Origin of the sequence: Micromonospora sp. NPDC049044 (genome assembly GCF_040649215.1) — a bacterium.
Lineage (GTDB): Bacteria > Actinomycetota > Actinomycetes > Mycobacteriales > Micromonosporaceae > Micromonospora.
The window spans coordinates 114,103-169,518 of the sequence record NZ_JBEZFA010000006.1 but is presented as its reverse complement, the minus strand read 5'-3'; the positions used below and the strand labels follow the sequence as shown (position 1 = coordinate 169,518).

Genomic DNA, 55,416 nt, shown 5'->3' with positions numbered 1-55,416 from the left:
ACCCCTCCCCGCCGCCGTGTCTGGCCTCCGCCATCGCCTGGGCCGTCCGGGGGCCGCCCCCCCCCTGGCGCTCCCGCCGGCTGTCCCTGTCGCGCGGCCGACGGCGTCGCGCGGGCTGCCCAGGCATCGACCAACTGTCGAATGTTATCGATAACACCGGCCCGGTGTGGGGCCGCGAGGTGAGCCCGTCGTCCGCCGGGGCGCTCGCCGGTGCGCCATCGCGCCGGCCGGTGGCCGGGCTGCGGGTCTGATCAACGGGGCGCGACGCTCCGGTGATGTTATCGCCAACATCATTCCGGCTCGGTCCCGCGTTGCCGGCTGGCGGGTGGCTCGTGGTGGGAGGTGCGATACCTGTCGCCCCGCCGACCGAGCGGCGTCCGGTCGGCGTCGGGTTCGTTCGGCACCCCCCGTCCCGAGTGCCCGTTCGGCGGAAGACATCGGATTCGCGTGCTTTGTGGGGGTCCGCCGACGACGCGCCCGAGTCGGTCCGGCTTCCCCGTTCCGTTACGGAGCTGTTGCGCCTGGATGTCTTGACGAGGCTGGATGTGAGCGTTAACACTATCCCCGTTAACGGTGGAGGTGAACATGAACCGTGTGGACGGAGCTGACGACCGCTACGTCGTCGGTGTCGACTTCGGCACCCTGTCCGGGCGAGCTCTGGTGGTCCGTGTCGGCGATGGTGCCGAGCTGGGGACCGCGGTGCACGAGTACGGCGACGGTGTGATCAGCACGGCACTTCCGGGAGGCCGAGCGCTGCCCCCGGACTGGGCTCTGCAGAACCCGGACGACTACCGCGAGGTGCTGCGTCGCGCCGTCCCGGCGGCGGTGTCCGCCGCGGGGGTGGATCCCGCCGCGGTGGTCGGCATCGGCATCGACTTCACCGCCTGCACGGTGCTGCCCACGCTTGCCGACGGCACCCCACTGTGTGAGACGCCCGAGTTGCGCGACCGGCCGCACGCCTGGGTCAAGCTGTGGAAGCACCACGCCGCGCAGCCGCACGCCGACCGGATCAACGCGCTGGCCCACGAGCGGGCCGAGCCGTGGATCGGCCGCTACGGCGGCAAGATCTCCGCCGAGTGGCAGTACGCCAAGGGCCTGCAGATCCTTGAGGAGGATCCCGAGGTCTACGACCGGGCCGAGCGCTTCGTCGAGGCGGCCGACTGGATCGTCTGGCAGCTCTGCGGCACCGAGACCCGTAACGTCTGCACCGCCGGATACAAGGGCATCCTCCAGGACGGCAAGTACCCGTCCGAGAGCTTCCTGACCGCGCTCAACCCCGACTTCGGCGACTTCGTGACCAAGCTTGACGGTCCGTTGCTGCCGCTCGGCGCGCGGGCCGGCGCGCTCACCGCCCAGGCCGCCGCCTGGACCGGCCTGCCGGAGGGGATCGCGGTGGCCGTCGGCAACGTCGACGCGCACGTCACCGCGGCGTCCGCGCAGGCGGTGGAGCCCGGTCGGCTCGTCGCGATCATGGGCACCTCGACCTGCCACGTCGTCAACGGCGCGCAGGTCGCCGAGGTGGCCGGGATGTGCGGTGTCGTGGACGGCGGCATCAGCCCCGGCGCGTGGGGTTACGAGGCCGGGCAGAGCGGTGTCGGCGACATCTTCGGCTGGTTCGTCAAGCACGCCGCCCCGGCCGGCATCGACTCGCACGAACAGCTCACCGAGCTGGCCGCGAGCCAGCCGGTCGGCGGGCACGGGCTGATCGCGCTCGACTGGTGGAACGGCAACCGCTCGCTGCTCGTCAACCACGACCTCAGCGGGATGATCGTCGGAATGACCCTGGCCACCCGGCCGCAGGACATCTACCGGGCGCTGCTGGAGTCGACCGCCTTCGGCACGCGCATGATCATCGAGGCGTTCGTCGACGCCGGTGTGGCAGTGAACGACCTGGTGATCGCCGGTGGCCTCACCAACAACGCGCTGCTGATGCAGATCTACGCCGACGTGACCCGGCGACCGCTGAACATCATCGCGTCCGCGCAGGGGCCGGCGCTCGGGTCGGCGATCCATGCCGCCGTCGCCGCCGGTGAGTTCCCGTCGATCCACGAAGCGTCGCAGGCGATGGGCCGGGTGCACGAGGCGGTCTACCGTCCGGACCCGGACCGGGCGCGCGCCTACGACGCCCTCTACGCGGAGTACCGGACGCTGCACGACCACTTCGGACGCGGCGGCAACGACGTCATGCTCCGCCTGCGGGCGATCCGTAACGCGGCTGTCGAGACCGCCGCGACCACGCAGGAGGCCGCGCTGGAGGTGGTCGCGTGACCGCACTCAGCGAGCTGCGCGAGACGGTTGCCCGCCTGCACGCCGAACTCACCCGGTACCACCTGGTCGCCTGGACGGCCGGCAACGTCTCCGCCCGGGTGCCCGGCCGCAACCTCATGGTGATCAAGCCGAGCGGCGTGGGCTACGACGAGCTGACGGCGGACACGATGGTGGTATGTGACCTCGACGGTGTCCTCGTGGAGGGCGAGTTCGCCCCGTCCAGCGACACCGCCGCCCACGCGTACGTCTACCGGTCCATGCCCGAGGTCGGTGGGGTCGTGCACACCCACAGCTCGTACGCCACCGCCTGGGCGGCGCGGGGGGAGTCGATCCCCTGCTATCTCACCGCCCAGGCCGACGAGTTCGGTGGGGAGATCCCGGTGGGTCCGTTCGCCCTGATCGGCGGCGACGACATCGGCAAGGGCATCGTCAGCACGCTCGCCGGCCACCGCTCACCAGCGGTGCTGATGCGCAATCACGGTGTCTTCACCATCGGCCGTGACGCCCGCGCGGCGGTCAAGGCCGCGGTGATGTGTGAGGACGTGGCTCGTACCGCGCACCTGGCCCGCGCACTCGGGCAGCCGGTGCCGATCGCGCCGGCCGACATCGACGCCCTTCATGACCGCTACCAGAACGTCTACGGTCAACAACCAGTCCCACCGGCGGGTTCCTGACCCTCTGCGGCCACCTCCGACCCGCCGGTCTGCACCACCCCGAAGTAGCAGCACGCAACACCCGCGTACGCCGCTCCTTGCACATCGGCGGTTGGCGCGGTTCCCCACCACACCGAGCCAAGGAGATTCGATGCGAAAGATGCGAATGCACTCCGCTCCGTGGCGCGCTGCCACGGTTCTCGCCAGTGTGCTGCTCGTCGGCAGCATGGCGGCCTGCGGCAACAGCGACACCGGCGGCGGCGACGCCAAGGACGACGGCAAGATCACGATGGGCTTCTCGCAGGTCGGCGCGGAGAGCGGTTGGCGTACCGCGAACACCACCTCGATCAAGGAGTCGGCCGCCGAGGCCGGCATCGAGCTGAAGTTCGACGACGCGCAGCAGAAGCAGGAAAACCAGATCAAGGCGATCCGCAACTACATCCAGCAGAAGGTGGACGTCATCGCCTTCTCGCCGGTGGTGGAATCCGGTTGGGACACCGTCCTCAAGGAGGCCAAGGACGCCGGCATCCCGGTCATCCTGACCGACCGCTCGGTCGACTCGGCGGACAAGAGCCTGTACAAGACGTTCCTCGGCTCGGACTTCGTCAAGGAGGGCCGGCTCGCCGGTGAGTGGCTGGTCGAGCAGAAGAAGTCCGCCACCGGTCCGGTGAACATCGTCGAGCTGCAGGGCAACACCGGTGCGGCGCCGGCGAACGACCGCAAGAAGGGCTTCGGCGAGGCGATCGCCGCCAACCCGAACCTGAAGATCATCGCCTCCCAGCCGGGTGACTTCACCCGCGCCGGTGGCAAGCAGGTGATGGAGCAGTTCCTCAAGGCCAACCCGAAGATCGACGTGCTGTTCGCGCACAACGACGACATGGGTCTGGGCGCGCTCGAGGCGATCACCGCCGCCGGCAAGACGCCGGGCAAGGACATCACCATCATCACTGTCGACGCCGTCAAGGATGGGATGCAGGCCCTCGCCGACGGGAAGTTCAACTTCATCGCGGAGTGCAGCCCGCTGCTCGGCCCGCAGCTGATGGACCTGGCCAAGAAGGTCCACGCGGGTGAGACGGTGCCGGCTCGGATCGAGACCCAGGAGACCACCTTCACCCAGGAGCAGGCCAAGGAGGCTCTGCCCAACCGCAAGTACTGATCGACGTCGGGGGGCCGCCGCGCTCGCGTGGCGGCCCCGCCTCGTCGCCCCATAAACCCGAACGGACCGGGCATGACCCGCGATGACCCGCGCCACGCCCGCCCGAGCCGCCCGCAGGGGCGGCCGGGCGGGCGCGGTGGGAGCGCAGCGGCCCTTCCGCGTCGACAACCCCCAGAAGAGGTCTGATGGGATGACGGATAGCCGTCCGGTCCTGACGATGACCGGGATCAGCAAGTCCTTTCCCGGGGTGCGCGCACTCCACGACGTCAACTTCCGGCTTTTTCCCGGCGAGGTGCACGCCCTGATGGGCGAGAACGGCGCCGGCAAGTCGACACTCATCAAGGTGCTGACCGGCGTCTACGACACCGACGACGGCGCCGTCACGCTGGACGGCGAGCCGGTGTCCTTCAGCGGGCCGATGCAGGCGACCGCGGCCGGCGTGAGCACCGTGTTCCAGGAGGTCAACCTCTGCACCAACCTCTCGGTGGCGGAGAACATCTTCATCGGCCGGGAGCCCCGGCTGCTGGGCGCCGTCCGCTGGGGTGAGGTGCGCCGGCGCGCCCGGGCCCTGTTGGCCCGCCTCGACCTCGACCTCGACGTCAGCGCGCCGCTCGGCTCGTACTCGCTGGCGATCCAGCAGATGGTCGCCATCGCCCGCGCGATCGACATCAAGGCCCGGGTGCTGATCCTGGACGAGCCGACGTCCAGCCTCGACGCCGGCGAGGTGGCGCAGTTGTTCCGCATCATGCGGCAACTGCGCGACGAGGGCATCGCGATCCTGTTCGTGACGCACTTCCTCGACCAGGTCTACGAGATCGCGGACCGCATCACCGTGCTGCGCAACGGTGGGCTCGTCGGCGAGTACCTGACCGCCGAGCTGCCCCAGCTCTCCCTCGTCGAGAAGATGATCGGCAAGGAACTCGACGTGCTCGAGGGCATCGAGGAGCACTCCCGGCGGGACCTGGCCGCGCTGGAGGAGGGCACCCCCCTGGTGGCGGTGTCGAACTTCGGTCGCTCGGGCGCGGTCGAGCCGTTCAGCCTCACCATCCACGCCGGCGAGGTGGTGGGCCTGGCCGGCCTGCTGGGCTCGGGGCGTACCGAAGTCGCGCGGTTGTTGTTCGGCGCCGACAAAACCGACGGCGGTCAGGTGGCCATCGACGGCACGTCCAGCAGCCTGCGGACCCCCGCGCAGGCCATCGACCACGGCGTCGGCTTCTGCTCGGAGAACCGCCGGGCGGAAGGCATCGTCGCCGACCTGTCGGTCCGCGAGAACATGATCCTCGCCATGCAGGCGGCCCGCGGCTGGCTGCGACCCATTCCGCGTCGTCGTCAGGACGAGCTTGTCGACAAGTACGTCAAGGCGCTCAACATCCGGCCCGCGGACCCGGAGGTGCCGGTCCGCAACCTCTCCGGTGGCAACCAGCAGAAGGTTCTCCTGGCCCGGTGGTTGATTACCGAGCCTCGACTGTTGATCCTCGACGAGCCGACCCGGGGCATCGACATCGGCGCGAAGACCGAGATCCAGAAACTCGTGACGCAGCTCTCCGACGGTGGCATGGCGGTGCTGTTCATCTCCGCCGAGTTGGAGGAGGTGCTGCGGCTCAGTCACAAGGTGGCGGTGATGCGGGACCGGCAGATGGTCGCGCAGCTCGCGAACGACGACAGCCTCGACGCCGACCGCATCATGCAGACCATCGCGAGTGGATCCCACCGCGAGGAGGCAGACCGATGAACGACACAATGAGCCGCTACCGGACGGTCACCGGTCACCGGCTGTTCTGGCCCGCCGCCGTGCTGATCGTGATGCTCGCCGCGAACACGATCTACCGGCCCGGGTTCCTGTCCATCGAGCTGAAGGACGGGCACCTGTACGGCACGCCGATCGACATCCTGCGGCTGAGCGCACCGTTGATCCTTGTCGCGCTGGGGATGACCCTTGTCATCTCCACCGGCGGCATCGACCTGTCGGTCGGCTCACTCTGCGCGATCAGCGGCGCGATCGCCTGCATGTACATCAGCAAGCAGCCCGACCAGAACAGCCTCGGCGTGGTGCTGACCGCCCTCGCGTTGGCGCTCGGCGTCTCGCTCGTGCTCGGCGCCTGGAACGGCGTGCTGGTGGCCGTGATCGGCATCCAGCCGATCATCGCCACCCTGATCCTGATGGTGGCCGGCCGGGGCCTCGCCCAGCTGATCACCGAGGGCCAGATCATCACCATCAACTCCGAGCCGTACCGGGCGATCGGGCTGGGTCACGCGCTGACCCTGCCGCTTGCCATCTTCATCGCCCTCGCCGCGGCCCTGCTCGTGGCCGCGTTCACCCGCCGCACCGCGCTCGGCATGATCGTCGAGTCGGTGGGCGGTAACGCGGTGGCGAGTCGCCTCGCCGGCATCCGGTCCGGCCGGGTCATCTTCCTCGTGTACGTGATCAGCGCCGCGTGCGCCGCGATCGCCGGGTTCATGATGACGGCGAACGTCTCCAGTGCCGACGGTAACGCCGCCGGCCTCTGGGTGGAGTTGGACGCCATTCTCGCGGTGGTCATCGGTGGCACGTCCCTCGCGGGCGGTCGGTTCTTCCTCAGCGGCACCATCATCGGTGCGCTGATCATCCAGACCCTGACCACCACGGTGTACGCCATGGACATCTCGCCGCAGACCGCGCTGCTGTTCAAGGCGGTCGTCGTGATCGCCGTCTGCCTCATCCAGGCACCGGCCTTCCGGGCCCGGTTCACCCGCCGCAGGCGCAGCGCGTCACCGGCCGCCGCCATCGCCGACAAGCCGAAGGAGCAGGTGCCGGCATGACCACTGGAACGCTTACCGCCGGTCGTAACCGGTTCCGGCTGCCGAGGAAGCAGATCCCGGTCCTGGCGACGCTCGCCCTGCTGCTGGTGATGTACGGCATCGGGGTGTCGCAGTACACGGCGTTCTCCAACGTGCAGGTCATCTTCAACGTCTTCATCGACAACGGCTTCCTGCTCGTGGTCGCGATCGGGATGACCTTCGTGATCCTCACCGGCGGCATCGACCTGTCGGTCGGTTCCGTCGTGGCGATGACGGCGATGGTGTCGGCCTGGCTCCTGCAGGAGGGCCTGCCCGCGGCGCTGGTGCTCGTGATCGCCCTGCTCATCGGCCCGACCCTCGGCCTGCTGATGGGCTGCGCCATCCACTTCTTCGAGATCCAGCCGTTCATCGTCACGCTCGCCGGGATGTTCTTCGCCCGGGGCATGTGCACGTTGATCTCCGGCTCGTCCATTCCGATCACCGACGGGTTCTGGACCAGGATGTCGCAGGAGCGCATCGGCGATCCCCGGGGCAACTTCGTCTCGATAAGCGTGCTCATCGCGTTCGTCGTGCTCGCCATCGCCGCGTACGTGCTGGCCTACACCCGGCTGGGCCGCAACGTGTACGCCATCGGCGGCAACCCCCAGTCGGCCCTGCTGATGGGCCTGCCGGTGGGGCGGACCCGCATCGCCGTCTACACGATCAGCGGCCTGTGCTCCGCGATCGGTGGGATCCTGCTGTCCTTCTACACCCTCTCCGGTGCGCCACTGATCGCCGTCGGCATGGAGCTCGACGTCATCGCCGCCGTCGTCATCGGTGGCACCGTGCTCACCGGGGGCGCGGGTTACGTCTTCGGAACGGTGCTGGGCGTGCTGGTCCTGGGCGTGATCCAGACCCTCATCACCTTCGATGGGAGCCTCAACTCCTGGTGGACCAAGATCGTGATCGGCGGCCTGCTCTTCGCGTTCATCCTCCTCCAGCGCCTCATCGGAATCCGTTACAAGTGACAGTTCCTCTCGCGGAAGGCAACCCCATGGCACCACACACCGAACCCGAGATCTGGTTCCTCACCGGCAGCCAAGGCATGTACGGCGAGGAGACGCTCCGGCAGGTCGCCGAGCAGTCTCGCCAGATCGCGGCCGCGCTCGACGACTCGCCGCAGATTCCCGCCCGGGTGGTCTGGAAGCCCGTCCTGACCAACAGCGGTGAGATCCTGCAGGTCTGTCGGGAGGCCGCCGCCCAGGGTGCCGTCGGGGTCATCGCCTGGATGCACACCTTCTCGCCGGCGAAGATGTGGATTTCCGGTCTGGACGCGTTGCAGACGCCGCTGCTGCACCTGCACACGCAGGCGAACGTCGTGCTGCCGTGGAACGACATCGACATGGACTTCATGAACCTGAACCAGGCCGCCCACGGCGACCGTGAGTTCGGGTACATCCAGACCCGCCTCGGCGTGGCCCGCAAGACGGTGGCCGGGCACGTCAGCGACCCGCGGGTGTCGGCCCGGGTCGGGGCGTGGGCCCGCGCCGCGATCGGCTGGTCGGCGATGCGGTCGCTGCGGCTGGCCCGCTTCGGCGACAACATGCGCGACGTGGCGGTGACCGAGGGCGACAAGGTCGAGGCGGAGCTGCGGTTCGGGGTGTCGGTGAACACCTACGGCGTCAACGACCTGGTCGAGGTGGTCGGCCAGGTCACCGACGCGCAGGTGAACGAGCTGGTCAAGGAGTACGAGGCCACCTACCGGATCGTCGGTGACCTGCTGTCCGGGGGCGAGCGGCACGACTCCCTGCGGTACGCGGCCCGCCTGGAGTTGGGCATGCGCGCGTTCCTGGACGCGGGCGGGTTCCGGGCCTTCACCACCAACTTCGAGGACCTCGGCGGCCTGCGTCAGCTGCCGGGCATCGCGGTGCAGCGGCTGATGGCCGACGGCTACGGCTTCGGTGGCGAGGGCGACTGGAAGACCTCGGTCCTGGTGCACACGCTCAAGGCGATGTCGGTGGGCGTGGACGGCGGCACGTCGTTCATGGAGGACTACACCTACGACCTCACGCCGGGCAACGAGTTGGTGCTGGGCGCCCACATGCTGGAGGTCTGCCCGACGATCGCCGCCGACGTGCCCAACGTGGAGATCCACCCGTTGAGCATCGGTGGCCGGGAGGACCCGGTCCGGCTGGTGTTCGACGCCGCACCCGGTCCGGCGGTGGTGCTCGGGCTCTCCGACATGGGGGAGCGTTTCCGGCTGGTGGCCAACGAGATCGACGTGGTGGCCCCGCCGCAGCCGTTGCGCCGGTTGCCGGTGGCCCGTGCCGTCTGGCGTCCGCGCCCCGACCTGCCGGTCTCGGCCGAGGCGTGGATCACCGCAGGCGCCCCGCACCACACAGTGCTGTCGCAGGCGGTGGGGGTGGAGGAGCTGCACGACCTGGCGGAGATGAGTCGCACCGAGCTGGTCGTCATCGACGCCGACACGGAGCCCCGCCGCTTCGCCGACGAGCTCCGCTGGAACCAGGCCTACTACCGGCTGGCTCGCGGCTTCTGAGCGACGCCCTCGCCGCGATCGGACACATCGGGTGGTCCATCCCTGCCTGCGGGCGGGGGTGGGCCACCCGTTCGCGTCTACGCCAGCAGGGCCACGAGGCGGTTGTGTTACGCCTTGACTAACAGCATGTTATCGCTCACAGTCTATAGCCAAGATGGTCGATGTCGTTGGCTGGTCCGGCCGCGTGCGCGTCCTACCCGGCGGTTTCGGCACCTCGTCACCGCGACGGTCGGGCGATCGGTGTTAGCGATCACATGGCCGGGCCTGGCCAGCTCGGTGCCCCGCCCGGTGCCGCGGACGCCGGCCCAGACCGCACGGTTCGCGTCAGCAGAGGAGGATCATGCTTTCCATCGGTCGGGTTCCCCGGGGTGCGCCACGACGGCGCGGGTGGCTGTCGAGACTCGCCGTCGCCGCTATGGTGCTTGTGGTCGGTGGCGCGGCCGCGGCGGTGGCCGCGGCGCCCGCGTCAGCGGCAACTGTCGACACCAGCGCCTGGTACGTGTTGGTGAACCGCAACAGTGGCAAGGCGGTGGACGTCTACAACCTGGCCACGAATGACGGCGCCCGGATCACCCAGTGGACGCGCAACAACGGCAACCAGCAGCAGTGGCAGTTCGTCGACTCCGGCGGCGGCTACTACCGGCTCAAGTCGAGGTTGTCGGGCAAGGTGCTCGACGTCTCCGGCTTCTCCACCGCCAACGGCGGGGCGATCGTGCAGTGGACCGACAACAACAGCACCAACCAGCAGTTCCGGTTGACCGACTCGGACAGCGGCTACGTCCGGCTGACCAACCGCAACAGCAACAAGGTGATGGAGGTGCAGAGCGCCTCGACCGCCGACGGCGGCAACATCGTCCAGTACGACGACTGGAACGGCACCAACCAGCAGTGGCAACTGGTCCGCGTCGATGGTGGCAGCAACCCCACCACGCCGCCCCCCACCACCACGCCACCGCCGTCGAACGGCACGTACACGAACCCGGTGGTCTGGCAGGACTTCGCCGACGTCGACATCATCCGGGTGGACAACGCCTACTACATGTCGGCCTCCACCATGCACTACTCACCGGGTGCGCCGGTACTGCGCTCGTACGACCTGGTGAACTGGGAGTACGCCGGGCACTCCGTGCCCCGGCTCGACTTCGGTTCGAAGTACGACATGAGCGGCGGCAACGCGTACGTCGACGGGATCTGGGCGTCGACGTTGAACTACCGCCCGAGCAACAGGACGTACTACTGGGCCGGCTGCATCGACTTCGCGCAGACCCACATCTACACCGCGTCCGCCGTCGACGGCACCTGGAGCAAGCACACCACCATCCCCAACTGCTACTACGACGCCGGGATGCTGATCGACGACAACGACACCATGTACGTGGCGTACGGCAACGGCACGATCAGCGTCGCGCAGCTGTCCGCCGACGGGAAGTCCCAGGTCCGCGCCCAGCAGGTGTACCAGACGCCGTCCAGCATCGGGACGCTTGAGGGTGCGCGCTTCTACAAGCGCAACGGCGCCTACTACATCTGGCTCACCCGCCCGGCCAACGGCCAGTACGTGCTGAAGTCGACGAACGGCCCGTTCGGCCCGTACGAGCAGCGGCAGGTGCTGCTCAACCTGCCCGGCCCGATCTCCGGTGGCGGCGTGCCGCACCAGGGTGGGCTGGTGCAGACCCAGAACGGCGACTGGTACTACATGTCCTTCGTCGACGCGTACCCCGGCGGTCGGATGCCGGCGATGGCCCCGATCACCTGGACCGGCGACGGCTGGCCCGTGCTGCAGACGGTCAACGGCACGTGGGGCACCACGTACCCGAAGCCGAACCTGCCCGCGCCGCCGCGAGCGGTCAAGCCGCTCACCGGCACCGACACGTTCGCCGGCACCACCCTAGGACCGCAGTGGGAGTGGAACCACAACCCCGACAACAGCAAGTGGTCGGTGAACAACGGGCTGAACCTGCAGACCGCCACCGTCACCGGCGACCTGTACAAGGCGCGCAACACGCTCACCCACCGGATCCAGGGCCCCACCTCGACGGCCACCATCGAGTTGGACTACTCCACGATGCGCGACGGTGACCGCACCGGCCTGGCGGTGTTGCGCAACTCGTCAGCGTGGATCGGGATCCGGCGGGACAACGGGTCCACCCGTCTGGTCATGCAGAACGGGCTCACGATGGACGGCAGTTGGAACACCACGAGCACCGGCAGCGAGGTGGCCAGCACCGCCGTCTCCGGTGGCCGGATCTGGTTGCGCGCCAACGCCGACATCAGACCGGGATCCGGCCGACAGGCTCGCTTCTCGTACAGCACGGACGGGGTCAACTTCACCTCGTTCGGCAATGCCCTGACCCTGGCGAACAACTGGCAGTTCTTCATGGGTTACCGGTTCGCCATCTTCAACCACGCAACGCAGGCGCTCGGCGGCGCGGTCACGGTCCGCCGATTCGACCTGACCACGCCGTGACGCCCGTCACACGGCTGTCGGTTTGACAGGTGGCGTCGACGAGCGTCTGCCCGCCCGGCACGCGCAGTCGGCGCCACCACGTCAGGCTCCCGGTTGGCCTGCTCCACGCTCTGTCCAGGAGCGTGGAGCAGGTTTGCGTGCCAGCGCAGTCGGCGGCCGCACGCCGGTCGGCCGCATACCGGGCGTGGGAAAAGCGTTGTGCGGCTTCGGCACGTTCCACAGTCCGGCCACCGCGGTGGCGTATTCGAAGCGGTTGCTGGCGTAGACTGACGGCGATTCAGCGCTGGTCACCTGGGATTCAGCACCGGCGTGGTGGCTGAGCCAGGGGGATCGGGCCGGGCCGCTCCAGTCGACGTCGACGGGCCGCGGGCCGGAGACGTAGCGGGGAGAGTGAAATGGCCGTCCACGGTCCCGCGATGACAGATGTCGCTCGTCTGGCCGGCGTCTCCCATCAGACGGTGTCGCGGGTGCTCAACGGGCACCCCAACGTTCGTGAGCAGACCCGGCTTCGGGTGCGGGCGGCGATCGCCGAACTCGGCTACCGTCCCAACGGCGCGGCTCGTGCCCTGGTGACCGGCCGGTCCCAGGTCATTGGGGTGGTCGCACAGAACACCACGCTCTACGGCCCGGCGTCGATGCTGGCCGCGTTGGAACAGACCGCCGCCGAAGAGGGTTTCGCGGTGAGCGTCGGCAGCGTGCGAAACCTGGACCACCGTTCCATCTCGGCCGCCGTCGAGCGACACCTGTCGCACCGGGTCGCCGGCATCGTGGTCATCGCACCTGTCGAGTCGGCGGGTGAGGCGCTGGAACGACTGCCGCAGGATGTCCCGCTTGTCACTGTCGACGGCGACCCGAGCCGGCCGGTGCCGTTGGTGACCGTCGACCAGGTGGCGGGCGCCCGCGCGGCGACCCAGCACCTGCTCGACGCGGGGCACCGCACCGTCTGGCACGTCTCGGGGCCGTTCGACTGGTTCGACAGCGTCGGCCGGATCGACGGCTGGCGGGAGGCGCTGCTGACGGCCGGGGTGGACCCGCCGCCGCTGATGCCGGGGGACTGGTCCGCCGCGTCGGGTTACCGGTGCGGGCAGATGTTGGCGAGGATGCCGGAGGTCACCGCGGTCTTCACCGCCAACGACCATCTCGCGCTGGGCGTGCTGCGGGCGTTGCACGAGTTCGGCCGGCGGGTGCCGCACGACATCAGCGTGGTCGGCTTCGACGATGTGCCGGAGGCGGCATACTTCATCCCGCCGCTGACCACCGTCCGTCCCGACTTCGACGCGGTGGCGCGGGCGAGCCTACAGATGCTGCTGACCCAGATCGAATCGGGCACCGGTGGGGCCTTGCGGCAGACGATCGCCCCGGCCCTGGTTGCCCGGGGGAGCGTCGCGCCACCGCAGCGCTGACAGTCGGGCCGACGGCCGCCGGACGCGGCGTTCACCAGCGTGACCGGCGCTGCCCGGTGGGGGTGCCCGGTGTCGTGCTCACCTCGCCGCGATACGCGCCGTCACGATCGGTTAGACGTAGGTCAATCGAACTGGGCGTTTCCTCATCGACAAGTAGCGATGCAACTGTCGGGGAGCTATTGAACCTCGTGAAATCTCACCGTAACATGATGGGCGTCTCTGTTAACGCTAACAAGAATCGGCGTCCCACTTCCGGCCCAGCACTCGGATCGTAGTCACGGGCGGGCGCCACCGACAAGGAGGCTCGATGAACCGCATCACCCGAGGTCGACGCTGGGGGAGCGTACTAGCGGCCGGAGTGCTGGTCGCCGGCGCTCTGGTCGGCCTCCGCGCCCCTGCGGCGCAGGCACTTGACAACGGGGTCGCACGCACTCCGCCCATGGGCTGGAATTCGTGGAACTCGTTCGGTTGCAACATCAACGAAGGCCTGATCCGGCAGTCAGCGGATGCGATCGTCAACAGCGGGATGCGGGACCTCGGTTACGAGTACGTCGTCGTCGACGACTGTTGGTTCAACCCGAACCGGGACAGCTCCGGCAACCTCCAGGGCGACCCGAGCCGGTTCCCGAGTGGGATGAAGGCGCTCGGCGACTACCTGCACTCCCGGGGCCTGAAGTTCGGTCTCTACCAGGTGCCTGTCGACAAGACCTGCGCGCAGTACTTCAACTCTTACCCCGGTGCCACCGGCAGCCGCGGGCACGAGGCGCAGGACGCCCGCCAGTTCGCCGCCTGGGGTGTGGACTTCCTCAAGTACGACTGGTGCTCGCCGGAGGGCAGCATCAACGACCAGGTGACCACCTTCGCCCGGATGCGTGACGCGCTGGCCGCCACCGGCCGCCCGATCGTCTACAGCATCAACTCGAACAGCATCCACGCCAAGACCGGCCCGCAGCGCAACTGGGGCGACGTGGCGAACATGTGGCGTACCACCGAGGACATCACCAACGCGTGGGACACCGGCCAGACCAACGGTTACCCGATGGGCATCCAGAACATCATCAACGTGACGGTTCCGCTGGCCTCGTACGCGCGGCCCGGCGGCTTCAACGATCCCGACATGATGGAGATCGGCCGCGGCGGCATGAACGACACGGAGATGCGCAGCCACTTCGCGATGTGGGCGATCATGGCGTCTCCACTGATCGCCGGCAACGACGTCCGGAACATGAACTCCGCGACGCAGACCATCCTGAAGAACGCCAACCTGATCGCGATCAACCAGGACTCGCTCGGCCTGCAGGGGACGCAGGTCTCCTTCGACGGCACCCGTCGGGTGCTCGCCAAGCGACTGGCAAACGGTGATGTCGCAGTCGCCCTGTTCAACCAGGGTGGCTCGACGACGACGATCTCCACCACGGCCGCCGCCGTCGGCAAGTCCGGCAGCTCGTTCACGCTGGTCGAGGCGTGGTCCGGTGCCACCACCTCCAGCAGCGGCACGATCAGCGCCAGCGTTCCGGCGCACGGCACTGTGGTCTACCGGGTCAGCGGTGGCGGCACGACTCCGCCGACGACCCCGCCGCCGACCACCCCGCCGCCGACCACGTCGGGCGCGTTCGCCAGTGTCGCCTCAGGCCGCTGCCTCGACGTGCCGGCGAGCAACACCACGAACGGCACCCAGCCGGTGATCTGGGACTGCAACGGCGCCGCCAACCAGCGCTGGACCGCGAACGGTCAGACCCTGCAGTCGCTCGGTAAGTGCCTGGACGCGCCGCTGAACGCCACGGCCGGCACCAAGGCGCAGATCTGGGACTGCAACGGCGGAACCAACCAGCAGTGGACCATCAACACCAACGGCACGATCAGCAACAACCAGTCCGGCCTCTGCCTCGACGTCAACAACAACGGCACGGCCAACGGCACCACGGTGCTCCTCTGGACCTGCACCGGGGCGGCGAACCAACGGTGGACGCGGCGATAACCGACCAGGTCCGTCGACCGACCAGGTCGCGGCCGCCCGCCTGATCCGACCGCCCGCCAGGTGCCCGCGGACGACACCCGTCGTCCGCGGGCACCTCTGCGTCAGCCGACCCTGCTGCCCGGCCGGTGGTGGCTCGGCCCGGTGGCGTGACGCCCTGGTGGCGCGGCCGGTGGGCCCGCCCGATGGCTTGGCCTCCCGGCCCGGCGGTGGCTGCGGCCCGGTGGTGGCCTCCCGGCCCGGCGGTGGCTGCGGCCCGGTGGTGGCCTCCCGGCCCGGCGGTGGCTGCGGCCCGGTGGTGGCCTCTCGGGCCGACGGTGGCTGCGGCCCGGTGGTGGCCTCTCGGGCCGACGGTGGTGGGCTGCGACGGTCTCCCCGGCGGCTTCCGCACCGGCACCGATCGATGCCGTGATCCCAGGTCGGAGCCACTGCGGCCGACGACCCCATGCATCGGGAGGCCTCCGTTACGAGACCGTGACACCGGTATTTCGGATCAGGTGTTGACGTGCCGTATGTGAGCGCTAACACTACCCCGAAAGGTGACAGTTTTGGCCCCGGCACTCGACGGGGGAATCCAGAGAGGAGAAGCCGGTGCGCAGGAGATTCCTGGTTGCTCTCGGCGGCGCGGTGCTGACGCTGAGTATGGCAGCGTGCAGTGGCGGGGGCGCGGGCAGCGGCGACGACAAGAGCGCCGACAAGCCTGGCGACCTGACCATCGGTGTGTCGATGCCGACCCAGACCTCGGAGCGGTGGATCGCCGACGGCAACGCCGTGAAGTCCAAGCTTGAGGCCAAGGGCTACAAGGTCGACCTCCAGTACGCCGGCGACGACATCCCGACCCAGTCGCAGCAGGTCGACCAGATGATCACTCAGGGCGCCGACGTCCTGGTCATCGCCGCGATCGACGGCACCGCGCTCAGCAGCCAGCTGCAGGCCGCCGCCGACGCGAAGATCCCGGTCATCTCCTACGACCGGCTGATCCGCGGCAGCAAGAACGTCGACTTCTACGTCAGCTTCGACAACTACAAGGTCGGCGTCGCCCAGGGCACCGGGCTGCTCGTCGGTCTCGGCCTGCTGAACAAGGACGGCTCGAAGGGCACGGCCAAGGGTCCGTTCAACATCGAACTCTTCGCCGGCTCGCTCGACGACAACAACACCCAGTACTTCTTCAACGGCGCGATGGACACGCTGAAGCCGTTCATCGACAACGGCACGCTCGTCGTCAAGTCGAAGCAGACGACCCCCGAGCAGGTCGCCACCCTGCGGTGGCAGCAGGAGACCGCGCAGAAGCGGATGGAGAACCTGCTCACCTCCAGCTACAACGACGGCTCGAAGGTCGACGGCGTGCTGTCGCCGTACGACGGCATCTCCCGGGGCATCATCACCGCCCTGCAGAACGCCGGCTACGGCACCGCCGCCAAGAAGCTCCCGCCGGTGACCGGTCAGGACGCCGAGATCGCCTCGATCAAGCTGATCAACGACGGTGTGCAGAGCTCCACGGTCTTCAAGGACACCCGCCTGCTGGCCGACCAGGCCGTGAACGCGGCCGAGGCGTTCCTGCAGAAGAAGGAGCCGCAGGCCAACGACACCAAGACGTACGACAACGGTGTCAAGGTCGTCCCGGCGTACCTGCTCCCGATCGTGACGGTCTACAAGGACGACATCAAGACCGCGCTGATCGACTCCGGCTACTGGACGGCGGAAGAGGTCGCCGCCGGTCAGGCCAAGAAGTAAACCAATCGTCGGGCCCGGCGGTCGCCGCCGGGCCCGACGTCTGGGCGTACCGTGTCCAGACCTGACGGAGGACAGTGACAATGGACGACACCATCCTCGAGATGCGTCGCATCACCAAGACCTTCCCCGGCGTGATCGCGCTGGAGGATGTCACCCTCGCAGTGCGCCGCGGGGAGATCCACGCCATCTGTGGTGAGAACGGCGCCGGCAAGTCCACCCTGATGAAGGTGCTGTCCGGCGTCTACCCCTCCGGTTCCTACGATGGCGAGATCTTCTTCGACGGCAAGCCGATGCAGTTCCGGGGCATCCGGGACAGCGAGGCCAACGGCATCGTCATCATCCACCAGGAGCTCGCCCTGGTGCCGTACCTGTCGATCGCGGAGAACATCTTCCTCGGCAGCGAGCGACGCAGCCGTCTCGGGCTGATCGACTGGAACCTGGCCAACGCCGAAGCGGCCAAGCTGCTGGCGTCCGTCGGGCTGCACGAGAACCCCGTCACCCCGGTCATCCAGCTCGGCGTCGGCAAGCAGCAGTTGGTGGAGATCGCCAAGGCGCTGTCGAAGAAGGTGCGCCTGCTGATCCTGGACGAGCCGACGGCCGCGCTCAACGACATCGACTCGGCGCACCTGCTTGACCTGTTGCGGGCCCTGCGCGACCAGGGCATCACCTGCATCATGATCTCGCACAAGCTCAACGAGATCACCGCGATCGCCGACACGACCACAGTCATCCGGGACGGGCGCGCGGTGGAGACCCTCGACATGAAGTCCGACGAGGTGACCCAGCAGCGGATCATCCGGGGCATGGTCGGGCGCGACCTGGACAGCTTCTACCCCGACCGCGAGTCGTCGCCCGGCGAGGAGGTCCTGCGGATCGAGGACTGGACGGTGCGGCACCCGGTGCAGGACCGGATGGTCGTCGAGGACGTCGCCCTGTCCGTCCGTGCCGGCGAGGTCGTCGGCATCGCGGGCCTGATGGGAGCGGGGCGCACCGAGCTGGCGATGAGCGTGTTCGGTCGCTCGTACGGGCGCGACATCCGGGGCCGGATCTTCGTACGCGGCAAGGAGGTGCAGGCGCGCACCGTCGCCGAGGCGATCGACAACGGCATCGCCTACGTCACCGAGGACCGCAAGCGGTACGGGCTCAACCTCATCGACGACGTCCGCCGCAACGTCTCCGCCGCCGCGTTGGACCGGCTGTCCCGCCTCGGCTGGGTGAACGGCAATGAGGAGATCAAGGTCGCCGAGGAGAGCCGGCGGGAGATGAACATCCGGACGACGAGCGTCATGGCGGTCGTCGGCAAGCTCTCCGGCGGCAACCAGCAGAAGGTCGTGCTGTCGAAGTGGCTGTTCACCGACCCGGACGTGCTGATCCTTGACGAACCCACCCGGGGCATCGACGTCGGCGCCAAGTACGAGATCTACACGATCATCAACCGGCTGGTGGCCGCCGGTAAGGCGGTGATCGTCATCTCCTCGGAGCTGCCGGAGTTGCTCGGGATGTGCGACCGCATCTACACCCTCGCCGCCGGCCGGATCACCGGTGAGATGCCGGTGGCCGAGGCAACTCAGGAGAGCCTCATGGAGCTGATGACCAAGGACAAGGAGCTCGTGGCGTGACCAGCATCAAGACCCCTCCGACGGAGAGCCCGACACCGTCGGACAACACACCCGCCGCCGCTCTGCACAGCGGCACGAACGACCTGCGGGCGCTGGTGTTGAACAACCTGCGGCAGAGCGGGATCTACGTCGCGCTGGTCGTCATCGTCGGGCTCTTCGCGATCCTGACCGACGGGGTGTTGCTGAGCCCCGGCAACATCACGAACATCGTCCTTCAGTACTCGTACATCCTGGTGCTCGCGATCGGGATGGTCATCCTGATCATCGGCGGGCACATCGACCTGTCCGTCGGATCGGTCGTCGCGCTTACCGGAGCGGTCTCCGCCGTCCTGGTGATCCAGCAGGGTCACCCCTGGTGGATCGGCGTCCTGGCCGCGCTCGCCGTCGGCATCGCGGTCGGCGCGTGGCACGGCTTCTGGGTGGCGTACGCGGGCATTCCGGCCTTCATCGTGACGCTCGCCGGCATGTTGCTGTTCCGGGGTCTCACCCTCCGGGTGCTCGACAACATCTCGCTGTCGCCGTTCCCGGCGGAGTACCAGAAGGTCGCGGCGGGCTTCCTCAACGGGCTGCTCGGCGGGCAGGGCTATGACGCCTTCACGTTGCTGATCGGCGCCGTCGCGGTGGCCGGGTACGCGGTGAGTGGCTTCCGCACCCGTGTGGCGCGCATCCGCTACCAGCAGCCCGTCGAGTCGTTCCCGCTGTTCGTCGCCCGGGTCGTGCTGGTCGGCGCGGTCATCATGTACTTCGCGTGGCAGTTGGCGCACGCCCGCGGCCTGCCGATCGTGCTGATCATCCTGGCGGTTCTCGTCCTGGTCTACGGCCTGCTCACCCGGCGTACCGTCTTCGGTCGCCAGGTGTACGCGATCGGCGGCAACCTGTCGGCGGCGGCGCTGTCCGGGGTGAAGGTCCGCACCGTCAACTTCTGGATGTTCGTGAACATGGGCTTCCTGGCGGCGGTGGCGGGTGTCATCTACTCCTCGCGGTCGAACGGCGCTCAGCCTGCCGCCGGCAACATGTTCGAGTTGGACGCGATCGCCGCGGCCTTCATCGGCGGCGCGGCGGTCACCGGCGGGGTGGGCACCGTGGTGGGCGCGATGGTCGGTGGTCTGATCATGGCGGTGATGAGCAACGGCATGCAGCTGATGGGCATCGACCAGTCGACCCAGTCGGTGGTGAAGGGCCTCGTCCTGCTCGTCGCTGTCGCCTTCGACGTCTACAACAAGCGCCGGGCGGGCACTGCCCGCTGACGTCCGACGGTACGCACGTGCCCCCTGCCCGCCGCGCGGACAGGGGGCACGCGTCCGTCAGTGGCAGGTACCGGTGCCGCTGTCGGTGTAGGTCTGCCCGGCCACCGGCACGAACTGCCAGTCGTAGCTGCCGGAGTGCAGGGTGAACTTCAGGACTCCCCAGGCGGAGCTGTTGCGCGCCTCGCTGTTGGGCTGGATGGTGCCGAAGCTGTAGTGACCCGCGCCGCCCATGCCGGCGACGAAGCTGCGCATGCCCCGGCTGGTGTCGGCGCCACCGGACGGGTTCATCGGCGCGAAGCGCTCGTACACGTGGTTGTGTCCCCACACCACGACGTCGGCGTTGTAGTCGTAGAGCGCCTGGTACAGCGGACGCGTGGATGTCGACGGCGCGTGGTTGGAGCTGGACGTGAACAGCGGGTGGTGCCAGTAGGCGATGGTGCACGGCTTGCCGCTGGCGGCCAGGTCCGCCCGCAGCCACTGCTCCTGGGTGGAGCCGGCCGACATGCTGATGTTCGAGTTCAGCGACACGACGTGCCAGTTGCCGAGGTCGAACGAGTAGTAGCCACGTCCGCTCGGGCCGGCGGACGTACCGAAGTAGTTGTAGTAACCGGTCGCGCCCGACGTGTTGTAGTCGTGGTTGCCCGGCGACGGGCGGGTACGCGACTTGTGCCGACCCCAGGTGGGCTCGTAGTAGCTGCTGAACTGCGACGCGGTGCCGCTGTCGTAGACGTTGTCGCCGGTGGTGAAGACCGTCCCGGGGATGCTGTCGAGCAGCGTCGCGGTGGCGCTGTCACCGGAGCCGGAGTCGGCGATGTCGCCCGCCCCCACGAACACCGGGTCACCGGACGTGGGCGGCGTGCTGGTTCCGGTGGTGACCACCAGTTGCGGGGCGTCCGCGCCGCTCTCGCGCGAGTCGTAGTAGGCGCCGTCGCCGCTGGCGGAGGTGGCACCGAAGCTGTACGTCCCGTTGCCGGTGACGGCGGCCGTGACGTCGACCTCGTACCAGGTGTTGCCACTCACCGCGCCGAGGGTGCCGAGCGTGGCCCCGTCGATGGCCGGCTGGTTGTTCCAGGTGGTGCCGGTCTCCGACCACGTCGTGTTGGACATCCGGCGGAACGTGCCACCGGCATCGCTGCCGCTGTTGCCGCTGATGGTGCGCAGTCGGAGCTTGGCGCCGGTCACCGTCCCGCTGACCCCGCTCACTGTGAAGCGCAGGAACGAGCGGCGTACGGGAGAGTTGTCGGCCACGATCTGCGTGGACGTCCCGTAGTTGGTGGACGTCGCGTCGCTCTGGACGTAGGTGTCCGCGACCGGTGTGAACGTCACGCTCGCCGCCGACGCCGCGTCGGCGGCGGTCACCACGACGGCGGCGGTCGCGGCGACGAGCACCAGCACCGCTCCCGTCGTGATCGTCGGACGGGGGAATCGAATGTCCATCCAGGACTCCTTCGCTACGGGTGGGAAGCGAGAGGAATGTAGGAAGGTCGATGAGCCGGCGGGCAACAGGCGGATGAACACCGCGTCCCGGCAGGCGAACACCTCGATGTTCGCGGCACGTTCACCGGCACCTCGCCGGGCTGCCACGCGCGGTCCGTTGTGCCCTCCGCGACGGGTACGGACGATGGCTGACCGGCAGTTGTCGATCCCGAGGAGATGCTCGTGTACCTCTCGACCGTTTCCCGGCCGGTCGCCGATCCACCCGAGTCCGGCCCACGACGTCGCCGGCTGGCAGTGGTCGGCGGCAACGTCCTCGCACTCGGCACGGTCAGCCTGATCACCGACATCTCCGCCGAGATGGTGGCCGCCGTGCTACCGCTCTATCTGGTGCTGGGCCTACAGCTCAGCCCGGTGGCCTTCGGTGTGCTCGACGGCGTCCACACCGGTGCCACAGCGCTGCTGCGGGTCGTGGGCGGGTTCGCCGCAGACCGGTTCCGGCGGCGCAAGCTGATCGCCGGCATCGGCTACACCCTCTCGGCGGTCGCGAAACTCGGCCTGCTGCTCGCCGGCCGGTCGATACCGGCGATCGGCGCGGTCATCGCCGTCGACCGCCTCGGCAAGGGCGTGCGCAGCGCCCCACGCGACGCGCTGATCACGCTCTCCACCCCACCGGAGGCGCTGGGCCGCGCGTTCGGGGTGCACCGGGCGATGGACAGCGTGGGCGCGTTCCTCGGCCCGCTCGTCGCGTTCGCGGTCCTGCTTGTCGTCGGGCAGTCGTACGACGCGGTGTTCGTCACCAGCTTCTGCATCGCCGCGCTCGCCGTCGTGGTGCTCGTGCTCTTCGTTCGGGAACGCCCCGCCGACCCGGCGACGGAGAACCCGGACGACCCGACGGTCTCGGTCCGGGAGGCGTTCGGCCTGCTGCGCAAAGGACCGGCCGGCCGACTCGTACTGGCCGCGGCGATGCTCGGGTTGGCCACCATCGGCGACGGCTTCGTCTACCTGCTGCTGCAACGCCGCGAGGATCTCGGACTGCGCTGGTTCCCGCTGCTCGCGGTGGGCACCAGCCTGGCCTACCTGCTGCTCGCCGCCCCGCTCGGCGTACTCGCCGACCGGATCGGCCGGCTGCCGGTGGTGCTCGGCGGCTACACCGCGCTCGGTGCCACGTACCTGCTGCTGGCCGGTCCGGTCGACGGTTTGCCGCTCATCGCGCTGACCCTGGTGCTGTACGGCGCGTTCTACGCCGCCACCGACGGGGTGCTTGTCGCGTTCGCCGGCCCGGTGCTGCCGGCCCGGCTGCGGACCACCGGAATCGCGCTCGTGCAGACCGGGCAGGCCCTCGCGTACCTCGTCTCCTCCGTCCTGTTCGGTCTCTGCTGGCAGGCGTGGGGGCCGGAGGTGGCGATCCGCGCGGCGGCCGTGGCCGTCGCCTGCGTTCTGGTCGGCACGCTGCTCCTGCTGAACGCCCCGTCCCGTCTCGTCACCCGGAGGGTGTCCCGATGACCGTGCTGTCGACCCGAGCGAGACTCGGCGTGGTGCTCGCCTCGGCCGTGCTGCTGGGCGGCGTGGCCGTCGGCTACGTGGCGGTGGCCGCCGAACCAGCCCGGACCCCGCCCACCGGCACCGACGACCAGGCGGTCACCCTGGCGCCCGGCCCGCGACTGCTGGTCCTCACCGACCGACACCTGTCCACAGTCGGCACGGCCGACCCCACCGGGCCGCGCACCGTCTCCGGCCTGGAGTGCCTACGGGTGTACGCGGCGGCCGGCACCGGTGTCTGCCTGCGACCGGAGACCGCCTGGTCGTACCAGGTGGTAGTGCTCGACGCGGCGCTGCGCCAGACGCGGGTGGTCGACGTGCCGGGCCTGCCGAACCGGGCCCGGGTCTCGGCCTCCGGCCGGATGGTCTCCTGGACGACGTTCGTCGGCGGCGACTCCTACACCGCCAGCGGCTTCTCGACCCGCACCGGAATCCTCGACACCACCACCGGCGCCACGGTGACCTCACTCGAAGAGTTCGCGATCAGGCGGGACGGGCGGAGCTACCGCAGCCCGGACGTCAACTACTGGGGGGTCACCTTCACCGCCGACGACAACCGCTTCTACGCGACAATGGCCACCGGCGGCAGGCGTTACCTGGTCCGGGGTGATGTCGCCGCCCGGACGGTCGAGACGGTGGCGGAGAACGTCGAGTGCCCGTCACTGTCGCCCGACGGCACCCGGATCGCCTTCAAGCAGGCGGTCGATGCCGACCCGGCGAAGGGTTGGCGACTGTCGGTCCTCGACCTGTCGACCATGCGGGTCACCGCGACGGCCGAGACCAGCAGCGTCGACGACCAGGCCGCCTGGCTGGACGGCCGGACCCTCGCCTACACGCTGCGCCAGAGCGACGGTCAGCCCGACGTCTGGAGTGTCCCGGCCGACGGGTCCGGTGCGCCGACGTTGACGATCCCGGGCGCGGAGTCCCCGGCACCGCTCGGCTGAGGCGCGGGACCGACCCGTAGAAAACCTTCGATGAGCGCGTTGACTTAGACGGTTTGTTACACAACAATCAGCGCAAACATTCAAGTCCATCTCTGTGGTCTGCCGGTAATCCCTGTTCACCCTCGCCAACCCCCCAACCCCTCAGTGCGCGCGGGTGCTCCATCGCCGCGGCCTGAAACCCCAGCGAAAGTGAGGGCACGATGAGGCATGGTCGACGAATGGCCGGCGGCACAGCCGCGGCCCTGCTGATGGTCACGGGCCTGATCGGAGCCGCGCCCAGCGCCGCCTCCGCAGCCGTCACCCCAGCGCCAGGCGCCGCCTCCGCGGCCGTCTCCCCCGGGCTCACCGAGGCGGTAACCGCCAAGCTGCTCGGCACCGCCGAGGTGTCCAGGGCCGCGCAGCCGGAAACGCGGGTCACCGTCAGCCGCGTCAGCGGCCGGTGGGCGTTCGGCACCGCCGTCGCGCTCGCGCCCCGCCAGGAGGATGCCCACCCGACCGGGTCGATCTTCATCGCCCGGTCCGAGCCCGCCGGGTGGCGGATCGCCTTCGACGGTGAGGCCGCCTTCGGCGACCTGGCCGCCGGGTCGCCCCTGATGACGGGTCGGGAGAAGAGCGTGCTCACCACCACGCCGGTCCCGATGTACGCGGGCGGCGACTACCGGACCGGAATGGCCCTGCCCTTCGGTGTGGGCCAGACGTGGACCCTCACCAGTGGCCCACACGGCTGGGGCGGAACCGAGTCGCCGTACAGCTCCGTCGACCTGGCCGGTGGTGACCAGGTGGTCCGCGCGGCCCGGGCCGGAGCGGCGTACACGATGTGTCAGGGCTGGATCCGGGTCATCCACGACCGGGGCTATTCGACCGACTACTACCACCTGTGGAACAGCATCTCCGTCAACGGCGCCAGTGTCGGCCAGGGTGCCGTCCTGGGTAACACCGGCACCGACGTGACCTGCGGCGGCGCCGCCTACGGCCGGCACGTCCACTTCGGGCTCCGGCAGAACAGCGCGTACGTGCCGATCGCCGGCCACGACATCGGCAAGTGGGTGCTGGCCAACGGTGCCGCCGCCTACCAGGGTGGGGCGCGGCACGGGTCGGCCTGGGCCGGTGTCGGCGGCGGTCTGTACAACTACGGCGCGCTCGGCTTCAACCAGGGAGTTGTCGATGCGAACGGCGGTGGGGTGCTCACCCGACGTGCCGGGCCCGGGACCGGCTACGGCTCACTCGGCTCGGTGGCCGACGGCGCCACCGTCACCATCTCCTGCTCCGCCAACGGCACCTCGCACACCGGGCGGTACGGCACCACGGCGCTCTGGAACCGGTTGAGCGACGGCAGTTGGGTGTCCGATGCCTACCTGTCGACAGGTGTGAACGGTCCGATCAACGGCTGGTGCTGACGAGTTCTTCCGCCGAGGTTGGCGGCCGACCGGCCGCCAACCTCAGTCACCGCAAGGAGTGCTCATGTCCATCCGAACCCTGCTCGCCCTGACCACCGCCCTGACCGGAGTCGTCGCGGTCGCGTCACCGGCCGTCGCCGGCCCCGGCGGGACACCGGCGCCGGCCGCCCCGCTGGCCGTCGCGTTCGACACCGCCGCCCAGCGGTACGACGTTCCGCGTGACCTGCTGGTGGCACTCGGGTACGCCGAGTCGCGGCTGGACATGCACGCCAGCACACCGAGCGCTGCGGGCGGCCACGGGCTGATGCATCTGGCGAGCAACCTCAGGGTGCGCACCCTGGACGAGGCTGCCGCGCTCACCCGGCTCAGTCCGACCGCGCTGCGGACCGACCCCACGGCGAACGTCCTCGGGGCGGCGGCGGTGCTGCGCTCGTACGCCGATCAGGCGGGCCTCACCGACGCGGCACGCGACGACGTGAACGGTTGGTACGGACCGGTCGCCCGGTACGGCGGCGCCAGCGAACCGTCGGTCGCGCGGCTCTACGCGGACACCGTCTACGACCTGCTGCGTGCCGGGTTCACCGGGCGCGGCGAGGCGGTAACCGGGCGGCCGGTCACCCCTCGGCGGGGTGGCCTGGAGCAGGCCGCCGTGCTCGGCGGGATCGGCACCCTCAGCACCGACTACGGGCCGGCCGCGTGGGCGCCGGCCAGCACGAGCAACTACACAGTGGCCAGTCGACCGGGCAGCCACCCGATCAACCGCATCGTCATCCACATGACGCAGGGCGCGTACGCGGGCGCTGTCAGCTGGTTCCAGAACCCGGCCGCCCAGGCCAGCGCGCACTACACCTTCCGCTCCTTTGACGGGGCCGTCACCCAGTCGGTGCGGGAGAAGGACATCGCCTGGCACGCTGGCAACTGGACGTACAACACCCAGTCGATCGGCATCGAGCACGAAGGGTACGTCGACAACGCGACCTGGTTCACCGACGCCATGTACCGCGCCTCGGCCGCACTCACCCGCAGCCTCGCCACCAAGTACGGCATCCCGAAAGACCGGGCGCACATCATCGGGCACAACGAGGTGCCCGGCGCGACGCACACCGACCCGGGCCCGAACTGGAACTGGACCTACTACCTGCAGTTGGTCAACGGTGTCACAGGTGTCGGCTCCGGCACTGTCAGCACCAGCGCGAGCACCCTGAACGTCCGCTCCGGTCCCGGCGCCGGTTACCCGATCGTCGGATCGGTCGCCGACGGCGCAACAGTCGCCGTCTACTGCCAGGCCGTCGGCAGCACAGTCACCGGCCCGTACGGCACGACGACCGTCTGGAACCGGATCGGCACCAACCGTTACGTCTCCGACGCGTACGTGCTCACCGGCTACGACGGGTACATCCCGAACGTGCCGCGCTGCTGACGGCGCGGTGCGGCACCCGGCCACTGACGCTCACGTGGCCGGGTGCGGGCCGAAGAGCAGGTCGAGCTGGGCGTCCAGCGCGTCGAGCGCCTGCGCGGCGGTGTACTGCCCACCCAGCAGGTAGACGCCGAGCCCTTCCATGAGGGCCAGCAGGCCGGCCGCGGCGGCCTCACCCCGGCCCTCGGGCAGCACACCGGCGACGAATCCGGTGAGCTGCCGGGTGCCCTCGCGCAGTCCGGTCGCGGCGGCCGGACGCACCGCCGTGTAGGCGAGGAACGCGAGCGCCACCCGCCCGTCGTCGCGGGTCCCCTCGTCCAGGGGCAGCAGTGCGGCGATCATCGTCCGCAGCAGCAGCCGAGGCGGTGGATCCTCACCCAGTCGCGCCAGCGCCTCGGTGACCCGCAGCTGGCTGCGTTCGCGTACCACGCTCAGCGCGAACGTCATCATCTCGTCCTTGGTGCGGAAGTAGTGCTGGACCATGCCGGCGGAGACGCCGGCCGCGGCGGCCACGTGGCGGAGGCTGACGGCCTCCAGGCCCTGATCCGCGGCGACCCGCATCAGCGCGTCCGCGATGAGGGTGCGTCGCTCCTGGTGATCGACCTTCTTGGGCATGGCCTCGATCGTTTCACAGGGGTGACCCGGACCGCCCGCCAGCGGCAACGGCTACCGGCTGACGGTGCTGCTCGTGGGGCTGCCCCGCGCGCTGCGCAGGAGGCCGTCGGGGTCGTCGGCGTACAGTCGCAGCTCGTTCATCGGCAGCGACCCGGTCTTCGCCAGCTCGAAGGTCAACGGCCGGCGCAGCAGGACGTCGATGCTGGTCTGGCTGCCGACCGAGATCGACACCACCCGGCGCGCACCCTCCTGCTCGACCTGCACCGACCTGCTCGACGGCAGCGAGCGGTAACGCTTGCGCAGGGCCTCGATGTCGGTCCACGGGATCCAGATGTCGATGCCCGAGCTGAGCCGCACCCGCAGGCCGTGGTCACCGACGACGTGGGGGTGGATGGTCATGCTGGCGAACAGCCCGATCATCCAGAGCAGCCCCCAGATGCCCAGGCCGAGCACGATCCAGCGCGCCGGTCGCCAGGGCACCACGTGGGTGACGACGACATCGAAGATGGGGATCTCCACTACCGACAGGCCGATGAAGATGCCCAGGATCGGCTTGACCACGCCGAGGTAGCCGAATGGTTCGTCGCCGGGCCGCAGCGGCAGGGGGCGGCGCCGGGCCCAGACGTACAGGCTGCGCCACGTCGCGGCCTCGGCCGCTGCGGCCCGGCGCAGCAGTCGGCCGACCCGCGCCCGGTTCGGTGCCGTCGTGTCGGTCATCGTCGTCCTTCTCGCTGGGGCGTGGATGTCGGCGGTCGCCTCGGCCAACGCGATGACCCGCGTCGGAGAGCCTTCTCTCATCGCAATGCGATCGCATTGAATCCACCGTAGCGTTTTTACGATGCAACTGCAATGTAACTTTGCGGTGGGGCGTGACCCGGCGCCGTGGCGTTGTCGACGTCTGCCATCCTCGGGGCGGTGACGACCGGCCACCCGACCACGCCCCGCTCCCACCGCCGCGCCCGCAGCCGCACCATCCGCATCCTCATCGCGCTCGTCGCGGTGGTGGCCCTGATCGGCATCGCACTGATCGTCGTGCCGATGCTGCGACCGGCTGGGCCGCGCCCGCTCTTCCAGTTGCCGGTCGCCTGCGGCGAGACGTGGCAACTGAGCACCTACCCCGGTCACGACGACTACGACGTCGACCTGTTCCCCACCGAAGGCGAGGCGTGGGGGCGGCCGGTGCTCGCGTCGTACGCCGGCACGGTCACCGTGGCGGGCATCAACGGGACGCTCGGCGGCCGAACCCCGGACAACCCGGAGGGCTCCCGCGGTCGTGGCGGCGGTTACTGGGTGAAGATCGACCACGGCGGCACCTGGGAGACGCAGTACCTGCACCTGCTCGAACCGCCGCTTGTCAAGAAGGGGCAGCGGGTCGCTCAGGGCGACCAGATCGGACGGCTCGGCAGCACCGGCAACTCCGGCGCCCCGCACCTGCACTACGAGCAGCGGCGCGGCCGGACCAAGGTGGAGACCCACTTCGACGGTACGCCGTCGGGCATCACCACCGACGAGCGCGAACAGATCCTGCGGCGGGTGAGCAACAACTGCCCGGCCGTCTCCTGAGGAGCGCGGTTTGTCCGGCCCGACTCGGGGCACTGATTGGGCAGACAGTTCGGACGCAGGGAGGAGCCGGCCATGGTCAAGGGTGACGTCGACACGTACCACGAGGACGGTCAGTGGAAGAACAAGGCGGAGGGCAACGAGCGGGCCAGCAGCACGCATGACGTGAAGACCGACGCGCAGGCCCAGGGCCGCGAGATGGCGGCCGACCGCGGCGTCGAACACGTGGTCAAGAAGCAGGACGGCACGATCGGGGAGAAGAACACCTACCCCCGCAGCCGCGACCCCCGCGACATCGAGGGCTGACCACCGCCAGCCGCCGGCCCGCACCGGCCTCATCGAGTCGACTCGACGAGGCCGGTGCGGGCCCGCGTCAGCTGTCACCCCGGGAGGGGAACGTCGGCCCACGCTTCACCGCGATACCGGATCACCCACACCTATTGTCCGATAAAGTCCGAATTGGGGCTGGAGTGGGTGCTGGATTGGGGTGGGCATGGTGGTACGGGGCCGACGCGGGCCGGCCGCGCTCGCGCTGCTGGTCGCACTGACCGCAGCTGCCGTGGTGGTCGCGCCCTCCTCGGCGTCGGCGGTCGGGTCGGTCCTGTTCGACCAGCCGTTCCGCAACAACACAGCGAACGGCGTGGGCGCTTTGGCGGTGCCGGGCGTACCGGCCGCGGGAGCCAGCAACGCGGCCTGCCTGAGCGCGGCGGGCAACTCGACCACCGGTCCGTTGCTCAGTTGCACCACGTCCACCGACCCCGACGGCGCGGGCAAACTGCGCCTCACCCCCGCCGCCGTCACCCGGGAGGGTGGGGTGTTCGGCGCGGTGAGCGTGCCCACCTCGCAGGGCCTGCACGTCAGCTTCAACACCTACCAGTACGGCGGTACGAACCCGGGGGCGGACGGCCTCGCCTTCGTGCTGGCCGCCGTCGACCCGGCCAACCCGCGGTCCCCGTCCACCCTCGGCCAGCCGGGTGGCTCGCTGGGCTACTCGGCAGCGTTCAACGGTGTGTCGGTTGGCCTCTCCAACGGCTACCTGGGCGTGGGGCTTGACGTCTTCGGCAACTTCAGCAGCAGCACGTACCAGGGGACCGGCTGCACGAACCCGCCGTACATCTCGACCACCGGCGGGCGGGTCCCCGGCCAGGTCGTGATCCGCGGGCCGGGCCGCAACGGGGTCGGCTACTGCGCGATCAACAGCACCGCCACCAGCACCTCGTCGGCGGCCCTGGCGCTGCGCGCCAGCACCCGGGCGGCCTCGGTGGTGCCGGTCGAGGTGGTCGCCAACACCACCGCGTCGCCGTTCACCACCGACACCGGCATCACCGTTCCGGCCGGCGAGTACCGGGTCAGGTTCACCCCGGTCGGTGGACCGGCGCGGACCCTGTCCGGCAGTCTCCCGGTCGTGTCGCCGAGCCTGTATCCGTCGCCGACCTGGCTGAACGCCAACGGATACCCTCGGCAACTCGCCTTCGGCTGGGTCGGCTCGACCGGCTCGGTCACCGACTTCCACGAGGTCGACAACGCCCGGGCGGTCAGCTTCAACCCGGTGCCGGACCTGAACGTGGCGCAGACCAGCGCGGTGGGAGCCACCCCACAGCCCGGCGACCCGGTCACGTACTCGATCACCGCCGGGGTCGATCCCGGTGCGGCCGAGACAGCGCCGATCTCGGTCACCCAGACCACGCCGGCCGGAGTCGTGCCGCGGGCCGCCTTCGGGTCCGGCTGGGTCTGCGCCGCACCGTCCGGCCAGAGCATCACCTGCACCAACAGCAACGGCCCGTTCGCCGGCGGAAGCTCGCTGCCACCGATCACCGTCGTCGCGAGCGTGACCGGGACCGGAGTGACGCCGGCACTGATCCAGACGGCCACCGTGGCGACCTCGTCCTCAATCGACGCGAACCCCGGTTACTCCACCGCCACCACACCCGTGGCACCCGCCACCGCGCCGAGCGGTGTCACGGTCACCCCGGCACTGAGCTCGATCTCCGGAGGCATCGCGGTCACCGTCGGCGGCAGCAACCTCACCGGCGCGACAGCGATCACCATCGGGACGGCCGCCGAGCAGCAGGCCGGTACCTCGGTGCTGCTGCTACCGTGCACGTCCGGCCCGGGCGCCGGCTGCTTCACGGTGAATCCCGACGGCACACTCGGCATCTCCTCGATGCCCGCCCGGTCCAGCCCGGCGACGGTCACCGTCAGCGTCGTCACCCGGGGCGCCTCCGGCTCGGCGACCTACGTCTACGCGTCCGCGCCGGGCCCGCCGGCCACGCCCACGGCGGTCGCGGGCATCACCAGCGCCACAGTGAGTTGGACCGCACCCGCGAGCAACGGCAGCCCGATCACCAGCTACCTGATCACCCCGATCCGGGACGGCGTCACCCAGCCCACCCTCACGTTCGACGCCTCCACCACCAGCCGCACGTTGACCGGGCTCACCGCCGGCGCGTCCTACGCCTTCCGGGTGGCGGCGGTGAACGCGTTCGGCACCGGCGTGGCCAGCCCGGCCTCGGCCGCGGTGGTGCCGTACACACTGCCGGGAGCGCCGACGATCACCGCCGCCATCGCGGGGACGAACGCCGCCACGCTGACCTGGACGGCCCCGGCCAACGGCGGCTCGGCGATCACCGGCTACACCGTGACGCCGTACCTCAACGGGGTGGCCCAGACCCCGCAGAGCTTCACCGGGACCGGCACCACCCAGGTCGTCACCGGGCTGACCGGCGGCGCCACCTACACCTTCCAGGTGGCCGCGACCAACGCCGCGGGGACCGGCCCACAGTCGGTGCCCTCCGCGTCGGTGACGGTCAATCCGTCCCCGACGCTGACATTCGCGCCGCCCCCGCCCGGCAGGGCGTACGACCCGTACCGGTACCAGCTGACGGTCGCCGGTGGTACGGGTCCCTTCGCCTGGTCGATCAGCGCCGGGACCCTGCCGGCCGGGTTGACCCTCGACCCGGCGACCGGCCTGCTCTCCGGCACACCCACCGTCTCCGGGACATTCCCGTTCACCGTCCGGGTTACCGACTCGTTCAACCAGGCCGCGACCCGACCGGTCGAGCTGGTCATCGCCCCGCTCGGCGGGCTGTCCATCAGCGTTCCGGCGCTTTCCGCACTGGGCACCGTCACCACTGCCACCACCGGCGTCGCAGGCCAGCTCGGCCCGGTGACCGTGACCGACGACCGGGGACCGTTCTCCGGAAACTGGGTGAGCGTCGTCTCGGCGACCAACTTCACAACGGGTTCCGGCTCGGGTGCCGAGACCATCCCCAACAGCAACATCACGTACGCCTCCGGGCCGGCGCTTGCCACCACCGGCGCCGGCGCCTTCCTTCCGCAGGCAGGCGTGGTGCTGGACATGCCGCAGCGGGCCGCCGGATGGTCCGGTCGGGCCGGTGTCCCGAACTCCGCGACCTGGAACCCCACAGTTTGGTTGACGCTCCCGCCCTCCGTGGTGGTCGGCGACTACGTGGCCGTCGTGACGCACTCGGTCATCTAGCGGGAGCCTCGGCGCTGCCGGCCGCCGCCCGGCGGCCCGGCTGTTCCGTCCGGACTGCTGACACGTCGCTGCCCGGCCGTACCCCTTCAGGGGACGGCCGGGCAGTCTGTGCCGCCTGAGTCGGTCAGGCCAGCCGAGTGCGCCGCCGGCGGACGAGGTGCCAGCCGGCGAGGATGATCAGCACCAGCAGGGCGACCCCGGCGACCGGGTAGACGAGCCACGTCGGCCCGCCGGAGGCCGAGGCCGTCATCGGCGCCACGACCGGCAGGACGATCTTTCCGGTCGCGGTGCGTTCCACGACGCCGCTGGCGAGCTTCGCGTGCACGTCCCAGACCCCCGCCGGGAGCGCCTGGTCGACCTCGACCCGCACCTGGCCGCTCTGGCCGGGCAGAATCGTCACGCCGTTTGTCACTGTGAACGGGCCGGCCTGGACCGCCGCCTTCTTCAGCGACAGCGTGCCGGTCATGTCCACAGCGCGTTGACCGGTGTTGGTGACCTTCGCGGTGACCACCGGAAACTCGCGGGGGCCCGGTTCTGCCGCCAGCGCGTCGATGCGGAAGTCGGTAGGCGGCTCACCGCCCGGGCCGATGTCGAGGTAGACGCGGATGCCCACCCGGTGAATCTGGGTGACGTTTCCGGCTTGCCTGTTCGTGCTGGTGACCTGGGCCCAGATCGCCGCGTACCGCTCGCCCTTCGATGCCTTCTTCGGTACGGCGATCTCGACCTCGACCGGCCGCCGCTCGCCCGGGTCCAGCTCCATCTCGGCGGCTTCCAGCCCGATCCAACCGCTCAGTTCGTTGCCCGTCCGTCCCTCCGGGACGGCGAAGGTGTTGTGCTCGACCGCCGCCGCACCGGAGTAGAACTCGATCTTCTGCGTCTCGCCGGAGGAGTTCTGCACCTCGACCCGGCGGTGGATCGTCGTCCCGGGGTTGAGGTGGTCCACGATGTAGACCTGGGCCCGGGGATCCCGCACCCGACTGGCCGGGATGTCCAACATCCGGATACTGATCGCGGCGTCGTCGGCCGGCTCGCGTTGCTGCTCCCGCACGGCAGCGGCTGGCGCCGCAGGCACCCCGAGCGCCACGAGGGCGACAGGGGCCAGCAGCGCCAGCCGGCCGAGCGGGTCAGACCACCGAATGTGTCACCGTCCCCGTGTAGACACCCTGGACGGTGCCGACGGGCACATTCACCACCAGCGTGGGGTTCCAGGTGGCGAAGTTGTTGCCGGTGCCGCCGGTGTGGGTCATCGCGGTCCGGGGCACATTGATGATCACCTGCTGGGCCGAGGTGGGCTGGCCCGGCGTGAAGGTGCCGCCACCGGCGGTCGCCGTCGCGGGGCCGGACCAGTACAGGACGTTGATGTTCGGGATCGTCTCGCCGGAGGTGCCACCGCCGGTGGTGAAGTCGGTGGAGATGACGGTGGCGGTCCAGTTGGGGGTGAGCGAACCGCGCTGGTCCAGCACGGTCACCGGGCCGAGCTGACCGGTGACGGTGGAGCCCTCCACGCCGTGCCCGATGTTCGCCGTCGCCGGTACGGTGATCGAGAGGCCACCGGCGGCGTCGACGGTGAGGGTCACGATCGTGTCGCCAGTGGTGTCCGCGGCGGCCGGCCCGGCGAGCGCGAAGACGGCGGCAACGCCGGCCACGCCCGCGAGAATCTTTCTACGCATCGACTCTCCTTCTGTCCGAAAGAACCCATAGGAAGCAGTCAGAGGTTAACTACGCAAAACGCCTATATGGAGCTGAACGGCACGAACGTCACCCGGGGGCGGCCAGTGCTCCTGCGCGTGTGTCCGTGATCGTCGGCACCGCGGGGTCGCTGCCCGGGATCGCGCACCCGGCTGGTCCGGGGACCGGGTTCGCGGCCGTCGGAGGGCGCGCACGACAAGGGCTCGGCGCCGTGCTGGCCGCCGAGCCCCGCGATCGGATTCAGGCTGGAACTACGTACGGGAAGGTGGCGGACCGGGCGGCCCGGGTGACCTCCGCGGTGAGGCCGGACGTGGTGCCGGTGTTGAGGACCAGGGAGAACATCACCTCGGGTGCGTTGTCGGCCAGGGCGCGGCCGTTGCGGACCGCGAAACCGAAGTTCGCGGCCGTACCGACCTGGTACGACAGCAGGTCCGGGTAGAGCTGCCGGGCGACGCTCCAGCCGTACGCCTGCGGGTCCGGTGCGGTGCCGTTCGCCTTGACGACCCCGGCGACCGCGTTCGCGATCTCCTCGCCGCCTTCGGCGAGGTCGCTGCCGGGGTGCCGGAAGTTGGCGGGGTGGGAGAAGTCGGTGTCGTGGGGCCAGAAGATCGGCCACATCATCGGGTGGCCGGCGCGGTTGATCTGTCGCCATCCGCCGGCGTCGGTGGCCAGCATGGTGCGACACCACACGCCGATCTCGGTGCCGTCGCGCAGCAGTGGCTCGTCGTGGGAGACCGCGAGGACTATCGACTCGACGGTGGTGCCGGCGAAGCTGTTCTTGACCTGGTCGGCCCGCCATGCCGAGTGGTCCACCCGGGCAGCGTTCTTTACCGCGCCGTTGATGGTGGCGAGTTCGTCGAGGTCGATGAAGAAGGGGTCGGTGATCCGCCCGGCCCAGATCCGGACATTGTTGCCGGCCGTCACCTCGCCGGTTCGCCCCTGGGCGATCGGGGTGCCCATCGCGGCGTCGTCGCGGGCGTCCGCGCCGGTGAGTTCGTACACCTGGAAGGCCTGCCGGGCCTCGCCGTCCAGCTCGCCGAAGGCGAACCGGTAGGCCAGGTCCTCCACCTCGGCGCCGTTGATATGGATCTTGATCTCGTAGCGTGCCTCGGCGTGGAAGCCGCGCTTGATGTCCGCCTTGGTCACCGAACTGTTGACGTCCATGACGAAGACCGTGGCGCGGTCGCCGTCGAAGACGTAGAGGTCATCGATGTAGAGCTGGCCGCCCTGGGCGGCGAGGGGGGTATCGAGGTGGTGCGACATGAGCTCACTCCCGGAACTGCCGGATTTTGGACTAATCCGAACATAGTGGTCGTGAGTCGGTCGCCGTGCGCATCGAGCCAATCGGGCTGGCTGAGGCATCCACGGCACTGGGCCGGCCGAGGTGTGCTCGGCCGGCCCAGTGTGTGGCGTCCAAGTTGTCAGTTGCGAGACCACTTCTGGTTGGCGGCGCCAAGGCAGTCCCAGAGGTGCAGCTTGCCGCCGTTGTTCGGGTTGGCGTCCCGCACGTCCACGCACCTGTTGGCGTTGAGGTTGACCAGGTCGCCGGCGGCGTTGAGGGTGAAGCGTTGGGCCGTGTTGCCGTTGCAGCTCACCAGGTTGACCTCGGTGCCGTTGGCCGTGCCGGCCCAGGCCGGGTCCATGCACTTGCCCATCGCGCGGACCGTCCCGTCGGAGGCGAAGGTCCAGGCCTGGGCCGCTGTGGTGTTGCAGTCCCAGATCTGCAACTTGGCGCCCTCGACCGGGTTGGCGCTGGGGATGTCGATGCACCGCCCGCTCTGCGCACCCCGGATCCGGCTGGTGCCGGTGCCGGGGTCGCCTCCGCCGGAGGTGTAGCTGGACACCCGGACGTAGTCGACGAGCATCTGCTGCGGGAACTGCGTGGAGCCGTCCGGGTAGCCGGGCCAGTTTCCGCCCACCGCCACGTTGAGAATCATGAAGAAGGGGTGGTCGAACACCCAGCGGCTGCCGCCGAGCCGGGCGGGATCCACCCGGTGGTACTGGACCCCGTCCAGGTACCAGGTGATCACGTTCGGCTCCCAGTCCACCCGGTAGGTGTGGAATCCGTCGGCGAGCGGCGCCCCGATGGTGCGACTGCCGGTGATGCCTCCGCTGCCGGAGTAGCCGGGTCCGTGCACGGTGCCGTACACGGTGTTGGGCTCCCGGCCGATGTTCTCCATGATGTCGATCTCGCCGGCGTCGGGCCATCCGCCGCCCGTGCCGAGCATCCAGAACGCCGGCCAGATGCCCTGGCCGCGGGGGATCTTGATCCGGGCCTCGAATCGGCCGTACGTCTGGGTGAAGGTGGCCGCCGACAGCAGGCGTGCCGACGTGTATTCGCACCGCCCGTAGTGGCACTGGTAGTTGCCGGGATTGTCCCGGCGGGCCGTGATGACCAGGTTGCCCTGGCCGTCGTGCACGGCGTTGCTGGTGCTGCTCGTGTAGTACTGCCGCTCGTTGTTGCCCCAACCGCCCCCGCCGATGTCGAAACGCCACTTGTTCTGGTCGACCGGGGTGCCGGCCGGGGAGTTGAACTCGTCCTGCCAGCTGATGGCGCCGATGGCGGCCTCGGCTCGGTCGGGATGCGCCGGGACGAGCGCCGCGGTGGTCGCGACGAGGGCGACCGCCAGGAGTGCGAGGGGGCGAGACCGGGTGCGGGCTGTGAACACGGGAGGCTCCTCGGCGGGGGAGTGGTGGAGGGTGCGCGACGGAGGCAGAGAGCGCTCTCTGTAGAGAAGTATGTCGATATGGTGTCTTTCTGTCAAGAGTCTTTCCAATACCCCCGCGACGCCCTTCGCGCCGTCGACGAAGGGCGCGGCTCGGCGTTCGGCAGCGGACTCCGAGCTGGACCCGACGACCTCCGGCACCGGCCTGTCCGGCCCGCCCCCGTCGTGCCGGCGCGGGTTACTCGATAGCTGTCGAATCGACCTTTCCTATTGCCGTGGGGCGTCCACCCGGGACAGGATGACGAGGCGTGCGGGAAACCTCCTCGTAACCTGCACGCTGCTGGTCTCTGTCACAAGGAAGTGGGAGTCAGTCATGAGCGACGCGTCGACGGCGCTGGGTGTGCGCCTCTACCCGGACCTGGTCGAGCAAGGTGGTCTGGCCCCCGCGCTTATCGAAACCGCCGCCCGACACGGGCTCGATCTCGGCCGGGTCACCGCTCCCGAGCAGGGGCGGAGCCGATTCACCTGTGCCGAGCTGCAGTCCGGGCAGGGCGAGGTCTGCGTGAAGCTGGGATCGCAGGCCCGCTACTTCATGATCGACCTGCGGGTGGCCGGCGAGGTGCTGGCGCGCGGCGACGTGATGGACCTCTTGCAGGTCGCCACGGTGGCGGCGGCCTGGCGGGGCGGGCTGACCGTCACCGAGCTGACCGCCCGGTTCCCGTTCATGGAGGAGATCAAGCACCGTCCGGCGCCGGTGGCCCAGGTCGGCTGAGTCGGCTCCGCCACCCAGGGCGACAGCGCTGACCGCGGTGGCGACGGTGCCTCGGTGCCGACCCCACGGTCCGCGCGCAGCGCGGCAAGCTACGGAGTGGACGGTGAACGACAGTCGTCCGTTCAGCCGTTGGTGGTGCGCGCCTGCGCCGGCACCTGGAGGAGATCAAGGCAGTTGCGCCACAGCGTCTCCAGCTGGCTCGGATCGTTGAGCAGCTTCGCGAGCAGGACCCGCCCCTCGATCTGAGCGACGATCGATCGGGCGGCCTCCCGGCTGTCCACCCCGGAGCCCGCCAGGCCGCGTTCCTTGGCCTCGACCACTACCTGTTCGATCAGGCTGATCTGCTCCTCGAAGATCTCCTGGAGCCGGTCGCGGATCTCCTCGGCCTGGTTGCTGAGTTCGAGGGCGAGGTTGCCGAACAGGCAGCCGGCGACCACGCCGGCTTTCTGCTGGCCGACGCGCTGGACCTCCTCGGTGGCCTCGAACAGGTCCCGGAGCCGCTGTAGCGGGTCGCGCTCGCTGCCGAGCAACTGCTCCCACTGGCGGCGCTGAGTGACCCAGTGCTCGTCGATGACGGTGCGGGCGAGCGCCTGCTTGGACTCGAAGAAGTAGTAGAAGCTGCCCTTCGGCACGCCCGCCGCAGCGCAGATCTCGGCCACCCCGAGCGCCGTGTAGCCCCGCTGCTCGATGAGCGCGGCGGCCGCGCCGAGGATCTTGTTCCTCGCGTCACTGGTCCGTCCCATGCTTTGACGATACACGACCGGTCGGCTAGCTTTTAGTAGACCAGTCGTCTAGTAAAGGATTTCCTCATGAACAACAGTTCGGCACAGCGGGTCGTGGTGATCACCGGCGCCTCCCAGGGCATCGGCGCCGACCTCGTGGCCGCCTACCGCAAGCTCGGCTACGGCGTGGTGGCGACGTCACGCTCGATCGACGCGTCGCCCGACCCGGAGGTCGTCACGGTCCGGGGTGACATCGCCGAGGCCGACACCGCAGAGCGGGTGGTACGTGCCGCCCTGGACCGGTTCGGGCGGATCGACACCCTCGTGAACAACGCCGGCGTCTTCGTGGCCAAGCCGTTCACCGACTACACCGACGAGGACTTCAACCAGGTCACCGGGATCAACCTCGCCGGGTTCTTCCACCTCACCCAGCGCGTCATGCCCCACCTACTGACCAGCGGCAACGGCCACATCGTCAGCATCACGACAAGCTTCGTCGACCAGCCCAACTCGAACGTTCCGTCGGTGCTCGCGTCCCTGACCAAGGGTGGCCTCAGCTCCGCCACCAAGTCGCTGGCCATCGAGTACGCGACTCGCGGCGTACGGGTAAACGCCGTCGCGCCCGGCGTCATCAAGACCCCGATGCACCCGGTCGAGACGCACCAGACGCTCGCGGGCCTGCACCCGGTCGGCCGGATGGGCGACACCAGCGATGTGGTCGACGCCGTCCTCTACCTCGAGTCCGCCCCGTTCGTCACCGGCGAGATCCTGCACGTCGACGGTGGCCAGAACGCCGGTCACTGACGCCACCCGACACCGAGAAGGGAGCAGACCATGCCGATCGTGACCATCCAGATCACCCGCGAGGGCAGCACCGCTGGCGCGTCCGCGGCGACCGCCGAGGAGAAGGCCGCCCTCATCAAGGGCGTGAGCGAGCTGCTGCGCGACATCCTGAACAAGCCGTTGACCTCGACTTTCGTGGTGATCGACGAGGTCGAGACCGAGAACTGGGGGCGCGGCGGCCTCCCGGTCGACCAGTTCCGCAAACAGCAGGCCCCCGAGTAGGCAGCGGTTGCCCGCCGATCGGCCGGACAGGATCCGCACCGGTGGTGCGGATCCTGCCGATTGGCGGCCGTGACCAGGTCCGGGTCATTCGCACCAGCGAGCCGGACCGCGTGCGTCGCATGGCCTGACGGCGCTCACCGCCTCGCCGGGCCGTCGGAACTCTGCTGAGCCGTCGACGTCTCGACGAAGAACCGCCGCAGCGCGTCGGCGACCAGGGTGGGCGCGGTCATCGTCACGAAGTGGGACTGACCGGCCCAGACGACGTATCGGGCCGCCGGGATCGTTCGCGCGAGGGCGTTCATCGTGGTGGGCATCGGCTCCCAGGTGTCCGCGCCGGCGAGCAGCAGGGTCGGCACGGTGATCGAGGACCACCTGGTGATGTCCGTGCTGTCCCCGGCGAGGGCTTCGAGATCGTGCAGCCAGCCGAGCGCCGCCCGCCGCGCCTCGACCGGGTCGGGCGTCCGGCCGCCCGCCGCCGCCGCGAGAGCGGCGACGGTCTCCGCCGGGACCCGGGTCACCTCGTTCAACGCCGCTGCCATCGCCGCGGCGTCGTCGCGCTCGACCGCGGAACGGTAGCGCAGCAGCAGGGGTGCGATCTCCGCTCCGGCGGCGAAGAGCGGCGGCTCGAAGACGGCGAGCGAACGGATGCCGCGCGGATCGGTCGAGGCGGCGTGCAACGCCAGGGTCGCTCCGTAGGAGGCGCCGACCAGGTGGACAGTCCGACCGGTGGGCCGGCGGGCCGCCTCGATAATGGCGAGCAGGTCGGCGGCCTCGACGGTGAAGGATTTGACACCGGGCGGGACGTCGCTGGGGCCGTATCCGCGGCGGGCCGGCAGCCACACCTCGTAGTCGCGGGCGAGCTGGTCGGCGACTGCGGCCCAGGAGTGCAGCCCACCACCCGAGCCGTGCACGAGGACGACGGGGTCGCCGGCACCCAGGCGGCGGAGCACCAGGCGCGTCCCGTCGGGGGACTCGACGTACTGATCGTGGCTGTTCACTGCTGCTCCTGTTTTCCGGTCGGCCAGTTGCCAAGCGTCGTGTGGACCGCGTCGAGGATCGAGCGCCACGACGCGTCGACGGCGCGGGGATGCCCGAAACCGTCGACGGCTTCGAGGCTCGCGAAGCCGTGCAGGGTGCTGCGGACGAACCGCATCGCGTCGGTGAGCGCCGGCTCGTCGAGCCCGTAGCCGCGCAGCATCGCGTAGCTCAACTCGATCAGGCGCAGGTGCCCGGCCGACCTCGTGCCGACCTCCGGCGGGAGTTGGAGCTGTGTCGCCGCGTACTGCCCCGGGTGTGCCGCGGCGAACGCGCGCCAGGCGTCGGCGAACCCGACGAGAGCCTGCTGGCCCGCTCGCCCGGCCACGGCGATGGCGAGGCGGTCGGCGAACGCGGTCGCCGCCCGGACCGCGACGTGCTCGATCAACGCGTCGCGACTGCGGACGTGCACGTACAGCGCGGCGTCCGAGACACCGAAGTGCCGGGCGACGGCAGCGACGGTCAACCGGGACAGGCCGACCGAGTCCGCCAACTCGGCAGCGGCGGCCGAAACGCGCGTGCTGGTCAGTCCCTGTCGTGGCACACCACACCTTTGTTCCACTAGGAATAAACTTAGGAGTCCTAAGATAGCACTCCGATCCGGCTGGTCCGCAGCAGCCGGCGTGAACGGCCCGATCTGGGGAAGACCGGCTCTTTCCCCGCCGAACAGGAGGCCCGGGATGCGAGCCGTCGTCTACGCCGACGTCCGGACCGTCGCCGTGCGGGAGGTGCCCGACGCGACCCTGGAGGCGGAGACCGACGCCCTCGTGCGGATCACCTCCACCGCGCTGTGCGGCACCGACCTGCACATGTACGACGGGCGGACCGGCGCCAGCCCCGGGCTCGTGCTCGGCCACGAACCACTGGGCGTGGTGCAGGAGGTGGGCCGGGCGGTGCAGACCGTGCGGCCGGGCACCCGGGTGGTGATCCCCACGCACCTCTTCTGCGGGACGTGTGTGATGTGCGCCCGAGGGCTCTCGGCGGCCTGTCTGCGGGCGCGGGCGGAGGGGCCGGGTGCCGCGTACGGGTACGCCGGGATGGGCCCCTATCGGGGTGCCCAGGCCGACCTGCTGCGCGTGCCGTGGGCCGACGCCAACTGCGTGCCCCTGCCGGGTGAGCCGGGGGACGGGTACGAGGACGACTTCGTACTGCTTGCCGACGCGTTCGTCACGGGGTGGCACGCCGCCGCCGCCCTCGCCGAAGTCGGGCCCGGGGACACGGTGGCCGTCTTCGGCGCCGGCACCATCGGCCTGCTCGGCGCCTACTCGGCGCTGCTGCGGGGTGCCCGGGTCGTCTACTGCGTCGACGGCGTCGAGGCTCGGCTCGACAAGGCCGGGGAGATCGGCGCCGTACCTGTCGATTTCCGCCGGGGGGACCCGGTCGAGCAGATCCGCGCGGACCGGGCCCGGGTGGGGCTGCCGCTCGGTGAGGAGAAGTTGGGTGGCGTCGACAAGGTGATCGACGCGGTGGGGTTCCAGGCCCGCGACCGGGAACACCCGGAGCGGGAACGCCCGGACCAGGTCATCGCCGACGCCGCCCGGCTTGTCAATCCCACCGGCGCGATAGCGGTCGCGGGCGTCTATCCGGAGCGGGACCCGCGTCCCGGACCGGGCGCGGACGCCCACGAGGATCTCGTCGCGCCCTGGGGGACGCTGTTCGCCAAGGGCGTCGCCGTCCGGTTCGGCCGCACCCACGACCGCCGCTACACGGTGCTGCTGCGCGACCTGGTCGTCGCCGGTCGTGCGCGGCCCAGCGTCGTGGTGACCCACCACGGCACCCTGGCCGACGCCCCGGAGTTCTACCGTCGCTTCGACCGCCGGGACGACGGGGTGATCAAGGTGGTGCTGCGCCCGGCGTGACCGGACGCACCGCCGGCCCCGATCCTCCCTCAAGGGTCGTTGAGCCTCGGGTCCACCTCCTGGTGACGGGCCCGGCGGGGATGATTGCCGCCGATCGCGGTGTTGTCTTCCATTTGACAACGTTGCCACCGACAGGCGAAGGTGCCCTGAGTGGCTGCGGAGGCGGCCGTGACGGGCGAATACTGTGTTTCGTCTATATTGCCGGATTGTTACTTTTTCAACAGCCTCCCGCCTTGCGGATGGCCCTCCGGCCGCAATACGTTGCCGTCAACAACAAAACCAAGTGAAGGTTCAACCTTCCGGAGGCAACCGATGACGTTGGCGAGGTGGTACGAGCGATGAGCAACGTGCCGACCCTCCTTGAGATGCGCTCTATCACCAAGGAGTTCCCCGGAGTCAAGGCCCTCTCCGACGTCAACCTGGTGGTGCGCGCCGGTGAGATCCATGCCATCTGCGGCGAGAACGGTGCGGGCAAGTCCACGCTGATGAAGGTCCTCAGCGGGGTCTACCCGTACGGCAGCTACGACGGCCAGATCGTCTACCAGGGTTCGGAGAGCAAGTTCTCCGACATCCGGGCCAGCGAGAACGCCGGAATCGTGATCATCCACCAGGAGCTCGCGCTCATCCCCGGCATGTCGATCGCGGAGAACATCTTCCTCGGCAACGAACCGCGTAAGCGGGGCGCGATCGACTGGAAGGCCGCGAACCGGATGGCGCTGGACCTGATGGCCCGGGTCGGCCTGGAGGAAGACCCGGACACCCTGATCAAGGACATCGGTGTCGGCAAGCAGCAGCTCGTGGAGATCGCCAAGGCGTTCGCCAAGGACGTGAAGCTGCTCATCCTGGACGAGCCGACGGCCGCGCTGAACGAGGCGGACTCCCGGCACCTGCTGGACCTGCTGCGCGGCTTCCGCTCCCGCGGCATCACCTCGATCATGATCTCGCACAAGCTGAACGAGATCGAGGCGATCGCCGACCAGATCACCATCCTGCGCGACGGCCGGACCGTGGAGACCCTCGACGTCAAGGCGGACGGGGTCGACGAGGACCGGATCGTGCGGGGCATGGTCGGCCGTGAGCTGAGCAGTCGCTTCCCGGACCACACCCCGAAGATCGGTGAGGTCTTCTTCGAGGTCCGCGACTGGAACGTCCGGCACCCGATCTCCGCCGACCGTCAGGTCTGCAAGAACGAGAGCTTCGTGGTGCGCCGCGGCGAGATCGTCGGCTTCGCCGGCCTGATGGGCGCGGGCCGCACCGAACTCGCGATGAGTGTCTTCGGCCGCTCCTACGGGGTGTACGAGTCGGGCACCATCATCAAGGACGGCAAGGAGATCGTCCTGAAGTCGGTCGCGGACGCGATCGACAACGGGCTCGCGTACGTCAGCGAGGACCGCAAGGCGCTCGGCCTCAACCTGCTCGACGACATCAAGACGTCGACGGTGGCCGCCAAGCTGTCCAAGATCACGCACCACGGCGTGCTGAACGAGGTCGAGGAGTACCAGGCGGCCGAGGCGTACCGCAAGGAGTTGCGGACCAAGGCCCCGACGGTCGACGAGGGTGTCTCCAAGCTCTCCGGCGGCAACCAGCAGAAGGTCGTCCTGGCCAAGTGGATGTTCACCGACCCGGACCTGCTGATCCTCGACGAGCCGACACGCGGCATCGACGTGGGCGCCAAGTACGAGATCTACGGCATCATCCAGCGGCTCGCCGACCAGGGGAAGGGCGTCGTCGTCATCTCCTCGGAGCTGCCTGAGCTGATCGGGCTCTGCGACCGCATCTACACCGTGTTCGAGGGCGCCATCACGGGCGAGATCGCTCGGGCGGACGCCACTCCGGAAAACCTCATGAAGCAGATGACCTCGACGAAGAAGTTGGCCACCCGATGAGTCGTATCAAGGATCTTCAGAAGAACCTGTTTGGAGGTACGACCTCCAACGCCCGCCAGTTCGGGATGATCTTCACCCTGGTGGCGATCGTCCTGATCTTCCAGGTCTGGACCAACGGGCTGACGCTGCGGTCGGACAACCTGATCGCGCTGTTCCAGCAGAACTCCTACATCCTGATCCTGGCCATCGGCATGCTCATGGTGATCGTCGCCGGGCACATCGACCTCTCGGTCGGCTCGGTCGCGGCATTCACCGGCATCCTGGTCGCCAAGTCGATGACCGAGTGGGATCTGCCCTGGCCCGCCGCCATCGTGTTCGGTCTCGCCATCGGCGCGGTGATCGGCGCCTGGCAGGGCTTCTGGGTGGCGTACATCGGGGTACCGGCGTTCATCGTGACCCTGGCCGGCATGCTGCTGTTCCGCGGTGGCAACCAGTTCATCGGCAACGCGCAGAGCATTCCGGTGCCGGAGGGCTTCCGCGAGATCGGCTCGGGCTTCCTGCCCGAGTTCGGCCCGAACACCGGCTACAACAACGCCACGCTGCTGCTCGGCCTGGCCGCGGCGGTGGCCGTGGTGTGGCGCGAGATCCAGGCCCGCAACACCCGGCGGGCCATGGACGCCGACCCGGCGCCCATGTGGATCTCGATCCTGCGGATGGCCGTCATGGTCGGCGTGATCGCCTTCGCGGCGCTGCGCTTCGCCAGCGGTCGCGTCGGCACCAGCTTCCCGATCTCCGGCATCATCCTGGTGGCGCTGGTCATCGCGTACTCCTTCTACACCCGCAACACGGCCGGCGGCCGGCACATCTACGCGGTGGGCGGCAACTCCCGGGCGGCCGAGTTGTCCGGCGTGAAGCTCAAGCGGGTCAACTTCTTCGTCATGATGAACATGTCCGTCCTGGCCGCGCTGGCCGGCATGATCTTCGTGGCCCGCTCGCAGGCGTCCGGCCCGCAGGACGGCAACGGCTGGGAACTGGACGCCATCGCCGCGGTCTTCATCGGCGGCGCGGCGGTCGCCGGCGGCATCGGCACCATCAGCGGCTCGATCGTCGGCGGTCTCGTCATGGCCGTGCTCAACAACGGCCTCCAGCTGCAAGGCGTGGGCACCGACAAGGTCCAGATCATCAAGGGTCTGGTCCTGCTGCTGGCCGTCGCGATCGATGTCTACAACAAGAGCCAGGGGCGGTTCTCCATTATCGGGAGCCTGATGCGGCCATTCCGCCGCGACGACTCCGCCACGCCCGCCTCACCGCCGGACGCGGAGCGCAAGCCCGCCAAGGCAGCGGTGTCCGGCTGACGGTCACCGACCCCACCACCCCGCTACACATCCAGAAAGGCAAGTCCTCACCATGCGTAAATTCTTCGGCACGTCGGTGGTCGCCATCAGCGCCGCCGCCATGCTGGCCCTCGCCGGCTGCGGTTCCGGCCGTGACGGCGACTCCGGCTCCAGCGGCGACGCCGCCAAGGGCTTCGCGGCCAACTCCCTGATCGGTGTGGCCCTCCCGGCCAAGACCTCGGAGAACTGGGTCCTCGCCGGTGACCTGTTCACCAACGGCCTCAAGGAGGCCGGTTTCCAGGCTGACGTGCAGTACGCCGGCGCGTCGACCACCGTCGCCGACCAGCAGGCGCAGATCACCGCCATGACCACCAAGGGCGCCAAGGTCATCGTCATCGGCGCGACCGACGCCGCGCAGCTGGCGACCCAGGTCGCCGCGGCGCACGCCGCCGGTGCCAAGGTGATCGCGTACGACCGGCTGATCACCAACACGCCAGACCTCGACTACTACGTCGCGTTCGACAACTTCAAGGTCGGCCAGCTCCAGGGCCAGGCCCTGCTGGACGGCATGAAGGCCAAGAAGCCGAACGGCCCGTACAACATCGAGCTGTTCTCCGGCTCGCCGGACGACAACAACGCGGGCGTCTTCTTCAACGGCGCGATGGACGTGCTCAAGCCGGAGATCGACAAGGGCAACGTCGTCGTCGCCTCGGGTCAGAAGGACGTCAAGCAGACCGCCATCCAGGGCTGGAAGGCCGAGGGTGCGCAGGCCCGCATGGACCAGCTGCTGACCTCGACCTACGGCAACAAGGAGCTGGACGGCGTCCTCTCCCCGAACGACACGCTGGCCCGCGCCATCCTGACCTCGGTCAAGGGTGCCGGCAAGCCGATCCCGGTCGTCACCGGTCAGGACTCCGAGGTCGAGTCGGTCAAGTCGATCGTCAAGGGTGAGCAGTACATGACGATCAACAAGGACACCCGCAACCTGGTGAAGGAGACCATCAACATGGTCAAGGCTCTCCAGGCCGGTGACAAGCCGCAGGTGAACGACACCGAGTCGTACAACAACGGCAGCAAGGTCGTCGACACGTTCCTGCTCCCGCCGGTCGCCGTCACCAAGGCGAACGTGGTCGAGGCGTACGCCTCCGACCCGAAGCTCGCGCCGCTCACCAAGTAATCACCGCAGGTAGGTAGCAACGCCGATGGGTCCCGGGTCTCCTCTTCCGGGACCCATCGTCGTCCTGACAGTTCCGTACCACCCGGCGCCGATCCGGAAGGAGGTCTGACCGTGGCAACACCCGTCCGGTCCAGGCCTGCCGGCGTCGGCCGCCACACCGAACCCCCGCTGCCGTCGGTCCCCGGTGCCAGCCAGGAGGAGATCCGGCGGCAGAACCTCGGCGCGGTACTGCGCTACGTCCATGTGCACGGGCCGACGTCCCGGGCCGAACTGACCAGCCGGCTCGGCCTCAACCGGAGCACCATCGGCGCCCTCGCGGCCGACCTGGTCGCCAGCGGCCTGGTCACCGAGGAGGCACCGACCACCGTCCGCCGCGCCGGCCGACCCTCCCTGGTGGTCAGTCCCCGCTTCGACCGGGTGTACGCGCACGCGTTGAGCATCGACGCGGACCGGCTACGCGCCGCTCGGGTCGGCCTCGGCGGGCAGATCCTCGACCGGCGGGAGATCCCGCGACCCCGCGGCCTGTCGGCGGTCGACGCCGTCGGACCCCTCGCCGACCTGGTCCGGGACATGGAACGGTCGGTGACCACCGACGCGCTGCTTGTCGGCGGCGCCGCCGCGGTCACCGACACCACCCGTGACCCGGACGGCCGGATCCGGATCGCCAGCCTCGACGAGACGCTCGGGGTCGCACTCGAGGCGGAGTTCCGCGGCGGCCCCGGGTTCGTGGCCGGTGACCTGGCCGACATCGCCGGCCTGGCCGAGCACGTCCGCGGCGTGGCGGTGGGCACCGACGACGTCATCTATTTGCACGGCGACCTCGGCATCAGCGCCGGCATCATCGTCGGCGGCCGAATGATGATCGGCCACCGCGGGCACAGCGGCAAGGTCGGCCACATGGTCGTCAACCCGAACGGCCTGCCCTGCGGCTGCGGCTCCCGCGGCTGTTGGGAGACCGAGATCTCCGAAGCGGCGTTGTTGCGGCACGCGGGCCGCGATCCGAGCGACCGCGCGGCGGTGGCCGAGGTGCTGCGCGCGGCGGCGGACGGCGACCGCACCGCCCGTGCCGCCGTCGAGCAGGTCGCCGGGTGGCTCGGCTTCGGCGTGGCCAACCTGGTGAACGTGGTCAACCCGGACGCCGTGGTGTTCGGGGGGTCGCTTCGCGACATCTTCACCGCCGGGGCCGACGTGGTCCGCGAGCGGCTGGCCACCATGCCGCTGCCGGCCTCCCGTGAGCACCTACGGCTGCGCGCGGCGGCCCTCGGCGGCGACGCCGTCCTGATCGGTGCCGCCGAGCTGGCGTTCGACAAACTCCTTGTCGACCCGCTCAACGTCGGCGTCGTCGGCCAGGCCGCGAGCACCGAGCCCGCGTAGCCGCGACGCCACGTCAGGGAGCCAACACCTCCTCCACCACGCTGCTCCCACTGCCCGCCCGGGACTCCCACGACCAGGTCTCGTGCAGCCGGACCCGGCCGTCGGGCAGCACCGAAACCTCCGAGACGCAGTGCCCCGACGACGTCTGACCGTCGGTGTTGAGCTGGACGTACCGGAAGTCCAGTCGGTCGCCCGTACGGGTGCCGACCAGGTGGCCGCGTCGGATGGACCCGCCGGCGTACTCGGCCCACACCTCGCCGGCCCGTTCGTGGTACGCGAACACGGTCAGCGTGCCCACCTCGCCGGCCACCACGTCCGTCACGGACCGGAAACGCCGACCGTCCAAGGAGATCGTCATCTGCCGAACCTAGACGAGACAGCGTTCCCGTATCGCCTACCGTATGTTGTACGGTAGCGGCGGTTTGGTGCCTGCGGGAGGGAAGCACTGTGACGACGAGAGACGACGCGATAGTGGTCGAAGGGCTGCGGAAGCGATATCGGGATCGCTATGCGCTGGACGGCTTCGACCTGCGGGTGCGGCAGGGCACGGTGTGCGGCCTGCTCGGCCCGAACGGGGCCGGCAAGACCACCTCGGTACGGATCCTGTCCACCCTGCTACGACTGGACGAGGGCCGCGCCGAGGTCGCCGGGTACGACGTGACCCGCCACCCCGACCAGGTTCGGTACCGCATCGGGCTGGTGGGGCAGAATCCCGCGCTCGACGAGGCACTGAGCGGCCGGCAGAACCTCGTGCTCTTCGGCCGGCTGTTCCACCTCGGTCGCCGCCGGGCCCGGCAGCGGGCGGGCGAGCTGCTGGAACGCTTCGGTCTCGCCGACGCAGCGGACCGGCCGGTCAGCACGTACTCGGGGGGCATGCGCCGTCGGCTCGACCTGGCCGCCGGCATGATCCTGGCTCCCGCGGTCCTCTTCCTCGACGAACCCACCACCGGGCTGGACCCGCGTGGCCGCAACGAGGTGTGGGAGTCGGTCCGGGAGTTGGTGCGCGCCGGCACCACAGTGCTGCTCACCACGCAGCAGCTGGACGAGGCCGACCAGCTCGCCGACCGGATCTCGGTGGTCGAGGCCGGCCGGGTGATCGCCGAGGGGACTCCGGAGGACCTCAAGACCCAGCTCGGCGGCGATCGGATCGAGGTGGTCGTCGCGGACCAGGCCGATCTCGCCACCGCTGTCGCCCAGGTGCGCCGGGTGACCGACCGCGAGCCGACGGTCGACGTGGACCGGCGGATGGTGAGCGTCCGGGTCGGTCACCAGGCCGGTGCGCTCGTTGACGTGTTGCGGGCGCTCGACGCCGGGAACGTCCCGGTGGCGGACGTCGCGCTGCGCCGTCCCACCCTGGACGACGTGTTCCTGCACCTCACCGGGCACCGGACCCGGACGGCCGAGGAGGTGGCGGCATGAGCGCGACGAGCATGCCGGCCCCGGCGGTGGACCTGACGCCCGGCCGGCCCACCCTCCTGACCGACAGCGGCACCCTGATCTGGCGCGGCCTGGTCCGGTGGCAACGTGATCCTGGCCCGCTGATCGCCTCGCTCGGCTTCAACATCCTGATCGTGCTGATGTTCGCCTACCTGTTCGGTGGCGCGTTGCAGGTGCCCGGCGGCGGCAGCTACCGGGAGTTCCTGATGCCCGGCATGTACGTGATGACCATGGTGTTCGGCATCAGCCTCACCACGATCGCCGTCGCCGAGGACCTGGAGCGCGGGGTGACCGACCGGCTCCGGTCGATGCCCGTCTCACCGCTGGCCCCGCTGGTGGCCCGGGCCGTCGCCGACATGCTGTTCGCAGTGGTCACCCTCGCGGTCCTGTTGTTGACCGGTCTCGCGATCGGCTGGCGGGCGCATGGTGGGGTCGGTGCCACGCTCGCGGCGGTGGGACTGATCCTGCTGCTGCGCTTCGCCCTGGTCTGGGTCGGCATCTTCCTCGGGCTGGTCACCCGCGGGCAGACGGCCGTGGTGGCCGTGCAGACCCTGGAGTTTCCGCTCGGATTCCTCTCCAACGCGTTCGTCGCACCGTCCACAATGCCCGCGTGGCTCGGTGCGGTGGCCGCCTGGAACCCGCTGTCGGCGACCGTCGGCACGGCCCGCGAACTGTTCGGCAACCCCGGTTGGGGTGGTGACTCCTGGGCGGCGCAGCACTACCCGTGGCTGGCGGTGCTCTGGCCGGTCGTCCTGGTCGCGGTCTTCCTGCCACTCTCGGTCGTCCACTACCGGCGGCTGGCCCGCTGACCCGCTCGACGACCGCGCCCCCGGTGGTCGAGCCACCGGGGGCGCGGGTCCGTCAGCCGGCCGGCCGGAGCACCCGGCCGGGGCCGGCGGCGTTGTCGGCGGCGGCCTGGCTGCGCTGCGTCCCGGTGACGCAGACGTCGTCGCCGATGAACGCCTCGCGCCACACGTAGCCGGCGACGCAGGTGTGCGGCCCGTACGGTCCGCTGACCCAGCGGCTCGCGGCGACCGCGTTGTCCGCAAGCACCTGGGAGCGGGTCGTGCCGCTGACGCAGACGTAGTCGGACTGGTCGGCGTCGCGCCAGACGTACCCGCTGACGCAGGTGTTCGGGCCGGACACCAGTCGGGCCGGGTTGCGCCGGGACGCGGCGGCGGCGTTGTCGGCGGCGGCCTGGCTGCGCTGCGTCCCGGTGACGCAGACGTCGTCCCCGGCGTACGCCTCGCGCCACACGTAGCCGGCGACGCAGGTGTGCGGGCCGTACGGGCCGTTCACCCAGCGGCTCGCCGCGGCGGCGTTGTCCGCCCACACCTGGCTGCGGGTCGCGCCCGTGACACAGACGAGGTCGCCGGCTCGGGCCTCGCGCCAGACGTACCCCTGGAGGCAGCGGTTGACCACGTCGGTTGTCACTGTCACCGACGCGGCGTTGCCGGAGAGCCAGTTCACGCCGATCTGCACGCCGTTGGCGTTGAGTGACTGGGCCGGCCCACCGCCGGGTCCGGTGCGCAGCAGGGTGGGAGTGCCGTTGCGGACCTCGTGCAGCAGCACCGTGTCGGCGGGGATGGCGGCGCTCCAGCCGGTCTTCCGGCGGAACTCGACTGTGTAGTAGTGGAACAGGTCTGCCGGGTCGAACGGGATGCGGATCAGTTGCGGGCCGCTCGCGGCGGGCACCTCAAGCGGGGCCAGGGTGAGGGCGCGCGAGCCGACGCCGTCGGCGGCCATGGTGAAGATCCGGTTCTTCGGCAGCCAGCCCAGCTCGTCGCGGTGCGGCCCGTTGAGCCCGACGGCACTGGTGCCGTAGTTGGCGGTGTTGAACGCGTAGATGTGCATGGCGCTCATCTCGTCCCACGGGTCGTCGTACTCGCCCGGTTGGGACCACGACGCGTTCTGGTAGGTGGTGTCGTTGGAGAACGAGTGGCCCAGGTTGTAGCCGTGCAGCATCTCGTGCGCGGCGAAGCCGACGTTCCACGCACCCGGGTCGAGCAGCACCCGGCCGCCGGCCGCGCCGGAATCCACCCAGTCGTTGAGCATGACCGCGATCCGGTTGCCGGCGGGCACCGCGTAGCCGGCCGCCGCCGCCGTGTCCACGCAGCGCTGGGTCCGGGTCCACCTGTCGATCGACTGGAACTGCGCCAGGGTGTACGGCATCGGGTACCAGCCCCGGACCACCGAGCCGGCAAGCGAGACCCGACCGCCGGACTGGTCGGCGAGATAGTCCGCCACGCCACCGGTGCCGACCCCGGCCGCGGTGAGGAAGTTGGCGAAGTGCGACGGCGGTTGTGGCTCCGCCGGCTTGTCGCTGAACTTGCACAGCAGCACCGACCAGGCTGTCGCGTTGCGGATCGGGCTGGCCGTCGCCGGGGCGGCCGGCAACGCCACAGCGCCCAGCACGGCGCAGCCGAGCGCCACGGCCGACGCGGCGATCCGACGGAGGATTCTGGACTTCACGCGCGCTCCCATCCCTGTGGCCCGGCCAACCCGGGCCCGGAGCCCACATCGGAGCACTGAGGGTGACTGAAGAGGCACGTTGAGTCGCGTTGGCGACGGGCCGGAATCCGACTCGGCCGGCCGGGGGAGCGGGTCGGGTGCTCGCCGAGGCCCCCGCGCCCCGACGAGCACCCGTCGTCCCGACTACGCGATCCGACGGACCCGACGCACGGCGAGGTAGAGCAGGAGCAGGGCCAGGGCGACGAAGATGCCCGTCTCGATCCCCTGGAACAGCCAGAACCGGTCCCCCGGCTGGTAGAGCTGCCAGTTGTACGCGCCCGGCTCGAGCCCCAGCTCGGCCCCGCAGGCCCGACCGCCCGGTCCCTTGCCGCCCACCGGACACTGGATCCGGGCTCCCTCAGCCATCATCGTGCCGTCGGGGTTACGGATGCCCTGGGCGAGGATCCAGTCACCCCGGCTGACCACAGGTGGCCCGTCCCCCTCGATCGAGAAGGTCTGGGTGCGCGCCGGCTGGTAGTGCGGTCGGGCCAGCAGCTCCACCGCCGTCCGGACGCCGATGTAGCCGGCGAGGGTGATGCCCATGGCGGGCAGCATCCGCTTCCAGACGGTGCCGGCGAAGATGCCCAGCGCCACCGCGAACAGCGTGTAACCGATCGGGGCGATGCCCTGCAGGTCGAAGACGATCATGCCGAACCGGCCCTCGTGCGCGGCCGCGTTGAGCGGGTCGACCCACCAGGAGACGCCCAGCCCGTAGACCGCCGCGAGGGCCAGGACGCCCGCTCCGATGAGCCCGAACTTCACCAGCGCCCAGCGGTTGCGCCCGACACCCTGGGTCCAGACGAACCGGTGGGTGCCCTGTTCCACCTCGCGGGAGACCAGTGGCGCGCCCCAGAAGACGCCGACGAGCACCGGCAGGGCGATCAGCAGTACGGCCACCAGGTTGAGGCTGTCGTACCTGTCGCCGAAGCGCTGGAAGCCCGCGTCGCAGGTCTCCCGGGTCGCCTCTGCCACGTCGGCGCGGGCGAGCTGCTTGGCGCAGTCGACCAACCCGAGGTCGGCGAAGGTGTGCCGCATCGTGATGCCGATCGGCACCAGTAGAGCGGCGAGCGCCGCGAGCCCGAGCAGGGTGTAGAACGCCTGCTTGCGGTGTTGCCGCCAGGTCAACCAGATCATGCCGCCACTCCCCACTCGCTGTGACTGGTCTGCGTGGTGCCGTCGGCCAGGTAGGCGAGCACGACGTCCTCCAGGCTCACGTCGCGGACCGTCCAGGCCGGGTCGGTGACCGGGCCGTCGGTGCGGACCAGCAGCGTGGACTGCCGGTCGGTGTGGCTGGCCCGGACCACGGCGGCGACGCCCCCGATGACGCCGCCGTCGTGGCGGGGGCCGACCAGTTGGCGATGCTCGCTGACCAGATCGTCGACGGCGCCGGTGAGCTGCACCCGGGCGGAGTTGAGCACGATCAGGTAGTCGCAGACCCGTTCCAGGTCGGCAAGCAGGTGTGAGGAGAGCAGGACCGTGGTGCCGGATTCCGCGACGCTGCCCATCAGCGACTGGAGGAACTCCCGCCGGGCCAGCGGGTCGAGGCTGGCCACCGGCTCGTCGAGCAGCAGCAGCCGGGGCTGCTTGGCCAGCGCGAGGGCGAGTGCCACCTGGGCCCGTTGGCCGCCGGAGAGCTTGCCGACCGGCTTGTCCGGGGGGATGCCGAGCTGCGCCAGCCGTTGGCGGGCCAACGCCGCGTCCCACCGCTTGTTCAGCTTGCCGCCGGCGACCACCAGCTCGGCGGCGGTGAAGTCCCGGTACAGCGGGGTGTCCTGGGCGACGAAGCCGATGTCGGCCAGGCCCTCGGTGTCGCCGTACGGGGATCTGCCGAAAACGCCCACCGAGCCCTCGTCCGGCTTGAGCAGGCCGACGGCCAGGTGCAGCAGCGTGCTCTTGCCCGCGCCGTTCGGCCCGACCAACGCGGCGATCCGGCCGGCCGGCAACTGCAGCGAGCAGTCCCGCAACGCCCAGGTGCTGCCGTACCGCTTGCCCAGCCGGTCGGTCGCTAAGACCATGTCCATTCTCTGTCCTCTCGATCCGGCTGCGCCCACGGCTTCGTGGCGGCGCAGCCCTTGCTTCGGTGCCTGCTGGTTCGCTCGCTGCGCATGCTCAGGCGGGCTCCTTCTGCGGGGCGTCGTCGGCCAGCGTGGCGCGCAGCGTGGTCTCCACCAGGGCGATGACGTCCTCGGCCGAGAGGCCCGCGGTCTGCGCGCGGTGCAACCAGGCGACCAGGTCCTCGCGTAGCTCGGCCTGGTTGGGCAGGGACGCGCCGGCCAGGGTGCGCTGGACGAACGTGCCCACCCCGGGTCGGCCCCCGACCAGACCCTCGATCTCCAACTCCCGGTACGCCTTCAGCACCGTGTTCGGGTTGATCGCCAGTGACTGCGCGACGTCCCGGACCTTCGGCAACTGGTCGCCCGGCGTCAGCAGACCGACCCGCAGCGCCTGCTTCACCTGCTGCACGAGCTGCATGTAGGTGTTCACCTTCGACCGGCTGTCCAACACGAACTCGATCACTCGTGATGATCCTTCCTGTTGTCCTACGACAGTAGGACTAGTAGACAGCTTCATCACCGAACTGCCCGCTGTCAAGGCCGGCGCGGCGCGTCCTGCCCGGCACGGTGTGGCCCTGGCGACTGCCCGGCGGCTCGACCGTGGTGGCACCGGTAGGCCACGAACTGGCACCGGGGGGTCAGTCGCTCGGGAAGGAACCGGCAGCAATCCAGGTGGAAGGGGGAGGATGCGATGGTCACCAACGACCTGGCGACGCCGAGAGCGACTCCACTACAGAAGGCCCGCGCCCGGGGGCGGGTACGCGGGCGGCTGATCCTGCTCGGTCCGGCTTTCGTCGCCGCCGTCGCCTACGTCGACCCCGGCAACTTCGCCACCAACTCCGCCGCTGGCGCCCGCTACGGCTACCTGCTGGTGTGGGTCGTGGTGGTGGCCAACCTGATGGCGATGCTGGTGCAGACCCTCACCGCCAAGCTGGGTCTGGCCACCGGGCGCAGCCTGCCCGAGCTGTGCCGGGAGCGGCTGCCCCGACCGCTGAACCGGCTGATGTGGGTGCAGGCCGAACTTGTCGCCATGGCCACCGACCTGGCCGAGGTGATCGGTGGCGCGGTCGCCCTCTACCTGCTCTTCGGCATCCCGCTGCTGCCCGGCGGGCTCATCATCGGCACGGCCGCGTTCGCCGTGCTCGCGCTGCGCTCACGCGGGTACCGCGCCTTCGAGATCACCATCGCCGTACTGCTCGGTGTGATCGTCCTGGCCTTCGCCGCGAATCTGCTCGCCTCCGGCTCCGACCCCGGCTCCGCGATGGGCGGCCTGGTGCCTCGGCTCCAGGGCACCGACAGCGTCCTGCTGGCCGCCGGCATCCTCGGTGCCACCGTCATGCCGCACGTCATCTACGTGCACTCTGCGCTGACCCGCGACCGAATCCCCGCCGCCGACGACTCCGAGCGCCGGATCCTGTTCCGGGGCCAGCGCACCGACGTGCTGCTCGCCCTGAGCGCGGCCGGCGCGGTCAACCTCGCCATGCTGCTGATCGCCGCTGCGAGCTTCCGTGGCGGCGGCCCGGGTGGCGCGGACAGCCTGGAGGGAGTGCACGCCGGGCTCGGCCAGACCATCGGCACCGCCGCGGCGTTCGGGTTCGCCGTCGCGCTGCTGGTCTCCGGGCTGGCCTCCACGAGCGTCGGCACCTATGCCGGT

The 55,416-nt window shown here is 69.8% G+C and carries 46 protein-coding genes (1 of these 46 only partly in view); 31 read left to right on the top strand and 15 right to left on the bottom strand.

Translation table 11 applies throughout. The features are described 5' to 3' along the window. The first annotated feature begins 585 nt into the window (after window positions 1-585). From araB to mmsB (AB0B85_RS06955), 13 genes are all read left to right on the top strand, one after another. Window positions 586-2,268, top strand: a complete 1,683-nt coding sequence (gene araB / locus AB0B85_RS07015) for a ribulokinase (RefSeq protein WP_357404427.1) — start codon at window positions 586-588, stop codon at window positions 2,266-2,268. Further along, window positions 2,265-2,942 carry an L-ribulose-5-phosphate 4-epimerase gene (locus tag AB0B85_RS07010; RefSeq protein WP_357404425.1) on the top strand — a complete coding sequence of 226 codons (678 nt, stop codon included), beginning with the start codon at window positions 2,265-2,267 and terminating at the stop codon, window positions 2,940-2,942. Before araB ends, AB0B85_RS07010 begins: the two co-directional genes overlap by 4 nt. 130 nt (window positions 2,943-3,072) lie before the next feature. Further along, window positions 3,073-4,077, top strand: coding sequence for an ABC transporter substrate-binding protein (locus AB0B85_RS07005; RefSeq protein WP_357404423.1), 1,005 nt, complete (start codon window positions 3,073-3,075; stop codon window positions 4,075-4,077). A gap of 190 nt (window positions 4,078-4,267) precedes the next feature. Next, window positions 4,268-5,809 (top strand): sugar ABC transporter ATP-binding protein, encoded by a 1,542-nt coding sequence (locus tag AB0B85_RS07000; protein WP_357404420.1) that lies wholly within the window; start codon window positions 4,268-4,270, stop codon window positions 5,807-5,809. Further along, a complete protein-coding gene (locus tag AB0B85_RS06995) occupies window positions 5,806-6,876 on the top strand; it encodes an ABC transporter permease (protein WP_357404418.1) in 1,071 nt (356 codons plus the stop codon). Before AB0B85_RS07000 ends, AB0B85_RS06995 begins: the two co-directional genes overlap by 4 nt. After that, window positions 6,873-7,862 carry a galactofuranose ABC transporter, permease protein YjfF gene (gene yjfF / locus AB0B85_RS06990; RefSeq protein WP_357404416.1) on the top strand — a complete coding sequence of 330 codons (990 nt, stop codon included), beginning with the start codon at window positions 6,873-6,875 and terminating at the stop codon, window positions 7,860-7,862. The genes AB0B85_RS06995 and yjfF overlap by 4 nt, the downstream gene beginning before the upstream one ends. A 26-nt stretch (window positions 7,863-7,888) precedes the next feature. Next, a complete protein-coding gene (gene araA, locus AB0B85_RS06985) occupies window positions 7,889-9,391 on the top strand; it encodes an L-arabinose isomerase (RefSeq protein WP_357404414.1) in 1,503 nt (500 codons plus the stop codon). A gap of 340 nt (window positions 9,392-9,731) precedes the next feature. Beyond that, window positions 9,732-11,855 carry a family 43 glycosylhydrolase gene (locus AB0B85_RS06980; RefSeq protein ID WP_357404412.1) on the top strand — a complete coding sequence of 708 codons (2,124 nt, stop codon included), beginning with the start codon at window positions 9,732-9,734 and terminating at the stop codon, window positions 11,853-11,855. Between the two features lie 416 nt (window positions 11,856-12,271). Continuing rightward, complete coding sequence (locus tag AB0B85_RS06975) at window positions 12,272-13,258, top strand: LacI family DNA-binding transcriptional regulator (RefSeq protein WP_357404410.1); 987 nt, start codon at window positions 12,272-12,274, stop codon at window positions 13,256-13,258. A gap of 307 nt (window positions 13,259-13,565) precedes the next feature. Beyond that, on the top strand, window positions 13,566-15,236 hold the full coding sequence (locus AB0B85_RS06970) for a ricin-type beta-trefoil lectin domain protein (protein ID WP_357404408.1): 1,671 nt from the start codon (window positions 13,566-13,568) through the stop codon (window positions 15,234-15,236). Window positions 15,237-15,824: 588 nt separating this feature from the next. Further along, window positions 15,825-16,967 carry a multiple monosaccharide ABC transporter substrate-binding protein gene (gene chvE / locus AB0B85_RS06965; protein WP_357404406.1) on the top strand — a complete coding sequence of 381 codons (1,143 nt, stop codon included), beginning with the start codon at window positions 15,825-15,827 and terminating at the stop codon, window positions 16,965-16,967. Between the two features lie 80 nt (window positions 16,968-17,047). After that, window positions 17,048-18,586 (top strand): multiple monosaccharide ABC transporter ATP-binding protein, encoded by a 1,539-nt coding sequence (gene mmsA / locus AB0B85_RS06960; RefSeq protein WP_357404404.1) that lies wholly within the window; start codon window positions 17,048-17,050, stop codon window positions 18,584-18,586. Further along, window positions 18,583-19,833 carry a multiple monosaccharide ABC transporter permease gene (gene mmsB, locus AB0B85_RS06955; protein WP_357404402.1) on the top strand — a complete coding sequence of 417 codons (1,251 nt, stop codon included), beginning with the start codon at window positions 18,583-18,585 and terminating at the stop codon, window positions 19,831-19,833. Before mmsA (AB0B85_RS06960) ends, mmsB (AB0B85_RS06955) begins: the two co-directional genes overlap by 4 nt. A 57-nt stretch (window positions 19,834-19,890) precedes the next feature. Here mmsB (AB0B85_RS06955) and AB0B85_RS06950 read toward each other — a convergent pair whose 3' ends face one another. Further along, window positions 19,891-21,270: a DNRLRE domain-containing protein gene (locus AB0B85_RS06950; RefSeq protein ID WP_357404400.1), complete on the bottom strand. Its 1,380-nt coding sequence runs from the start codon at window positions 21,268-21,270 to the stop codon at window positions 19,891-19,893. Between the two features lie 222 nt (window positions 21,271-21,492). Here AB0B85_RS06950 and AB0B85_RS06945 point away from each other — a divergent pair, with 222 nt between their 5' ends. The 4 genes from AB0B85_RS06945 to AB0B85_RS06930 all read left to right on the top strand — a co-directional run bounded on the left by AB0B85_RS06945 (window position 21,493) and on the right by AB0B85_RS06930 (window position 26,570). Beyond that, window positions 21,493-22,773: an MFS transporter gene (locus AB0B85_RS06945; protein ID WP_357404398.1), complete on the top strand. Its 1,281-nt coding sequence runs from the start codon at window positions 21,493-21,495 to the stop codon at window positions 22,771-22,773. Beyond that, the gene (locus AB0B85_RS06940; RefSeq protein WP_357404396.1) at window positions 22,770-23,753 is read left to right on the top strand and encodes a hypothetical protein; all 984 of its coding nucleotides are present in this window, start codon (window positions 22,770-22,772) and stop codon (window positions 23,751-23,753) included. Before AB0B85_RS06945 ends, AB0B85_RS06940 begins: the two co-directional genes overlap by 4 nt. Before the next feature lie 218 nt (window positions 23,754-23,971). Continuing rightward, a complete protein-coding gene (locus tag AB0B85_RS06935; protein WP_357404394.1) occupies window positions 23,972-25,150 on the top strand; it encodes a peptidoglycan DD-metalloendopeptidase family protein in 1,179 nt (392 codons plus the stop codon). Window positions 25,151-25,214: 64 nt separating this feature from the next. Beyond that, complete coding sequence (locus tag AB0B85_RS06930) at window positions 25,215-26,570, top strand: N-acetylmuramoyl-L-alanine amidase (RefSeq protein WP_357404392.1); 1,356 nt, start codon at window positions 25,215-25,217, stop codon at window positions 26,568-26,570. Between the two features lie 30 nt (window positions 26,571-26,600). Here the strand turns inward: AB0B85_RS06930 and AB0B85_RS06925 are convergent, their stop codons facing one another. Together AB0B85_RS06925 and AB0B85_RS06920 are read right to left on the bottom strand one after the other, a co-directional pair. Continuing rightward, entirely contained in the window at window positions 26,601-27,182 is a 582-nt protein-coding gene (locus tag AB0B85_RS06925; protein ID WP_357404390.1) for a TetR family transcriptional regulator C-terminal domain-containing protein, read from the bottom strand. A 51-nt stretch (window positions 27,183-27,233) separates the two neighbouring features. After that, the gene (locus AB0B85_RS06920) at window positions 27,234-27,899 is read right to left on the bottom strand and encodes a hypothetical protein (RefSeq protein ID WP_357404388.1); all 666 of its coding nucleotides are present in this window, start codon (window positions 27,897-27,899) and stop codon (window positions 27,234-27,236) included. A 198-nt stretch (window positions 27,900-28,097) separates the two neighbouring features. On the opposite strand from AB0B85_RS06920, the gene AB0B85_RS06915 reads away from it, so the two are divergent. From AB0B85_RS06915 to AB0B85_RS06905, 3 genes are all read left to right on the top strand, one after another. Beyond that, complete coding sequence (locus AB0B85_RS06915) at window positions 28,098-28,745, top strand: M23 family metallopeptidase (protein ID WP_357404386.1); 648 nt, start codon at window positions 28,098-28,100, stop codon at window positions 28,743-28,745. A 72-nt stretch (window positions 28,746-28,817) separates the two neighbouring features. Beyond that, the gene (locus tag AB0B85_RS06910; protein ID WP_357404384.1) at window positions 28,818-29,048 is read left to right on the top strand and encodes a DUF2188 domain-containing protein; all 231 of its coding nucleotides are present in this window, start codon (window positions 28,818-28,820) and stop codon (window positions 29,046-29,048) included. A 187-nt stretch (window positions 29,049-29,235) separates the two neighbouring features. Beyond that, on the top strand, window positions 29,236-32,241 hold the full coding sequence (locus AB0B85_RS06905; protein ID WP_357404382.1) for a fibronectin type III domain-containing protein: 3,006 nt from the start codon (window positions 29,236-29,238) through the stop codon (window positions 32,239-32,241). A 124-nt stretch (window positions 32,242-32,365) separates the two neighbouring features. Here the strand turns inward: AB0B85_RS06905 and AB0B85_RS06900 are convergent, their stop codons facing one another. From AB0B85_RS06900 to AB0B85_RS06885, 4 genes are all read right to left on the bottom strand, one after another. Next, the gene (locus AB0B85_RS06900) at window positions 32,366-33,313 is read right to left on the bottom strand and encodes a hypothetical protein (RefSeq protein WP_357404380.1); all 948 of its coding nucleotides are present in this window, start codon (window positions 33,311-33,313) and stop codon (window positions 32,366-32,368) included. A gap of 52 nt (window positions 33,314-33,365) precedes the next feature. After that, window positions 33,366-33,911, bottom strand: coding sequence for a hypothetical protein (locus AB0B85_RS06895; RefSeq protein WP_357404378.1), 546 nt, complete (start codon window positions 33,909-33,911; stop codon window positions 33,366-33,368). 259 nt (window positions 33,912-34,170) lie between these two features. Then, window positions 34,171-35,193 carry a DUF4331 family protein gene (locus tag AB0B85_RS06890; protein WP_357404376.1) on the bottom strand — a complete coding sequence of 341 codons (1,023 nt, stop codon included), beginning with the start codon at window positions 35,191-35,193 and terminating at the stop codon, window positions 34,171-34,173. A 158-nt stretch (window positions 35,194-35,351) separates the two neighbouring features. Further along, the gene (locus AB0B85_RS06885) at window positions 35,352-36,599 is read right to left on the bottom strand and encodes a family 16 glycosylhydrolase (protein WP_357404374.1); all 1,248 of its coding nucleotides are present in this window, start codon (window positions 36,597-36,599) and stop codon (window positions 35,352-35,354) included. 370 nt (window positions 36,600-36,969) lie between these two features. Between AB0B85_RS06885 and AB0B85_RS06880 the strand changes: the two genes are divergently transcribed. After that, on the top strand, window positions 36,970-37,368 hold the full coding sequence (locus AB0B85_RS06880) for a hypothetical protein (RefSeq protein WP_357404372.1): 399 nt from the start codon (window positions 36,970-36,972) through the stop codon (window positions 37,366-37,368). A gap of 122 nt (window positions 37,369-37,490) precedes the next feature. On the opposite strand, the gene AB0B85_RS06875 is transcribed toward AB0B85_RS06880, so the two are convergent. Next, on the bottom strand, window positions 37,491-38,111 hold the full coding sequence (locus tag AB0B85_RS06875; RefSeq protein ID WP_357404370.1) for a TetR/AcrR family transcriptional regulator: 621 nt from the start codon (window positions 38,109-38,111) through the stop codon (window positions 37,491-37,493). A gap of 66 nt (window positions 38,112-38,177) precedes the next feature. Here AB0B85_RS06875 and AB0B85_RS06870 point away from each other — a divergent pair, with 66 nt between their 5' ends. Both AB0B85_RS06870 and AB0B85_RS06865 read left to right on the top strand, forming a co-directional pair. Next, window positions 38,178-38,894, top strand: a complete 717-nt coding sequence (locus tag AB0B85_RS06870; RefSeq protein WP_357404368.1) for an SDR family oxidoreductase — start codon at window positions 38,178-38,180, stop codon at window positions 38,892-38,894. Window positions 38,895-38,924: 30 nt separating this feature from the next. Further along, the gene (locus tag AB0B85_RS06865; RefSeq protein ID WP_357404366.1) at window positions 38,925-39,155 is read left to right on the top strand and encodes a 4-oxalocrotonate tautomerase family protein; all 231 of its coding nucleotides are present in this window, start codon (window positions 38,925-38,927) and stop codon (window positions 39,153-39,155) included. Between the two features lie 134 nt (window positions 39,156-39,289). Here AB0B85_RS06865 and AB0B85_RS06860 read toward each other — a convergent pair whose 3' ends face one another. Further along, complete coding sequence (locus AB0B85_RS06860) at window positions 39,290-40,153, bottom strand: alpha/beta hydrolase (RefSeq protein WP_357404364.1); 864 nt, start codon at window positions 40,151-40,153, stop codon at window positions 39,290-39,292. Continuing rightward, window positions 40,150-40,734: a TetR/AcrR family transcriptional regulator gene (locus AB0B85_RS06855; RefSeq protein WP_357404361.1), complete on the bottom strand. Its 585-nt coding sequence runs from the start codon at window positions 40,732-40,734 to the stop codon at window positions 40,150-40,152. Before AB0B85_RS06855 ends, AB0B85_RS06860 begins: the two co-directional genes overlap by 4 nt. 136 nt (window positions 40,735-40,870) lie before the next feature. Between AB0B85_RS06855 and AB0B85_RS06850 the strand changes: the two genes are divergently transcribed. The 5 genes from AB0B85_RS06850 (at window position 40,871) to AB0B85_RS06830 (ending at window position 47,760) form a co-directional block, all read left to right on the top strand. Further along, window positions 40,871-42,049, top strand: coding sequence for a glutathione-independent formaldehyde dehydrogenase (locus AB0B85_RS06850; protein ID WP_357404359.1), 1,179 nt, complete (start codon window positions 40,871-40,873; stop codon window positions 42,047-42,049). 338 nt (window positions 42,050-42,387) lie between these two features. After that, complete coding sequence (gene mmsA / locus AB0B85_RS06845) at window positions 42,388-43,935, top strand: multiple monosaccharide ABC transporter ATP-binding protein (RefSeq protein ID WP_357404357.1); 1,548 nt, start codon at window positions 42,388-42,390, stop codon at window positions 43,933-43,935. Next, window positions 43,932-45,230, top strand: a complete 1,299-nt coding sequence (gene mmsB, locus AB0B85_RS06840) for a multiple monosaccharide ABC transporter permease (protein ID WP_357404355.1) — start codon at window positions 43,932-43,934, stop codon at window positions 45,228-45,230. The genes mmsA (AB0B85_RS06845) and mmsB (AB0B85_RS06840) overlap by 4 nt, the downstream gene beginning before the upstream one ends. A gap of 52 nt (window positions 45,231-45,282) precedes the next feature. Continuing rightward, window positions 45,283-46,386, top strand: coding sequence for a sugar-binding protein (locus AB0B85_RS06835; protein ID WP_357404353.1), 1,104 nt, complete (start codon window positions 45,283-45,285; stop codon window positions 46,384-46,386). 168 nt (window positions 46,387-46,554) lie between these two features. Next, window positions 46,555-47,760 (top strand): ROK family transcriptional regulator, encoded by a 1,206-nt coding sequence (locus tag AB0B85_RS06830; protein ID WP_357404536.1) that lies wholly within the window; start codon window positions 46,555-46,557, stop codon window positions 47,758-47,760. Between the two features lie 13 nt (window positions 47,761-47,773). Here AB0B85_RS06830 and AB0B85_RS06825 read toward each other — a convergent pair whose 3' ends face one another. Beyond that, complete coding sequence (locus AB0B85_RS06825; protein WP_357404351.1) at window positions 47,774-48,118, bottom strand: hypothetical protein; 345 nt, start codon at window positions 48,116-48,118, stop codon at window positions 47,774-47,776. 89 nt (window positions 48,119-48,207) lie between these two features. Here AB0B85_RS06825 and AB0B85_RS06820 point away from each other — a divergent pair, with 89 nt between their 5' ends. Both AB0B85_RS06820 and AB0B85_RS06815 read left to right on the top strand, forming a co-directional pair. Further along, complete coding sequence (locus AB0B85_RS06820) at window positions 48,208-49,179, top strand: ATP-binding cassette domain-containing protein (protein ID WP_357404349.1); 972 nt, start codon at window positions 48,208-48,210, stop codon at window positions 49,177-49,179. Further along, window positions 49,176-50,006: an ABC transporter permease gene (locus AB0B85_RS06815; RefSeq protein WP_357404347.1), complete on the top strand. Its 831-nt coding sequence runs from the start codon at window positions 49,176-49,178 to the stop codon at window positions 50,004-50,006. Before AB0B85_RS06820 ends, AB0B85_RS06815 begins: the two co-directional genes overlap by 4 nt. 52 nt (window positions 50,007-50,058) lie before the next feature. Here the strand turns inward: AB0B85_RS06815 and AB0B85_RS06810 are convergent, their stop codons facing one another. From AB0B85_RS06810 to AB0B85_RS06795, 4 genes are all read right to left on the bottom strand, one after another. After that, window positions 50,059-51,669 (bottom strand): hypothetical protein, encoded by a 1,611-nt coding sequence (locus AB0B85_RS06810; protein ID WP_357404345.1) that lies wholly within the window; start codon window positions 51,667-51,669, stop codon window positions 50,059-50,061. A 183-nt stretch (window positions 51,670-51,852) separates the two neighbouring features. Then, entirely contained in the window at window positions 51,853-52,842 is a 990-nt protein-coding gene (locus AB0B85_RS06805) for a transporter (protein WP_357404343.1), read from the bottom strand. After that, window positions 52,839-53,729, bottom strand: coding sequence for an ABC transporter ATP-binding protein (locus tag AB0B85_RS06800; RefSeq protein WP_357404341.1), 891 nt, complete (start codon window positions 53,727-53,729; stop codon window positions 52,839-52,841). Before AB0B85_RS06800 ends, AB0B85_RS06805 begins: the two co-directional genes overlap by 4 nt. A gap of 88 nt (window positions 53,730-53,817) precedes the next feature. After that, complete coding sequence (locus AB0B85_RS06795) at window positions 53,818-54,225, bottom strand: GntR family transcriptional regulator (RefSeq protein WP_357246013.1); 408 nt, start codon at window positions 54,223-54,225, stop codon at window positions 53,818-53,820. Window positions 54,226-54,453: 228 nt separating this feature from the next. On the opposite strand from AB0B85_RS06795, the gene AB0B85_RS06790 reads away from it, so the two are divergent. After that, window positions 54,454-55,416: the 5' portion of an Nramp family divalent metal transporter gene (locus AB0B85_RS06790; RefSeq protein WP_357404339.1), read on the top strand. Its footprint extends 306 nt past the window's final position; 963 of the gene's 1,269 nt are visible here — the first part of the coding sequence; the start codon lies at window positions 54,454-54,456; the stop codon falls past the right edge of the window.

What these genes read in the sequence shown, in the direction of transcription:
- araB (WP_357404427.1), top strand. Translation starts at nt 586, where the DNA reads ATGAACCGTGTGGACGGAGCTGACGACCGCTACGTCGTCGGTGTCGAC.
- AB0B85_RS07005 (WP_357404423.1), top strand. Translation starts at nt 3,073, where the DNA reads ATGCGAAAGATGCGAATGCACTCCGCTCCGTGGCGCGCTGCCACGGTT.
- AB0B85_RS07000 (WP_357404420.1), top strand. Translation starts at nt 4,268, where the DNA reads ATGACGGATAGCCGTCCGGTCCTGACGATGACCGGGATCAGCAAGTCC.
- AB0B85_RS06995 (WP_357404418.1), top strand. Translation starts at nt 5,806, where the DNA reads ATGAACGACACAATGAGCCGCTACCGGACGGTCACCGGTCACCGGCTG.
- yjfF (WP_357404416.1), top strand. Translation starts at nt 6,873, where the DNA reads ATGACCACTGGAACGCTTACCGCCGGTCGTAACCGGTTCCGGCTGCCG.
- araA (WP_357404414.1), top strand. Translation starts at nt 7,889, where the DNA reads ATGGCACCACACACCGAACCCGAGATCTGGTTCCTCACCGGCAGCCAA.
- AB0B85_RS06980 (WP_357404412.1), top strand. Translation starts at nt 9,732, where the DNA reads ATGCTTTCCATCGGTCGGGTTCCCCGGGGTGCGCCACGACGGCGCGGG.
- AB0B85_RS06975 (WP_357404410.1), top strand. Translation starts at nt 12,272, where the DNA reads ATGACAGATGTCGCTCGTCTGGCCGGCGTCTCCCATCAGACGGTGTCG.
- AB0B85_RS06970 (WP_357404408.1), top strand. Translation starts at nt 13,566, where the DNA reads ATGAACCGCATCACCCGAGGTCGACGCTGGGGGAGCGTACTAGCGGCC.
- mmsA (WP_357404404.1), top strand. Translation starts at nt 17,048, where the DNA reads ATGGACGACACCATCCTCGAGATGCGTCGCATCACCAAGACCTTCCCC.
- AB0B85_RS06950 (WP_357404400.1), bottom strand. Translation starts at nt 21,270, where the DNA reads ATGGACATTCGATTCCCCCGTCCGACGATCACGACGGGAGCGGTGCTG.
- AB0B85_RS06940 (WP_357404396.1), top strand. Translation starts at nt 22,770, where the DNA reads ATGACCGTGCTGTCGACCCGAGCGAGACTCGGCGTGGTGCTCGCCTCG.
- AB0B85_RS06935 (WP_357404394.1), top strand. Translation starts at nt 23,972, where the DNA reads ATGGCCGGCGGCACAGCCGCGGCCCTGCTGATGGTCACGGGCCTGATC.
- AB0B85_RS06930 (WP_357404392.1), top strand. Translation starts at nt 25,215, where the DNA reads ATGTCCATCCGAACCCTGCTCGCCCTGACCACCGCCCTGACCGGAGTC.
- AB0B85_RS06925 (WP_357404390.1), bottom strand. Translation starts at nt 27,182, where the DNA reads ATGCCCAAGAAGGTCGATCACCAGGAGCGACGCACCCTCATCGCGGAC.
- AB0B85_RS06920 (WP_357404388.1), bottom strand. Translation starts at nt 27,899, where the DNA reads ATGACCGACACGACGGCACCGAACCGGGCGCGGGTCGGCCGACTGCTG.
- AB0B85_RS06910 (WP_357404384.1), top strand. Translation starts at nt 28,818, where the DNA reads ATGGTCAAGGGTGACGTCGACACGTACCACGAGGACGGTCAGTGGAAG.
- AB0B85_RS06905 (WP_357404382.1), top strand. Translation starts at nt 29,236, where the DNA reads ATGGTGGTACGGGGCCGACGCGGGCCGGCCGCGCTCGCGCTGCTGGTC.
- AB0B85_RS06895 (WP_357404378.1), bottom strand. Translation starts at nt 33,911, where the DNA reads ATGCGTAGAAAGATTCTCGCGGGCGTGGCCGGCGTTGCCGCCGTCTTC.
- AB0B85_RS06890 (WP_357404376.1), bottom strand. Translation starts at nt 35,193, where the DNA reads ATGTCGCACCACCTCGATACCCCCCTCGCCGCCCAGGGCGGCCAGCTC.
- AB0B85_RS06880 (WP_357404372.1), top strand. Translation starts at nt 36,970, where the DNA reads ATGAGCGACGCGTCGACGGCGCTGGGTGTGCGCCTCTACCCGGACCTG.
- AB0B85_RS06875 (WP_357404370.1), bottom strand. Translation starts at nt 38,111, where the DNA reads ATGGGACGGACCAGTGACGCGAGGAACAAGATCCTCGGCGCGGCCGCC.
- AB0B85_RS06870 (WP_357404368.1), top strand. Translation starts at nt 38,178, where the DNA reads ATGAACAACAGTTCGGCACAGCGGGTCGTGGTGATCACCGGCGCCTCC.
- AB0B85_RS06865 (WP_357404366.1), top strand. Translation starts at nt 38,925, where the DNA reads ATGCCGATCGTGACCATCCAGATCACCCGCGAGGGCAGCACCGCTGGC.
- AB0B85_RS06850 (WP_357404359.1), top strand. Translation starts at nt 40,871, where the DNA reads ATGCGAGCCGTCGTCTACGCCGACGTCCGGACCGTCGCCGTGCGGGAG.
- mmsA (WP_357404357.1), top strand. Translation starts at nt 42,388, where the DNA reads ATGAGCAACGTGCCGACCCTCCTTGAGATGCGCTCTATCACCAAGGAG.
- mmsB (WP_357404355.1), top strand. Translation starts at nt 43,932, where the DNA reads ATGAGTCGTATCAAGGATCTTCAGAAGAACCTGTTTGGAGGTACGACC.
- AB0B85_RS06835 (WP_357404353.1), top strand. Translation starts at nt 45,283, where the DNA reads ATGCGTAAATTCTTCGGCACGTCGGTGGTCGCCATCAGCGCCGCCGCC.
- AB0B85_RS06825 (WP_357404351.1), bottom strand. Translation starts at nt 48,118, where the DNA reads ATGACGATCTCCTTGGACGGTCGGCGTTTCCGGTCCGTGACGGACGTG.
- AB0B85_RS06815 (WP_357404347.1), top strand. Translation starts at nt 49,176, where the DNA reads ATGAGCGCGACGAGCATGCCGGCCCCGGCGGTGGACCTGACGCCCGGC.
- AB0B85_RS06805 (WP_357404343.1), bottom strand. Translation starts at nt 52,842, where the DNA reads ATGATCTGGTTGACCTGGCGGCAACACCGCAAGCAGGCGTTCTACACC.
- AB0B85_RS06800 (WP_357404341.1), bottom strand. Translation starts at nt 53,729, where the DNA reads ATGGACATGGTCTTAGCGACCGACCGGCTGGGCAAGCGGTACGGCAGC.